This is a genomic window from Pseudomonas sp. 1176_21 (assembly GCF_052850635.1).
Map to the genome: position 1 here is coordinate 1 of NZ_VXCV01000010.1, position 56,625 is coordinate 56,625.

The 56,625-nt window shown below is 64.9% G+C and carries 51 protein-coding genes and 2 tRNA genes (1 of these 53 only partly in view); 22 read left to right on the plus strand and 31 right to left on the minus strand.

Going from position 1 to position 56,625, the window contains the following annotated elements; all coding sequences use genetic code 11:
• The first annotated feature begins 133 nt into the window (after positions 1–133).
• Positions 134–1,021 carry a threonine/homoserine exporter RhtA gene (gene rhtA, locus FW760_RS20515; RefSeq protein WP_043859839.1) on the plus strand — a complete coding sequence of 296 codons (888 nt, stop codon included), beginning with the start codon at positions 134–136 and terminating at the stop codon, positions 1,019–1,021.
• Positions 1,022–1,202: 181 nt separating this feature from the next.
• On the plus strand, positions 1,203–1,484 hold the full coding sequence (locus FW760_RS20520; RefSeq protein ID WP_043859840.1) for a hypothetical protein: 282 nt from the start codon (positions 1,203–1,205) through the stop codon (positions 1,482–1,484).
• A 43-nt stretch (positions 1,485–1,527) separates the two neighbouring features.
• Here the strand turns inward: FW760_RS20520 and FW760_RS20525 are convergent, their stop codons facing one another.
• From FW760_RS20525 to FW760_RS20540, 4 genes are all read right to left on the minus strand, one after another.
• Positions 1,528–3,336, minus strand: a complete 1,809-nt coding sequence (locus tag FW760_RS20525; RefSeq protein WP_054915732.1) for an aminopeptidase P family protein — start codon at positions 3,334–3,336, stop codon at positions 1,528–1,530.
• 54 nt (positions 3,337–3,390) lie between these two features.
• Positions 3,391–4,551, minus strand: coding sequence for a cysteine desulfurase family protein (locus tag FW760_RS20530; protein WP_116053445.1), 1,161 nt, complete (start codon positions 4,549–4,551; stop codon positions 3,391–3,393).
• A gap of 105 nt (positions 4,552–4,656) precedes the next feature.
• Positions 4,657–6,096: an FAD/NAD(P)-binding protein gene (locus FW760_RS20535; RefSeq protein ID WP_278930110.1), complete on the minus strand. Its 1,440-nt coding sequence runs from the start codon at positions 6,094–6,096 to the stop codon at positions 4,657–4,659.
• A gap of 77 nt (positions 6,097–6,173) precedes the next feature.
• Positions 6,174–7,154, minus strand: coding sequence for a GlxA family transcriptional regulator (locus tag FW760_RS20540; protein ID WP_058540605.1), 981 nt, complete (start codon positions 7,152–7,154; stop codon positions 6,174–6,176).
• 104 nt (positions 7,155–7,258) lie between these two features.
• Here FW760_RS20540 and FW760_RS20545 point away from each other — a divergent pair, with 104 nt between their 5' ends.
• Positions 7,259–7,816 carry a cysteine hydrolase family protein gene (locus tag FW760_RS20545; protein ID WP_054915728.1) on the plus strand — a complete coding sequence of 186 codons (558 nt, stop codon included), beginning with the start codon at positions 7,259–7,261 and terminating at the stop codon, positions 7,814–7,816.
• A gap of 7 nt (positions 7,817–7,823) precedes the next feature.
• On the opposite strand, the gene FW760_RS20550 is transcribed toward FW760_RS20545, so the two are convergent.
• Positions 7,824–8,387, minus strand: a complete 564-nt coding sequence (locus FW760_RS20550; protein WP_058540604.1) for a helix-turn-helix domain-containing protein — start codon at positions 8,385–8,387, stop codon at positions 7,824–7,826.
• 84 nt (positions 8,388–8,471) lie between these two features.
• Between FW760_RS20550 and FW760_RS20555 the strand changes: the two genes are divergently transcribed.
• The 7 genes from FW760_RS20555 (at position 8,472) to FW760_RS20585 (ending at position 15,641) form a co-directional block, all read left to right on the plus strand.
• Positions 8,472–9,419, plus strand: coding sequence for a DMT family transporter (locus FW760_RS20555; protein WP_116053442.1), 948 nt, complete (start codon positions 8,472–8,474; stop codon positions 9,417–9,419).
• 149 nt (positions 9,420–9,568) lie between these two features.
• On the plus strand, positions 9,569–12,487 hold the full coding sequence (locus FW760_RS20560) for a monovalent cation/H+ antiporter subunit A (protein ID WP_054915726.1): 2,919 nt from the start codon (positions 9,569–9,571) through the stop codon (positions 12,485–12,487).
• Positions 12,487–12,831, plus strand: a complete 345-nt coding sequence (locus FW760_RS20565) for a Na+/H+ antiporter subunit C (protein ID WP_007986256.1) — start codon at positions 12,487–12,489, stop codon at positions 12,829–12,831. Before FW760_RS20560 ends, FW760_RS20565 begins: the two co-directional genes overlap by 1 nt.
• On the plus strand, positions 12,828–14,513 hold the full coding sequence (locus tag FW760_RS20570) for a monovalent cation/H+ antiporter subunit D (RefSeq protein ID WP_043860101.1): 1,686 nt from the start codon (positions 12,828–12,830) through the stop codon (positions 14,511–14,513). Before FW760_RS20565 ends, FW760_RS20570 begins: the two co-directional genes overlap by 4 nt.
• Positions 14,510–14,998: a Na+/H+ antiporter subunit E gene (locus FW760_RS20575; RefSeq protein WP_043860102.1), complete on the plus strand. Its 489-nt coding sequence runs from the start codon at positions 14,510–14,512 to the stop codon at positions 14,996–14,998. The genes FW760_RS20570 and FW760_RS20575 overlap by 4 nt, the downstream gene beginning before the upstream one ends.
• Positions 14,995–15,273 carry a K+/H+ antiporter subunit F gene (locus FW760_RS20580; protein ID WP_043860103.1) on the plus strand — a complete coding sequence of 93 codons (279 nt, stop codon included), beginning with the start codon at positions 14,995–14,997 and terminating at the stop codon, positions 15,271–15,273. The genes FW760_RS20575 and FW760_RS20580 overlap by 4 nt, the downstream gene beginning before the upstream one ends.
• Positions 15,270–15,641, plus strand: a complete 372-nt coding sequence (locus tag FW760_RS20585) for a Na+/H+ antiporter subunit G (protein ID WP_043860104.1) — start codon at positions 15,270–15,272, stop codon at positions 15,639–15,641. The genes FW760_RS20580 and FW760_RS20585 overlap by 4 nt, the downstream gene beginning before the upstream one ends.
• A gap of 9 nt (positions 15,642–15,650) precedes the next feature.
• Here FW760_RS20585 and FW760_RS20590 read toward each other — a convergent pair whose 3' ends face one another.
• The 18 genes from FW760_RS20590 to FW760_RS20675 form a co-directional block, all read right to left on the minus strand.
• Entirely contained in the window at positions 15,651–15,860 is a 210-nt protein-coding gene (locus tag FW760_RS20590; RefSeq protein WP_235384112.1) for a hypothetical protein, read from the minus strand.
• Entirely contained in the window at positions 15,857–16,324 is a 468-nt protein-coding gene (locus tag FW760_RS20595; RefSeq protein WP_043860106.1) for a hypothetical protein, read from the minus strand. Before FW760_RS20595 ends, FW760_RS20590 begins: the two co-directional genes overlap by 4 nt.
• A 535-nt stretch (positions 16,325–16,859) precedes the next feature.
• Entirely contained in the window at positions 16,860–17,069 is a 210-nt protein-coding gene (locus FW760_RS20600) for a hypothetical protein (protein ID WP_054915725.1), read from the minus strand.
• 117 nt (positions 17,070–17,186) lie between these two features.
• Entirely contained in the window at positions 17,187–18,794 is a 1,608-nt protein-coding gene (locus FW760_RS20605) for a methyl-accepting chemotaxis protein (RefSeq protein WP_043860108.1), read from the minus strand.
• Between the two features lie 162 nt (positions 18,795–18,956).
• Positions 18,957–19,361, minus strand: a complete 405-nt coding sequence (locus FW760_RS20610; protein WP_043860109.1) for a TraR/DksA family transcriptional regulator — start codon at positions 19,359–19,361, stop codon at positions 18,957–18,959.
• 250 nt (positions 19,362–19,611) lie between these two features.
• Positions 19,612–21,294 (minus strand): NahK/ErcS family hybrid sensor histidine kinase/response regulator, encoded by a 1,683-nt coding sequence (locus tag FW760_RS20615; protein ID WP_116053439.1) that lies wholly within the window; start codon positions 21,292–21,294, stop codon positions 19,612–19,614.
• On the minus strand, positions 21,278–22,441 hold the full coding sequence (ercA, locus tag FW760_RS20620) for an alcohol dehydrogenase-like regulatory protein ErcA (RefSeq protein ID WP_043860111.1): 1,164 nt from the start codon (positions 22,439–22,441) through the stop codon (positions 21,278–21,280). Before ercA ends, FW760_RS20615 begins: the two co-directional genes overlap by 17 nt.
• 122 nt (positions 22,442–22,563) lie before the next feature.
• On the minus strand, positions 22,564–22,635 hold the full coding sequence (gene pqqA, locus FW760_RS20625; protein WP_020289857.1) for a pyrroloquinoline quinone precursor peptide PqqA: 72 nt from the start codon (positions 22,633–22,635) through the stop codon (positions 22,564–22,566).
• Positions 22,636–22,744: 109 nt separating this feature from the next.
• On the minus strand, positions 22,745–24,265 hold the full coding sequence (gene exaC, locus FW760_RS20630) for an acetaldehyde dehydrogenase ExaC (RefSeq protein ID WP_043860112.1): 1,521 nt from the start codon (positions 24,263–24,265) through the stop codon (positions 22,745–22,747).
• Positions 24,266–24,395: 130 nt separating this feature from the next.
• Positions 24,396–28,973, minus strand: a complete 4,578-nt coding sequence (locus tag FW760_RS20635) for a hypothetical protein (RefSeq protein ID WP_116053436.1) — start codon at positions 28,971–28,973, stop codon at positions 24,396–24,398.
• 72 nt (positions 28,974–29,045) lie between these two features.
• Positions 29,046–29,819, minus strand: a complete 774-nt coding sequence (locus tag FW760_RS20640; RefSeq protein ID WP_043860114.1) for an enoyl-CoA hydratase — start codon at positions 29,817–29,819, stop codon at positions 29,046–29,048.
• 14 nt (positions 29,820–29,833) lie between these two features.
• Positions 29,834–30,961: an acyl-CoA dehydrogenase gene (locus tag FW760_RS20645; protein ID WP_043860115.1), complete on the minus strand. Its 1,128-nt coding sequence runs from the start codon at positions 30,959–30,961 to the stop codon at positions 29,834–29,836.
• 8 nt (positions 30,962–30,969) lie between these two features.
• Positions 30,970–32,163, minus strand: a complete 1,194-nt coding sequence (locus tag FW760_RS20650; RefSeq protein WP_058541898.1) for an acetyl-CoA C-acyltransferase — start codon at positions 32,161–32,163, stop codon at positions 30,970–30,972.
• A gap of 14 nt (positions 32,164–32,177) precedes the next feature.
• Positions 32,178–32,945 carry an SDR family NAD(P)-dependent oxidoreductase gene (locus FW760_RS20655; RefSeq protein ID WP_058541897.1) on the minus strand — a complete coding sequence of 256 codons (768 nt, stop codon included), beginning with the start codon at positions 32,943–32,945 and terminating at the stop codon, positions 32,178–32,180.
• A 9-nt stretch (positions 32,946–32,954) separates the two neighbouring features.
• On the minus strand, positions 32,955–34,607 hold the full coding sequence (locus FW760_RS20660; RefSeq protein WP_116053434.1) for an AMP-binding protein: 1,653 nt from the start codon (positions 34,605–34,607) through the stop codon (positions 32,955–32,957).
• Between the two features lie 136 nt (positions 34,608–34,743).
• Positions 34,744–39,312, minus strand: coding sequence for an NEL-type E3 ubiquitin ligase domain-containing protein (locus FW760_RS20665; protein ID WP_446443934.1), 4,569 nt, complete (start codon positions 39,310–39,312; stop codon positions 34,744–34,746).
• Between the two features lie 82 nt (positions 39,313–39,394).
• Positions 39,395–40,408 (minus strand): AraC family transcriptional regulator, encoded by a 1,014-nt coding sequence (locus FW760_RS20670; protein WP_043859675.1) that lies wholly within the window; start codon positions 40,406–40,408, stop codon positions 39,395–39,397.
• A gap of 73 nt (positions 40,409–40,481) precedes the next feature.
• The gene (locus FW760_RS20675; RefSeq protein WP_116053428.1) at positions 40,482–41,342 is read right to left on the minus strand and encodes a LysR substrate-binding domain-containing protein; all 861 of its coding nucleotides are present in this window, start codon (positions 41,340–41,342) and stop codon (positions 40,482–40,484) included.
• Positions 41,343–41,454: 112 nt separating this feature from the next.
• Between FW760_RS20675 and FW760_RS20680 the strand changes: the two genes are divergently transcribed.
• Both FW760_RS20680 and phnX read left to right on the plus strand, forming a co-directional pair.
• Positions 41,455–42,561 carry a 2-aminoethylphosphonate--pyruvate transaminase gene (locus FW760_RS20680; RefSeq protein ID WP_116053426.1) on the plus strand — a complete coding sequence of 369 codons (1,107 nt, stop codon included), beginning with the start codon at positions 41,455–41,457 and terminating at the stop codon, positions 42,559–42,561.
• Between the two features lie 49 nt (positions 42,562–42,610).
• Positions 42,611–43,438 (plus strand): phosphonoacetaldehyde hydrolase, encoded by an 828-nt coding sequence (phnX, locus tag FW760_RS20685; RefSeq protein ID WP_100634742.1) that lies wholly within the window; start codon positions 42,611–42,613, stop codon positions 43,436–43,438.
• A 101-nt stretch (positions 43,439–43,539) separates the two neighbouring features.
• Here phnX and FW760_RS20690 read toward each other — a convergent pair whose 3' ends face one another.
• Positions 43,540–44,094 carry an NADPH-dependent FMN reductase gene (locus FW760_RS20690; protein WP_100634741.1) on the minus strand — a complete coding sequence of 185 codons (555 nt, stop codon included), beginning with the start codon at positions 44,092–44,094 and terminating at the stop codon, positions 43,540–43,542.
• 147 nt (positions 44,095–44,241) lie between these two features.
• Between FW760_RS20690 and FW760_RS20695 the strand changes: the two genes are divergently transcribed.
• Positions 44,242–44,460: a hypothetical protein gene (locus FW760_RS20695; protein ID WP_043859680.1), complete on the plus strand. Its 219-nt coding sequence runs from the start codon at positions 44,242–44,244 to the stop codon at positions 44,458–44,460.
• A gap of 111 nt (positions 44,461–44,571) precedes the next feature.
• Here the strand turns inward: FW760_RS20695 and FW760_RS20700 are convergent.
• Both FW760_RS20700 and FW760_RS20705 read right to left on the minus strand, forming a co-directional pair.
• A tRNA-Val gene (locus tag FW760_RS20700) sits at positions 44,572–44,648 on the minus strand.
• 157 nt (positions 44,649–44,805) lie between these two features.
• A tRNA-Val gene (locus FW760_RS20705) sits at positions 44,806–44,882 on the minus strand.
• 204 nt (positions 44,883–45,086) lie between these two features.
• On the opposite strand from FW760_RS20705, the gene FW760_RS20710 reads away from it, so the two are divergent.
• The gene (locus tag FW760_RS20710; protein WP_043863032.1) at positions 45,087–46,370 is read left to right on the plus strand and encodes an NAD(P)/FAD-dependent oxidoreductase; all 1,284 of its coding nucleotides are present in this window, start codon (positions 45,087–45,089) and stop codon (positions 46,368–46,370) included.
• A gap of 18 nt (positions 46,371–46,388) precedes the next feature.
• On the opposite strand, the gene FW760_RS20715 is transcribed toward FW760_RS20710, so the two are convergent.
• Complete coding sequence (locus FW760_RS20715; protein ID WP_116053423.1) at positions 46,389–47,126, minus strand: peptidase C39 family protein; 738 nt, start codon at positions 47,124–47,126, stop codon at positions 46,389–46,391.
• A 156-nt stretch (positions 47,127–47,282) separates the two neighbouring features.
• On the opposite strand from FW760_RS20715, the gene FW760_RS20720 reads away from it, so the two are divergent.
• Positions 47,283–47,456, plus strand: a complete 174-nt coding sequence (locus FW760_RS20720) for a hypothetical protein (protein ID WP_167400240.1) — start codon at positions 47,283–47,285, stop codon at positions 47,454–47,456.
• A gap of 82 nt (positions 47,457–47,538) precedes the next feature.
• Here the strand turns inward: FW760_RS20720 and FW760_RS20725 are convergent, their stop codons facing one another.
• On the minus strand, positions 47,539–48,297 hold the full coding sequence (locus FW760_RS20725; protein WP_043863034.1) for a TerC family protein: 759 nt from the start codon (positions 48,295–48,297) through the stop codon (positions 47,539–47,541).
• 31 nt (positions 48,298–48,328) lie between these two features.
• Positions 48,329–48,583, minus strand: a complete 255-nt coding sequence (locus FW760_RS20730; protein ID WP_043863035.1) for a hypothetical protein — start codon at positions 48,581–48,583, stop codon at positions 48,329–48,331.
• Positions 48,584–48,698: 115 nt separating this feature from the next.
• Between FW760_RS20730 and nhaR the strand changes: the two genes are divergently transcribed.
• Together nhaR and sstT are read left to right on the plus strand one after the other, a co-directional pair.
• The gene (gene nhaR / locus FW760_RS20735) at positions 48,699–49,604 is read left to right on the plus strand and encodes a transcriptional activator NhaR (protein ID WP_043863167.1); all 906 of its coding nucleotides are present in this window, start codon (positions 48,699–48,701) and stop codon (positions 49,602–49,604) included.
• Between the two features lie 242 nt (positions 49,605–49,846).
• Positions 49,847–51,058: a serine/threonine transporter SstT gene (gene sstT, locus FW760_RS20740; protein WP_043863036.1), complete on the plus strand. Its 1,212-nt coding sequence runs from the start codon at positions 49,847–49,849 to the stop codon at positions 51,056–51,058.
• 66 nt (positions 51,059–51,124) lie between these two features.
• On the opposite strand, the gene FW760_RS20745 is transcribed toward sstT, so the two are convergent.
• Entirely contained in the window at positions 51,125–51,634 is a 510-nt protein-coding gene (locus FW760_RS20745; protein ID WP_043863037.1) for a DUF1993 domain-containing protein, read from the minus strand.
• A 124-nt stretch (positions 51,635–51,758) separates the two neighbouring features.
• On the opposite strand from FW760_RS20745, the gene FW760_RS20750 reads away from it, so the two are divergent.
• The gene (locus FW760_RS20750) at positions 51,759–52,403 is read left to right on the plus strand and encodes a YceH family protein (protein ID WP_043863038.1); all 645 of its coding nucleotides are present in this window, start codon (positions 51,759–51,761) and stop codon (positions 52,401–52,403) included.
• 87 nt (positions 52,404–52,490) lie between these two features.
• On the opposite strand, the gene FW760_RS20755 is transcribed toward FW760_RS20750, so the two are convergent.
• The gene (locus FW760_RS20755; RefSeq protein ID WP_043863039.1) at positions 52,491–53,306 is read right to left on the minus strand and encodes a shikimate 5-dehydrogenase; all 816 of its coding nucleotides are present in this window, start codon (positions 53,304–53,306) and stop codon (positions 52,491–52,493) included.
• A 192-nt stretch (positions 53,307–53,498) separates the two neighbouring features.
• Here FW760_RS20755 and FW760_RS20760 point away from each other — a divergent pair, with 192 nt between their 5' ends.
• The 4 genes from FW760_RS20760 to pvdM form a co-directional block, all read left to right on the plus strand.
• Positions 53,499–53,864 (plus strand): hypothetical protein, encoded by a 366-nt coding sequence (locus tag FW760_RS20760; RefSeq protein WP_054915708.1) that lies wholly within the window; start codon positions 53,499–53,501, stop codon positions 53,862–53,864.
• A 121-nt stretch (positions 53,865–53,985) separates the two neighbouring features.
• The gene (locus tag FW760_RS20765) at positions 53,986–54,174 is read left to right on the plus strand and encodes a hypothetical protein (protein WP_043863041.1); all 189 of its coding nucleotides are present in this window, start codon (positions 53,986–53,988) and stop codon (positions 54,172–54,174) included.
• A 191-nt stretch (positions 54,175–54,365) separates the two neighbouring features.
• Positions 54,366–55,289, plus strand: coding sequence for a D-alanyl-D-alanine endopeptidase (pbpG, locus tag FW760_RS20770; protein ID WP_058541931.1), 924 nt, complete (start codon positions 54,366–54,368; stop codon positions 55,287–55,289).
• Between the two features lie 185 nt (positions 55,290–55,474).
• Positions 55,475–56,625, plus strand: partial view of a pyoverdine-tailoring dipeptidase-like protein PvdM gene (gene pvdM / locus FW760_RS20775; RefSeq protein WP_116053421.1) — the 5' portion only. 202 nt of this gene lie beyond the right edge of the window; 1,151 of the gene's 1,353 nt are visible here — the first part of the coding sequence; it begins with the start codon at positions 55,475–55,477; its stop codon lies beyond the right edge, outside the window.

The following is a 56,625-nucleotide window of genomic DNA, read 5'->3' on the forward strand; positions in this document are numbered from 1 at the left end:
CGCGCGTCAAGGGTTAATTGGCGATATTCGATGAACAAAGAAAGTTGCGCACTATATTGCTCATCTTCGCCTCCTTGCGCATCATAGACGCCAGGCCACACGCCTCTCTCTATATAAGGAAGCAACTCCAACAATGAACACCCACCCCCGCAGCCTGGCCTCCAGCCTCTTCCCCATTGGTCTGCTGCTAATTGCAATGGCATCCATCCAGTCCGGCGCCTCGCTGGCAAAAAGCATGTTCCCGCTGGTAGGTGCGCAAGGCACCACAACGCTGCGCCTGATTTTCGCCAGCCTCATCATGCTGGTGCTGCTGCGCCCCTGGCGCGCGCGCTTCACCTCCAGCACCCTCAAGTCGGTCATCATCTATGGCCTGGCATTGGGCGGCATGAACTTTCTCTTTTATATGTCCTTGCGCAGTGTCCCGCTGGGTATCGCCGTTGCCCTGGAGTTCACCGGCCCGCTGGCCGTGGCATTGTACGCATCGCGCAGGGCCATGGATTTCGTATGGATCGGGCTGGCAGTGATCGGCCTGTTGCTGCTGATACCCATCGGGCAGACCGGGGCGGCCATCGACCTGGTAGGCGCCGGCTACGCACTGGGCGCCGGCGTGTGCTGGGCGCTCTACATTCTATATGGGCAGAAAGCCGGGGCCGAGCACGGCATTCAGACCGCCGCACTTGGCGTCATGGTTGCCGCACTGTTCGTTGCGCCGATCGGCATCGTTCATGCCGGCAGCGCCCTGCTCAACCCTGCCCTGCTACCCGTGGCGATTGGCGTGGCCATTCTGTCGACAGCATTGCCGTACAGCCTGGAAATGGTGGCCCTGACACGCCTGCCCGCCCGAACCTTCGGCACACTGATGAGCATCGAACCGGCATTCGGCGCATTGTCCGGACTACTGTTTCTCAACGAAGTGTTGAGCATGGCGCAATGGCTGGCCATCGCCGCGATCATTACTGCCTCGGTGGGAGCCACGCTGTCCATGCGCAGGGAAAGCCCGCCACTGGTCCCAGCCGACTGATTTGAGAAATATTTCCATTTGAACCTGTTTTTGTCATTGTGTCGCCATGGCACCCTGTTTAAGCTGTAATTCAATGCACTGCTTGAAGTGTTAACTTAAGACAAGGACGCGAGAGGCAACAGGAAGAGGCGCAGGCAACCGTTTCGGGCTTGCAGACCCGACACTCTTTGTAAGGACAGGAATGAAACGAATTTTGCTCATCCTAGCCATTCTGGCCATTGCTGGCTGTGCGGCGAACGCCAAAACTGAGGTCAAACACGGCAAGAAGGGCATGCACATCAACTGCTCGGGCCTGTCGTCTTCATGGAACAAGTGCTACGCCAAGGCCGCCAGTTCCTGCGGCACCAAGGGCTACAAAGTCGTCGCCAAATCTGGCGATGGCGAAGACGAGCCAGGGGACTACCCCTTCGGTCTCAACCCCGCCGGCTACACCAGCCGAAGCATGATCGTCATCTGCAAGTAACGAAAAAGGGCAACCCGCAGGTTGCCCTTTTTCATGTGCCCGATCAGACAGCTTCGGTTCTTTGTTCCAGCCAGTGCAGAGCAGCACCTGCCAGCAGTGGCGAAAGCCGTTCACGCACCGTACGGTGGTAATCATTGAGCCATTCGCGTTCTTCGCTGCCCAGTTGCTCAGGCAACAGGCATCGTGTGTCGATAGGGCACAAGGTCAGCGTTTCGAATTCAAGAAAGTCACCAAACCCACTCTTGCCCGAATCCCGGGTGAACACCAGGTTCTCGATGCGCACGCCCCACTGCCCAGGCCGATAGGTGCCCGGCTCGATGGAAGTGATCATGCCGGCCTGCATGGCTGTGTGCGGTGCAGGCGAGGCCTGATAGGCAATCACCTGGGGCCCTTCGTGCACGTTCATGAAGTAGCCGACGCCGTGGCCGGTGCCATGCCCGTAATCCACATGCTCGGCCCATAACGGTGCTCGGGCAATCGCATCGAGCAAAGGCGAGGCAATGCCCCGCGGAAAACGCGCCCTGGATAGTGCAATCATGCCCTTGAGCACCCGCGTGCAATCCAGCTTCTGTTCCAGGCTTGGCGTGCCGATGGGCACCATACGGGTAATGTCGGTGGTCCCTCCCAGGTACTGCCCACCTGAATCGATCAACAACAGCCCATCACCTTCGATGAGCGCATGCGAGGCGTCGGTGGCGCGGTAATGCGGCATGGCCCCATTGCTGTTGAAGGCGGCAATGGTGGCAAAGCTTGGGGACACATGACCGGGACGTCGAGCCCGGGCTGCGCCGAGCAAGGTGTCAACACTGACCTCGGTAAGGGTCGAATGCCCCAGTGCGGCTTCGAAGTCCGCGAAGAACTCGCACAACGCCGCACCATCCTGTTCCATCACCTGCCTGATATGAACGAGGTCCGCCTCGCTCTTTCTCGACTTGGACAGAACGCTTGGATTGATGCCTTCGAGCAGTTGCACCTGGGCACCGAGGTTGGCCAGCAACCCGCTGGTCACCCGTGCCGGATCTACCAGCAGGACACTGCCCGCCTCGATGCCTGCCAGCGCGCTGCCCACTGCTTCATACTCGCGCAGTTGCACCCCGTCAGACTCAAGTGCCTCGCGCACAGCGCTGTCGACCTTGCTCGATGCCACGAACAGAATGGCCTGATGCTGACCGATCAATGCGAAGGAAACGAACACCGGGTTGTATGAAACGTCGCTGCCACGCAGGTTGAACAGCCAAGCGATGTCATCCAGCGTCGCAATGAAATGCCAATCTGCGCCGCGCTCCTTGAGCGTTGTGCGCAGTTGCGCCAGCTTGTCGGCACGGCTGACGCTCGCGTGCGGCGGCAGGTGCTGGTAAACCGGGCTGCCTGGCAACGCAGGCCGCTCCAGCCACACCTGTGCCAGCAGGTCCCTGTCACTGAGCAGGCGCACATTGCGCACCCTGAGGCGATCCTGCAGCTGCCGCGCCGACGCCAGTTGCATCACCGCACCGTCTACTGCCACCGTGCCGCCTGCGGGCGCCTGCTCTGCCAGCCAGTCAAGGGCCCCCGGCTGACCCGGCATCAGCTTCATCAACGCGATGCCGCTACCCGCCAGCTCCTTTTCGGCCTGCTCCCAGTAACGACTGTCGGCCCACAGCCCGGCAAAATCGGCCGTCAGCACCAGCGTACCCACCGAGCCATGAAACCCGGACAGCCATTGGCGCCCCTGCCAGTAGCCTGGAAGGTATTCGGACAGGTGCGGGTCTGCCGAGGGCACCAGCAGTGCATCGACCCCTTCGCGGTTCATCACTGCACGCATGCGCGCCAGGCGCGCGGTTACTGCTTCCTGCATTCCAGGCTGACTGTTCATTATGTTGTGCCACCACCGCGACCAATGTTCTGGTGGACGATAATGAAGCAGCACTCAACCGTGGGCAACCGCCCAGAAAGGCACATTGTGTAACGCTGCGTGGATGGCACCGGCAGCGGCGTCGATATCCTCTTCGCGGGTATAGCGCCCCAGGCTCAGACGCAACGTCTGCCGTGCCGCACGCTCGTCATGCCCAAGCGCCAGCAGCACATGCGAAGGCGCACTGCTGGCCGAATTGCAGGCCGACGTCGAGGAAAACGCCAGCGTACGGGCCAGCGCCTGCAGATCGATACCGTCACCGCCAAAGGTCAGGCTCAACGTATGAGGGATGCGCTGGACAGGGCTGCCGTTGAGCCCCAGGCCGGGAATATCGGCCAGCTGCTCCAGCAGCCGCTCACGCAACCGGTGCATACGTGCAACTTCCTGCTGCTGCACCTGCCCGGCCAGTGCGAAGGCAGCGCCCATGGCGGCAATCTGGTGAGTGGCCAGGGTGCCCGAGCGCAATCCGTTCTCGTGCCCGCCACCGTGAATCTGTGCCTGCAGCAGCGGCGCAGCGCGCTTGCCGACGTAGAGCGCACCGATCCCTTTGGGCCCATACACCTTGTGCGCCGAAAACGACATCAGGTCCACCGGCCAGCGTGACAGGTCGATAGGCACCTTGCCTGCCCCCTGGGCGGCATCCACATGCAGCAATGCGCCGTGGCGGCGCACCCGCTCGCCGATGGCCTGCACATCGTTCAGGGTGCCCAGTTCATTGTTGACCAGCATCAGCGATACCAGAAAGGTGTCGTCACGTAGCGCCGCCGATACCGCCTGTTCAGTGATCAACCCCTGGGCATCGGGGCTCAGCCACGTCACCTCGATGCCTGCCAGCTCGAGCTGTCGGGCAGTATCGAGCACGGCCTTGTGCTCGATGCGGCTGGTGATGACATGCCCACCTGTGCGGCCCTGAGCCAGCCCTTTGAGGGCCAGGTTGTTGGATTCGGTGGCACCCGACGTCCAGATGATCTCGTCGGCCCGCGCCCCTACCAGACCGGCGACCTGGGCCCGTGCCTGCTCGACCGCCAGGCGTGCCTGCTGACCATACCGATGGGAGCTGGAAGCCGGATTGCCAAAATGCCCGGATACCCCCAGACACTCCACCATTACCTGAATGACTCGCTCGTCGACGGGTGTCGTGGCGGCGTAGTCGAAATACAGCGGGAGTGTGGTCATGGCCAGGCGCTTCCTGAATGCGTGGAGTAGTCGTGCATCTATAGTGCACGAACACGCATAGAACCATTAATTATCAATTTTCATATTTATATAACAAAAATATCATTACGGTGATGACTCAGGCTCCCGCGTCAGACGAGCAGCCAATCCCTTGGCCTGCAACGCCACGTCGGTGACGGCAGTACTTTCCCACCACAGGCCACGCAGCGGCGGGCCCATCGCAAACAGGCGCGTACTGACCGCGCCATCGGCATCGATCACTGCGCCCTGCGGGTCGGCATCGATTCCAAGGGCCAGCGGCCCTGGCCGGATCAGCCTGCGCTGCAACAACGCTTGCGGTAGCGGGCGTGCCACGCGCCGCCAGTCATATTCGATACCGGTGGAGTTGACCAGTGCGGCACCCTCAACCCGCGTCGCCCGGGCCTCGCCGCGAAACCGCAGACGCACCCCCACCCCGGCTCCGGTAGCCGGTTCGACCCTCTGCAGGGAGGCCGCATGAATATGCAGGCGCCCCTCCTGGCGCAACCGCTCCAGCAGCGCTGCACCCTGGGGCGGCGAACGGTGATGATGGCTTTCCCACCAGGGCCGCACATGGCGCACGAACTGGCGGCGTTCGCGGTCACTGGCCTGGCTCCACAGCCTGGGGATATGCACCCGCACAGTGTCCAGCGGGGCCTGCCAGTCGATGCCCTGGGCCAACGCCAGCCTGCATTGCCGGCGCAGCGCACGCAGCAACTGGCGCGGGCTGCGCAGCGAAGGGTCCGCCTCGAGAAAATCCTCCCAGGGCGGTGGCTGACGGCGCTCGTGGGGCCACAACCCGTGGCGCGAGAATACCTCGACAGGCCCACGATGCCCGGCCAGTTGCAACGACACCAGGGTGTCGACCATGGTCAGCCCGGAACCGATGATCAACACTGTGCCTTGCGGGTCGATCGTGCGCATGGCGGCCACGTCCCAGGGGTCGATGGCTGCGGCGTTGAGGCTGTTCTCACCCACCTGCGCCGTGCGCGCCGCGGCAAACATGCCGGTAGCCAGCACCGCCTGGCGCGCCTGCACCCGGCGCCCATCCTGCAATTGCGCCTGAACCCTGTCATCGTGCACCTGCAGGTCAACCACCTCGGTACACACATGCTCCAGCGTGGAGCCGGCCTTGGCGCCGACACCCTCGGCCTCTGCCAGACGCTGGCGGGCATAGCGACCGAACAGACCTCGCGGCGGGAACAATTCGGCCACCGGCACGCCCTGCTCGGCGGATTCGGGCCACTGCCCGGCATCGATCTGCTGTTGCAGCCAGTGGGTCAGGTCATCGGGATTGTCCGGATCGACGCTCATGCGCGCCGCATTGCCATTGAGGGTATGACCGTTTTCGGTAGCGCTGTAGGCTTCGCCACGCCCCAGCTCCCCACGCGGCTCGACCACCAGCAGGCGCCGGCGTCCGGGGCGACGCAGCAATTGCGCCGCCAACAAGGCGCCGCTCAGGCCACCCCCGATGATCAGTACATCCACCATGTCGTCGCAGGCAGGTGCCGGTTGTTGTTCGTGCATCGGTATCTCCTTTCCCGGGAGACCGGATAATAAGCAGCAATCCACCGCAAGGGCAGCGGTGCGGTACCAAAGGAGGATCAGCCCGCAGGCCCGACCACGTGCTTGCGGTACTCGCCTGGCGCAAGCCCTGTGACCTTGTGGAAGACCTTGCGAAACGCACCAGGGTCCTGGTAGCCAACACCCCAGGCGATCTGGTCGATGCTGCGGTTGGTGAACTCGAGCATCCGGCAAGCGCGCCCTACCCTCACCTGCTGACAGTACTCGGTGGGTTTGAGGCCGGTGGCGCTGCGAAAACGCCGCAGGAAGGTGCGCTGCTCGAGCCCTGCGCAGTCGGCCATCAAGGCCAGGTTGACCTCCCGCGCCCCCGTGCTCTGCAGCCAGTGCTGCACCTTGAGCACCGCTTCGTCGCCATGGTCCAGGCGCGGGCTGAACACGCTGCCCGGCCCAGGCATGGCATGCACTGGCGCCACCGCGAGAAATCGCGCCGTCTCAGCCGCCAGGGTCTGCCCCTGGAAGCGCTCGACCAGCTTGAGCCCCAACTCGGTCCAGGCCATCAATCCGGCCGAGGTAATGATGTCGCCATCTTCCAGCAACGGCAGGTTGGCCTCGACCTTGACCAGGGGAAAGCGCTCGGCCAGCGATTGGGCAAAATTCCAGTGAGTAGTGGCGGAGCGACCGTCGAGCAGGCCGCTGGCGGCAATGAAGAACACCCCGACACACACCGACACCAGCAGCGCGCCTTCGCGGTGCCACTGACGCAGGTCGTTGCAGAAACGTTCGATCAGTTCGGGGCCCGGCTCCTCGGTCAGGCTGGGCGGGATGATCATCACTCGTGGGCGGTGATGCGCCTGCGGGTGACTGTCGAAGCTCACCGCCAGCGGCTGTCCCGGCACCTCGGCCCAGTGGCACACCCGCAGCAGCGGGCTGCGTCGCGCCCCGAGGTCGGCGGCCATGCGGTTGGCTACCGCGAACAGGTCGGTCAGGCCGTGCACTGCCGCCATCTGGGCACCTGGGTAAACCAGAATACCGATCTCGACCTGATCGCCGATTGCATCCATTGTCAGTTTTTCCCGCCAATTTGTCGGTCGCGCCAATGCGCAAGCCTGTCGCACAAGCCTATAACTATCAGCACGTCACAACCATTCTCCTGAAGGACTGCACCATGAGCAAACAGGCACTGATCATCGTCGACATCCAGAACGACTACTTCCCCGGCGGCAAATGGACGCTGCACGGCGCCGATGCGGCCGCCGACAACGCCGCACGGATCATCCAGGCCGCCCGCGAAAACGGCGACCTGGTGGTCCATGTACGTCATGAGTTCGAGTCCGCCGATGCACCTTTCTTCACTCCGGGCTCCGAAGGCGCGCAGATTCATCCGAAAGCAGCCGCTCGCGAGGGCGAGCCGGTGGTGCTCAAGCACAACGTCAACAGCTTTCTGGGCACCGACCTCAAGGCCCTGCTCGACCAGCACAAGATTACCGGCCTGACCCTGGTCGGCAGCATGAGCCACATGTGCATCGATGCCGCCGCCCGGGCCGCCTCGGACATGGGCTATGGCACCACGGTGGTGCACGATGCCTGCGCCACCCGCGACCTGGAATTCAACGGCGTGGTCGTACCGGCGGCCCAGGCCCACGCGGCGTACATGGCGTCGCTGGCCTTCGCCTACGCGCAGGTGGTCTCCACCCAGGAGTGGCTTGACGCCAATCGGCGCTGACAGGCCTTCAGATCACCACGTTGCGCACGAAGCGCGTCGCCACGTCGCCATCGTTGCGGTAGGCATGCATGCGGTTGCTGGCGAAGCTGTAGAAATCGCCAGCCGCCAGCACATATTCCTGCGTTTCTATCACCAGGGTAAGGCGCCCCTCGAACACGTAGATCTGTTCGCTCCAGCCGTCGAAATCGGCCTCGGCCGGGTACACCTCGCCCGGTTCCAGGCGCCACTCCCACAACTCCACCTCGCGGCTGGCCCTGGAACTTGCCAGCAACACGGCCTTGCTGCCGGGGTGCACACCGGCCCAGGCCAGTTCGTTGATGCGATCAGGGTCACGGCTGTCAGGTGCCTGGATCAGGTCGCTGAACGCCACCGACAAGGCCTCGGCGATCAGGTCGAGGGTGGTCAGGCTGACATTCTTTTCACCCGCTTCTATTGCCACCAGCATGCGTCGGCTGACACCGGATTTTTCTGCAAGGGCGCTCTGGCTCAGCTCTGCCGCATGGCGCAGGCGCCGGATATTCTGGCTCACGTGCTGAAGCACGGAGGCCCGCTGACTGGAATCTTTGTGCACTATATTGCTCACTCACATGGCTTGCGCAGTATACTGCCCACCTTCCGACGCATTGTGCGTCGCTCGCCCCACGTGTGCAAGCCCATGACCTCGCCGACCACTGCCCGATCCCTCTTCCTTTCATTGCGCCTGAGCAAGGCCGAACTGGTGCTGGTGTTCATCACCATGCTCTGGGGCGCCACTTTTCTGCTGGTGCATAACGTGATGACCGTCAGCGGCCCGATGTTCTTCGTCGGCCTGCGCTTTGCAGCGGCGGCGCTGTTTGTCGGAGCGTTCAGTGCGCGTGCGCTGTCCGGCCTGACCTGGTTCGAAGTCAAGGCCGGCGTGCTGATCGGCGCCTCGATCATGCTGGGCTACGGCCTGCAGACCGTGGGCCTGCAAACCATCACCAGCAGCCAGTCGGCATTCATCACCGCCTTGTACGTACCTTTTGTACCGCTGCTGCAGTGGCTGGTGCTGGGCCGGCGCCCGGGGCTGATGCCGAGCCTGGGCATTGGCCTGGCGTTCGCCGGACTGATGCTGGTGGCCGGCCCCAGTGGCAGCTCGCTGCAGTTCAGCCCCGGCGAAGTCGCCACGCTGATCGGCGCCGTGGCGATCGCAGCCGAGATCATTCTGATCAGCAACTATGCCGGCAAGGTCGACGTGCGCCGCGTGACCGTGGTGCAACTGGCTACCGCGTCGGCGCTGTCGTTCATGATGGTGGTGCCCACCCGGGAAGCCCTGCCGGACTTTTCCTGGCTGCTGCTGGGCAGTGCCGTCGGCCTGGGCGCCATGAGTGCGGTGATCCAGGTGGCAATGAACTGGGCCCAGCAATCGGTCTCGCCCACCCGGGCTACGCTGATCTACGCTGCAGAGCCGGTATGGGCCGGTATCGTCGGCCGCCTGGCGGGCGAGCGCCTGCCGGGCATCGCACTGCTCGGCGGGCTACTGATCGTGATCGCGGTGGTGGTCAGCGAACTGAAGATCAAACGTCGTGGCGAGCCCCTCGGCGCCAGTGATGACGATCAACAGGTGCAACAAACGGACCGGTAATCTGCAATAGCGGCACAATTCTTGTAAAAAACTGTTATAAAAAAACGCGTTGATGAGGCGCAAAAGTAGGATTCTGCGACAGCTTGCGTGTTGGTGATCGACGGGGCGCCACGTATGATCCCTTACAAACCTCTGCAGATTAGAAATCTATGTCCTTGATAGTTCTACTGCTTCTGCCGTTTGTTGGCAGCTGTCTGGCGGCTGTACTGCCGCACAACGCGCGTAACAGCGAATCACTTCTGGCCGGCCTTGTCGCGCTGGTCGGTACCGTGCAGGTCGCACTCCTGTACCCGCAAATTGCCGATGGCGGCGTCATCCGTGAAGAATTTCTGTGGCTGCCGAGCCTGGGCTTCAATCTCGTGCTGCGCATGGACGGGTTCGCCTGGCTGTTCTCGCTGCTGGTGCTGGGCATCGGCACCCTGGTGTCGCTGTATGCGCGCTACTACATGTCACCCCAGGACCCGGTTCCGCGTTTCTTCGCGTTTTTCCTGGCGTTCATGGGTGCCATGCTGGGCCTGGTGATCTCTGGCAACCTGATCCAGATGGTGTTCTTCTGGGAACTGACCAGCCTGTTCTCGTTCCTGCTGATCGGTTACTGGCACCACCGTGCCGATGCACGGCGCGGCGCCTATATGGCGCTGATGGTCACCGGGGCCGGTGGCTTGTGCCTGCTGGCGGGGGTACTGCTGCTCGGCCATGTGGTGGGCAGCTATGACCTGGACAAGGTCCTGGCCGCCGGTGACCTGATTCGCAGTCATGCCCTCTACCCCATTCTGCTTCCCCTTATACTGCTCGGCGCCCTGACCAAGAGCGCTCAATTCCCCTTCCACTTCTGGCTTCCCCACGCCATGGCCGCGCCCACGCCGGTCTCGGCCTATCTGCACTCGGCCACCATGGTCAAGGCCGGGGTGTTCCTGCTGGCCCGGCTATGGCCGTCGCTGGCCGGCAGCGAAGAATGGTTCTGGATCGTCAGCGGCGCAGGGGCCTGCACCCTGCTGCTGGGCGCCTATGCGGCCATGTTCCAGAACGACCTCAAGGGCCTGCTGGCCTACTCGACCATCAGCCACCTGGGCCTGATCACCCTGCTGCTGGGCCTGAACAGCCCGCTGGCAGCGGTAGCGGCGGTGTTCCACATTCTCAACCATGCCACCTTCAAGGCCTCGCTGTTCATGGCCGCCGGCATCATCGACCATGAAAGCGGCACCCGTGATATCCGCAAGCTCAGCGGGCTGTTCCGGCTGATCCCGTTCACCGCCACCCTGGCCATGGTCGCCAGTGCCTCGATGGCCGGCGTACCCTTGATGAACGGCTTTCTGTCCAAGGAAATGTTCTTCGCCGAAACCGTGTTCATCAGTTCCACAGCCTGGGTCGAAACCACCTTGCCGATCATCGCGACCCTGGCGGGCACCTTCAGCGTCGCCTATGCGCTGCGCTTCACCGTCGACGTGTTTTTCGGCCCGCCGGCCACCGACCTGCCCCATACCCCCCACGAGCCGCCCCGCTGGATGCGCGCGCCGGTCGAGTTGCTGGTGCTGACCTGCCTGGTGGTGGGTATCTTCCCTGCGCAGTCGGTGGGCCCGCTGCTGGCCGCTGCCGCACTGCCGGTGGTGGGTGGCACGCTGCCCGAGTACAGCCTGGCCATCTGGCACGGCTGGAATGCACCACTGATCATGAGCCTAATCGCCATGTGCGGCGGCGTGGTGCTCTACCTGGTGCTGCGCAATCAGCTCAAGCGCGGGCGCTTCCTCTACCCGCCGCTGATCGAGCTGTTCAATGGCAAGCGCCTCTTCGAACACGGCCAGGTGCTGCTGATGCGTGTGGCGCGCCGCTTCGAGCGCCTGTTCACCACCCGCCGCCTGCAGAAGCAGCTGTTCATGCTGGTGCTCATCGCCCTGCTCGCCGGCGTGCTGCCCATGCTGCAAACCGGGTTGAGCTGGGGCGACCGGCCCAAGATCCCGGGCTCAGGTGTATTCGTGATGCTCTGGCTGATCGCGATCATCTGCGCCATCGGCGCTGCGTGGCAGGCCAAGTACCACCGGCTGGCGGCCCTGACCATGGTCAGCGTCTGCGGCCTGATGACCTGCATCACCTTTGTCTGGTTCTCGGCGCCGGACCTGGCGCTCACCCAACTGGTGGTAGAAGTGGTCACCACGGTGCTGATCCTGCTGGGCCTGCGCTGGCTGCCACGGCGTATCGAAGACATCTCGCCCCTGCCCGGCAGCAAGGAGCGCGCTGTGGCACGCCGCCTGCGCGACCTGCTGCTGGCGGTGCTGGTCGGCGGTGGCATGGCCTTGCTGTCGTACGCAATGCTGACCCGCCCGACACCCAACGTGATTTCTTCCTTCTACCTGAGCCGGGCGCTGCCCGAGGGTGGCGGCACCAACGTGGTCAACGTGATGCTGGTTGACTTCCGCGGCTTCGATACCCTGGGTGAAATCACCGTACTGGTGGCTGTGGCACTGAGCGTGTTTGCCCTGCTGCGCCGCTTCCGCCCGCCCAAGGAGAGCATCCAGCTGCCTGCCCAGCAGCGCCTGCTGGCGCCGGACGTGGTCACCGACCTGGTCAACCCGCGTCAGGCCGCCGATACCGCGCTGGGCTTCATGATGGTGCCCGCCGCCCTGGTGCGATTGCTGCTGCCGATCGCGCTGGTGATCTCGATGTACCTGTTCATGCGCGGCCACAACCAGCCCGGTGGCGGCTTCGTCGCCGGCCTGGTGATGTCGGTGGCTTTCATCCTGCAGTACATGGTGGCCGGCACCCAGTGGGTGGAAGCCCAGATGAGCCTGCGTCCGCTGCGCTGGATGGGCACCGGCCTGCTGCTGGCAACCCTCACCGGGGCCGGGGCGATGCTGCTCGGCTACCCGTTCCTGACCACGCATACCGCGCACCTTGACCTGCCGATACTGGGCGACATCCATGTCGCCAGCGCCCTGTTCTTCGACACGGGCATCTTTACCGTGGTGGTCGGGTCCACGCTGCTGATCCTCACCGCACTGGCCCACCAGTCGGTGCGCAGCCACCGGCCGAGCAGCCAGCCCAAACCCACCGTCAACCCGGGAGCCGCCTGATGGAAGAAGTGATTGCAATTGCCATCGGTGTGCTCGCCGCGTCAGGCGTGTGGCTGATCCTGCGCCCACGGACCTTCCAGGTGGTGATGGGCCTGTGTCTGCTGTCGTACGGCGTCAACCTGTTCATCTTCAGCATGGGCAGCCTGTTCATCGGCAAGGAGCCGATCATCAAGGACGGCGTACCCCAGGACCTGCTCCATTACACCGACCCGTTGCCCCAGGCACTGGTACTGACGGCCATCGTCATCAGCTTCGCCATGACCGCCTTGTTCCTGGTGGTGCTGCTGGCTTCGCGCGGGCTGACCGGCACCGACCACGTGGATGGCCGGGAGCCTAAAGAATGAGTGTGATGAACCAACTGATCGTCGCGCCCATTCTGCTGCCGCTGCTGACCGCCGCACTGATGCTGCTGCTGGGCGAAAAGCGCCGGCCGCTCAAGGCCCGCATCAACCTGATCTCCAGCCTGGCCGGGCTGGGTATTTCGATCTGCCTGCTGCTGTGGGTGCAGGAGCAGGGCCAGGCCAGCTCGATCGGCGTGTACCTGCCGGGCAACTGGCAGGCCCCCTTCGGCATCGTGCTGGTACTCGACCGCCTTTCGGCACTGATGCTGGTACTCACCGGCATCGTCGGGGTCAGCGCGCTGGTGTTCGCCACCGCGCGCTGGGACCGCGCAGGCGCCAGCTTCCACGCCCTGTTCCAGATCCAGCTGATGGGCCTGTACGGCGCCTTCCTGACGGCCGACCTGTTCAACCTGTTCGTGTTCTTCGAAGTGCTGCTGGCCGCCTCCTACGGCCTGATCCTGCATGGCTCGGGTCGTGCGCGGGTCAAGGCCGGCCTGCACTACATTGCCATCAACCTGCTCGCTTCCTCGCTGTTCCTGGTGGGGGCGGCGATGCTCTATGGGGTCACCGGTACCCTGAACATGGCTGACCTGGCCCTGAAGATTCCGCTGGTGCCCGAGGCCGACCGCGGCCTGCTGCATGCCGGCGCGGCGATTCTGGCCACGGCCTTTCTGGCCAAGGCGGGTATCTGGCCGCTCAACTTCTGGCTGGTCCCGGCCTACTCGTCGGCCAGTGCCCCGGTTGCCGCACTGTTCGCGATCATGACCAAGGTGGGCACCTATACCGTGCTGCGCCTGTGGACCTTGCTGTTCTCCGGTCAGGCCGGCGCTTCGGCGTTCTTCGGCGGCGAGTGGCTGGTCATCGGTGGCCTGGCCACCCTGGGCTGCGCGGCGCTGTCGATCCTGGCGGCGCAACGCCTGGAGCGCATGGCCAGCCTGAGCATCCTGGTCTCGGCCGGCACCTTGCTGGCCGCCATCGGCTTCGGCCAGGCGGCGCTGACCGCCGCCGCCCTGTTCTACCTGGTGAGCTCCACCCTGGCCTTGTGCGCGCTGTTCCTGCTGGCCGAGCTGATCGAGCGCTCGCGCTCGGCCAACGAGATCCCGCTGGAAGACGACACCGATGCGCTGCCCTCGCCCCTGGAATCGCTGCAGCCGCCCAAAGGCATCAACCTGGACGATGAACAGAAGGCGGTGATCGGCCAGGTGATTCCCTGGACCATGGCATTCCTGGGCCTGAGCTTCATCGCCTGCGCGCTGCTGATCATCGGCATGCCGCCGCTGTCCGGCTTCATCGGCAAGCTGAGCCTGATCAGCGCCCTGTTCAACCCCAACGGCCTGGGCGTGCCGGTCGACCAGCCGCTGTCCGCAGCCGGCTGGGGCCTGGTGGCCTTGCTGGTGCTCTCGGGCCTGGCATCGCTGATCGCCTTGACCCGTGTCGGCATCCAGCGCTTCTGGACCCCGCAGGAGCGCCCCTCGCCGTTGCTACGGCGCAATGAGTGCATTCCCATCGTGCTGCTGCTGGGGCTGTGCGTGCTGCTGAGCGTGCGCGCCGAACCACTGCTGCGCTACACCCAGGACACGGCGGCCGGGCTCAAGGACCCTGCCAGCTACGTCAATGCGGTACTCGGCACGCGACCGGTGCCCGGCCCCACCAGCGAGGCGATTGCCGGGCAGGTGCAGCCATGAAGCGCCTGTTTCCCGCGCCACTGCTGTCGCTTTCGCTCTGGGGGTTGTGGTTGCTGCTCAACCTCTCGCTGAGTGCCGGCAACCTGCTGCTTGGCGCACTGCTGGCAATCCTGGCACCCATCCTGATGGCGCCGCTGCGTCCGCTACCGGTGCGCATACGCAAGCCGGGCACCATCGTGCGGCTGATTCTGCGAGTGGGGGGCGATGTGGTGATGTCCAACCTGCAGGTTGCCCGTAGCGTATGGCAGGCCGGTGGCCGGCCGCCACGCTCGCGCTTCATCCGTATTCCGCTGGACCTGCGCGATGCCCATGGCCTGGCGGCGCTGTCGATGATCACCACGGTCATTCCCGGCACCATCTGGTCGGAGCTGGCGCTGGACCGCAGCATCCTGCTGCTGCATGTCTTCGATCTGGACGATGAAACGCAGTTCATCGACCACTTCAAGCACACCTACGAACGTCCGCTGATGGAGATTTTCGAATGACTGGCCTGCTCGCCAACGCCATTCTCGCCAGCCTGTTCATCTTTGCCCTGGCCATGGCCCTGACCCTGGTGCGCCTGTTCAAGGGCCCTTCGGCGCAGGACCGGGTACTGGCGCTGGACTACCTGTACATTCTGGCCATGCTGATGATGCTGGTGCTGGGTATCCGCTACGCCAGCGACACCTACTTCGAAGGTGCGCTGCTGATAGCCCTGTTCGGCTTTGTCGGCTCGTTTGCCCTGGCCAAATTCCTGCTGCGTGGCGAGGTGATCGAATGAACTCGACCGTCGAATTGCCGTTCTGGCTTGAAGTGGTCACGGCTGTGCTGCTGGTCGTCAGCAGCCTGTTCGCCCTGAGCGGCGCGGTAGGCCTGCTGCGCCTGAAGACCTTCTTCCAGCGCATGCACCCGCCCGCCCTGGCGTCGACCTTCGGCACCTGGTGCGTGGCCATGGCTTCGATCCTGTACTTTTCGGGCCTCAAGCACTCGCCCGTACTGCACGCCTGGCTGATCCCGATCCTGCTGTCGATCACCGTGCCGGTGACCACCCTGCTGCTGGCGCGGGCCGGGTTGTTTCGCAAGCGCATGGCCGGGGATGACGTACCCGAAGAGGTCAGCAGTGGCCGCGGGCGCGATACCGGGCACTGACACCTGGCCCTATCGAGCTGCCAACACCTGCAGCTCGCGGCGCACCATCGCCGCATATTCCGGCGGGCTCAGCTGATACAGCTGCCCTGCCACCCAGTTCAACCAGGCGCCCTGCAGCACCGCGCGCTGTGCCAGCCACTCCAGGGCCTGGGCCTGGGCGCGGGCCTGATGCTCGGCGTGGAAGCGCGCACGCCCCGACGCCGCAGCGGTACTGCTCACTCGCTGGCCTTGAAGGTCAGTTCGCCCTTGCGCCATTTGGCGGCCTTGGCCGTGGCAGCCTTCAGGGTCTTGGTCAGGCCTTCCTTGATCTGCTCGTGGGCAGCAAACACCATCACCACGGTCTGCCCTTCGCGGAACACGATGCCATGCCCTTCGGGCACGGTCACGAACGCATAATCGCCCAGTTCGTAGACGGTCAGCTTGATATCGCGAAAGCGGATCTCCAACTTGCCACCTTCGCGGCTGGGCAATACCGCCGCCCGAAAGTGATCGCCCACTTTCAGTTCAAGCCGCTGTTTGTCATCGACCACCAGGGCCTCTTCGGTATCGATCTCGGCAAGGTAGATACCTTCGGCACTTTGTTCGGTCACGTAGACGAAGCGCGATTGAAACTGTTTGACCAACTTGGCCCGCAGGTCGCCCAACACGAAGAGGGCGTGCATATCCAGATTACTGACTGCCAATGATTAATTCCTCAAAACCAGCATCACCCCGCCACCTCGCAGGCGGCACTGCGCCGCGAAGGTCCCGGTTTTCAATTTGAAGTCTGAAAGACTAGTGGATCAGTGCCAGGGTTGTTCGTACGCACAGACACCAGGCTGCGAAGGAAAACACGTCGTGCCCTGCCAGTTGATAACCGGCGGCTACAAACAGCCATTTCCCAAAGTGCAACCGATTTCTCTGACAGCGTGCTCGCTGAAAAAATGCGATAGCTGAAAGAAAGATCCCAGAACGAAGGACCTCTGGACGAACATGTTCACTGCACAGGGAAGCGAATATGCACGAAAACACCGAAACACGTCGAGTGGGCAATACACTAGAAGTATCAAAAAATATCGGGAGCGCATCCGGCAAAACCCGGCCGCGCTACATTGTAGTGCCGGCTGGCGTCGGTTTTTTCCATATCACGGAGTCTGCCACGGGCCGGGTGAAAGGCTTTCGCCGACATCACGGGGAGGCCTGCGACCTGGCAAGGACCCTCGAGGCCAGGCCCCGCGCCTACCCGGCCTGACAGGCGTCCAGCCCCTGCCCATCGAACTGTGCCAGCCAGGCGGCGCGACAGGCGTGTGCCTCGTCACGGCTGGCGAACGCAGTGCCTCTGCGCTCACCGTTGACCAGCACCACCCAGCACACGCGCATGCCCACCGAACGCAGCGAAATGGGAACGCCACTGCCGATCATCACCGCCACATCGACCTTGCACTGCATGATTCCCTCCGGAATTTAATTAGCAGCCTAACGATGAGGCGATGATAAACCCCTGCCCCTTGCGGGAAAAAGCTATCCCCGGCATAGCTGTTTTGCATCAAGTGCAACAAATCCGGCTCAGGAAATCACGCTGTGCTGGGGTCGATAGCCCAGGCGCAAGCCACCCCAGTGGCGCCCCTGTACCTGGATCGGCACCGACAGGTCATGCATCAGCTCGCCCGTGTCACGGGTATAGGTCTGCAGCAGCACCGGTTGCTGATGGCTGCCGCAGCGGATACCGGTGCGGTCGTCGAACTTGCGCTTGCTGCGGTTGTGCGCGGTATCGGTCGCCTCGTCACCGGTCAGTGGCTGGCTGAAGGCGTTGTTGTGGGTCGGCACATAGCCCTGCTGGGTACAGGCAATGGCGAACACCAGGCCTTCATGCTGGGCCAGCAGCGGCTCCTGGATCGCGGGCAGTACCTGGTCGGTGTAGTCGTCGAAACGCGTGCGGTAACGGGCCGGGCGGGTACCGGGCAGCAGCTGATACTGGCGATCGAACAGAGCATCGACGCTGATGCGCCCCTGGGCAATGTCGGCCTCGAAGCGTTCGGCGATTTTCTGGGCCCCCTGGCGGGCAAGGTCGTATACGCGCTGGTGGTAGTCATCCAGCCCCACCTCGGCCAGACGCTCGCTGATACGCTCGGCCTGACCTTCCATCTGCACGGCTGCCTGGGCCAGGCGCTGGGTCTGCTGGTCGCTCACCACCAGGTCGCTGCGCATCTGCGCCACGGCCTGGAACAGGCTGTCGAGCTGAGTACGGTTGGTCTCGGTACCGGCAGCGATCGCATCGATCTGCTGCTCGACGCCAGCGGCGAGCCCGGCGATGGCGTCCAGTTGCTCGCCGGTGTGCTCGACCTGGTCCACCCCCTGGTGCAGGTCATCGGACAACTCACGGATCTGCTCCACCACCTGGGCGGTACGCTGCTGGATATCGGCCACCATCAGGCCGACCTCCTCGGTGGCACTGGCGGTACGTCCGGCCAGGCCACGCACCTCATCGGCCACCACGGCAAAGCCACGACCATGTTCGCCGGCGCGCGCGGCCTCGATGGCCGCGTTCAATGCAAGCAGGTTGGTCTGGCTGGCGATGGTCTGGATCACCAGGGTAACCCGGGCAATGTCTTCGCTGCGCTGGTGCAGCGCCTCGATCAGTTCGCGGCTGTCGTTGGCACGGGCGCTGAGCTGGTGCATGCGCTGGATCGACTCGGCCAGCACCGTTCTGCCAGCAGCACTGCTGTGGTGGGCCTCGCGGGCCGCGCCCAGGGCCTGCTGGCTGAGCTGCGAAGTGGCTTTCTCGGTACCGATCATGACTTCGGCGCTGCTGACGATCTGCGCCGCCGAGACCAGTTGCGATTGCAGCTTGTCGGCCAGTTGCTGCACCGCATGGGCAACGCCAGCGGCAGAAAGCGCGTTGTGGCTGGTGGCCTGGGCCAGGTCACGGGTCAGGTCGCCCAGCGGGTCCTGCTCGCTCACCACCTCGGCCGGCCGCTTGCGCATCAACGGCAGCCACAGGGCCAGCAAGGCCAGTGGCAGACACAGGTAGAAGGACACATCGGCAAACGCCATGGCACTGAGCAACACCACCAGCACCAGGCTTTGCAGCGCCGTGCCCGACCAGCGCCGGGCGCCAGTGGACGTACCTTGCAGCGGCACCAGCGTGCCAGGCAGAGATCCTTCTCGCATCATAACAATGGTTCCCGCAGTGTCGTTATTGTGCCCCCATTAAACGCCACTACAAGGCCATTATCCATGCTTCGTTGGATGTAAGACCCTCCTGCTTGATGCAAGGCAAAGAAACGCAAAAGCCCCGGGCTGTGAACCCGGGGCTTGCTGGTACGACAGCGCGCGTCAGGCCTGACGCTGGTGCTTGTCGAGCTGCTCGTGGCGCTCTTGCGCCTCGATGCAGTACTTGGTGGTGGGGCTGATCAGCAGGCGCTTGAGGCCGATCGGCTCGCCGCTGTCTTCACACCAGCCGAAGCTGTCGTCCTTGATGCGGCCCAGGGCAATTTCCAGCTGGGGCAGCAGACGCTGGTCGCGGTCGATGGTGTTGACCAGCCAGTGACGCTCTTCTTCGACCGAGGCGGCGTCGGCAGGATCAGCAGGGGTGTCCAGGCTTTCGATGGCTACACGACTTTTCTCGATGCGCTCATGGATCTCCACTTTCATCGACTGCAACAGCTCGGTGAAAAAGGCATGCTGCTCAGCGTTCATGTAGTCATCGGCCGGCATGGCCAGCAACTTTTCCTTTGTCATTGATTTCTCTATAAAAAATACGTGCATTTAGGCGATCGGGTGCTACCGGCGAACAGCTCGCCGGCGGCGCAATTCTTCAAGCACCATCCGGCACTCAATTTACAGGGGGCGGCAGTCTAAGGCCGAGTTTCGCAAGGGGCAATACAAATGAAGGTGGTTTTGTCCGAAATGCCCCTCGAACGAGCGTCAACGCTCCCCTGAGGGCGGCCTTTATAGCAAAAAAACTCGTCCGCGGGGGTAGTCTCGCTGTTTATCGCACGCTCGCCTCGCCCAGCAGCTGGCTCAGCACCGCACGCAGCTTGCCCGGCTTGACCGGCTTGTTGAGCAATGGCGCGCCCAGGCGCTGCATCGCACGGCGGCTCTGGTCGCTGCGATCGGCGGTGATCATCACGGCGGGTATGGTCACCGCGAAATGCTCACGCAGGTCGCGCACCACTTCGCAGCCGGTCACCCCGTGGTCCAGGTGAAAGTCCGCCAGCACCAGTTCCGGCGCGCGCCCCTGCAACACCTGAAATGCCGTCTCGCGGTCGGTCGCGGTCAACACCTCGCACCCCCACTGGGCCAGCAGGGCGGCCATGCTCTGCAAGATGCTCAGTTCGTTGTCCAGCACCAGCAGGCGGCGCCCCGGCAGCGGGTCGCCGACGCTCGGCAGCGGTGCTGGCGCCAGCACCGGCGGGCAACGACGTTCGGTGGAGAGCGGCACATCGATGCTGAACACCGAACCGCGCCCCGGCCAGGAGCGTACCCGTACCGGGTAATCGAGGATCCGCGCAATGCGCTCGACGATCGCCAGGCCCAGGCCCACCCCCTTGCGATCGGCGGCGCGGCCCACATCGAGCTGGTTGAATTCGAGAAAGATCGATTGCAGGCGCTGCGCAGCAATGCCGCGCCCGGTATCCCAGACCTCCAGGCGCAGGCAGTCGCCACGCCGCCGCGCCCCCAGCAGGATGCGCCCCTGTTCGGTATAGCGGCAGGCGTTGCTGAGGAAGTTGCGCAGGATCCGCGTCAGCAGCCGCACATCGGTGCGGATCACCTGGCGCCCGCTGCGCAAACGCAGGCCCAGGCCCTCGGCAGCCGCCACCGGCTGGAACTCCGAGGCCAGCGGCGCCAGCACATCGTCCAACAGGTACAGGTCAAGGTCAGGCTTGATTGCCGCCTGGTCGAGCCGGGAAATATCCAGCAGATCGCTCAACAGGTCTTCGGCACCTTCCAGCGCCTGGTGCGCGCGCTCCACCAGCAATTGCTCGGCCTGCGGCAACTGGCGCTCGCGCAGGGTCGAAATCAACAGGCGTGCAGCGTTGAGCGGTTGCAGCAGGTCGTGGCTGGCGGCGGCCAGGTACTTGTCCTTGCTGCGGTTGGCGGCCTGGGCCGCATCGCGTGCCTCCATCAGCTGGCGGGTACGCTCGGCCACGCGCTGCTCCAGCTCGTCGTTGAGTTGCTGCAGACGCTCCTGCGCCAGCTTGCGCTCGGTGATGTCGGCGACGAACCCCTCGACCACGCCCTCCTCGTCCGGGCGCAGCAACAGGTTCATCAGCACATCGATGCTGCTGCCGTCCTTGCGTCGCAGCTGGGTTTCGTAACCCAGCAGGGCCTGCTCGCGCTGCAGCACCTGGGCAATGTCCTGCAACTCGGCCTGGCCGCCCACGAACAGGTGGCTGGCCAGGTCACGCCGGGAAAACAGCACCGCCTGGGGGTCGGCATACCCCAGCATGCGCGCCAGCGCCGGGTTGGCGGCGCGCAGGCCATCGTCGAGGCTGGCCTGGAAGATGCCGTGCACCGCATGCTCGAACAGCCACGAATAGCGCTTGCGCTCGGTTTCCAGCTCGTCCAGGCGCGCCGCCAGTTCCGGGTAGTGGCTTTTGCGAACAGTGTGGTTGCTCAGCCCCAGCAGCCCGGCCAGCGCATTCGCGCCAGGCTCAGAGGGCCTCGCCATACACCACCTCGACATCACGCTGGCTCGAGGTCCGCGGGTTGGTGAGGATGCACGGGTCGTCCATCGCATGCTGCGACAGGAACGGAATGTCGCTGCTGCCCACCCCATGCAAGGCCAGGGTTTCGTGAAAGCCCACGGCGTGCTTGAGCGCGATCAGGTGCTCGACCAGGCGCTGGCGGACCTGATTGTGGTTCAGCCCGCGGCAATCGATACCCAGGGTCTGCGCGATCAACTTGAAGCGATCGGGGGCGGCGCTGTAGTTGAAGGCCACCACATGCTCGACCAGCACCGCATTGCACAGACCGTGGGGCAGGTCGAGAAACCCGCCCAGGCTGTGGGACATGGCGTGCACCGCCCCGAGGATGGCATTGGAGAAGGCCAGCCCGGCCTGCATGCTGCCGAGCATGATCTTCTCGCGCAGGGCGATGTCCTGCGGGTTGGCGATCATCTGCACCAGGTTGCCGTTGATCAGGCGCATTGCCTCCAGGGCATGGGGGTCGGTCAGCGGCCCATGGCCGGTGGACACGAACGCCTCGATGGCATGCACCAGCGCGTCGATGCCGGTACAGGCCGACAGGAACGGGTCCATGCTCAGGGTGGTTTCAGGGTCGATCAGCGACACATCGGGTACCACCGCCTTGCTGACGATGGAGAACTTCATGCGTTCCTGCTGGTTGGAGATGATCACGAACTGCGACACGTCGGCCGAGGTGCCGGCGGTGGTCGGGATCAGGATCAGCGGCGGGCTCGGCACTCGGATGGTGTCGACCCCTTCGAACTCCAGGATGTGCCGGCCGTGGGCCGCCACGATGCCGATGCCCTTGGCGCAGTCCATCGGGCTGCCGCCGCCAACGGCCACGATCACGTCGCACTGTTCGCTGCGATAGCGCTCGGCGCCGGCCATGACCTCTTCGACCCGCGGGTTGGGCGACACGTCGCTGTACAGGCAGTAATCGATGCCCTGCGCCTGCAGGCTGGCCTCGATGTCGCCGACCCAGCCGGCGGCGATCACGCCAGGGTCACTGACCAGCAGTACCTTGCGCGCGCCGAAGGTCCTGGCGTAATTGGCCACATGGTGCCGACAGCCGGCACCGAAGATGATTTCCGGAGAGACGAATTTACGCAACTGGCTCAGGTTCGGGCTCATGCGACGCCTTCTTGTTCTTTTAAGGTAGCGCCAGCCTAAAGCATCAGGAGGGTTTTGCAATCAGACGATAGGGGGGATGCACAAGGCAGCGCCGGTGCCTTGGGGCACCGGCGCAAGAGGGATCAACGGCTGGCGAAGTACATGGTCACTTCAAAGCCGATACGCAGATCAGTGAACGCGGGTTTTTTCCACATAGGTCCATCCTCTTCTGGCACCACAGGATTGCGGTGCGTCTATTAATACACCGTTGCCGGCGCAGGTCGAATGCTACTTTGGAACAGATTTTCCCACAGCCATCGGGCGTCAGAAGAAGCCCAGCGGATTGATGTCGTAGCTCACCAGCAGGTTCTTGGTCTGCTGGTAGTGGTCGAGCATCATCTTGTGGGTTTCACGACCCACGCCGGACTTCTTGTACCCGCCGAACGCGGCGTGCGCCGGGTACAGGTGGTAGCAGTTGGTCCACACGCGCCCGGCCTTGATGCCACGGCCCATGCGGTAGGCACGGTTGATGTCGCGGGTCCACAGCCCGGCGCCCAGGCCGAACTCGGTGTCGTTGGCGATTGCCAGGGCCTCGGCCTCGTCCTTGAAGGTGGTCACGCCCACCACCGGGCCGAAGATCTCTTCCTGGAACACGCGCATCTTGTTGTGGCCCTTGAGCAGGGTCGGCTGGATGTAGTAGCCGGTCGACAGGTCGCCGGCCAGGCGCTCGCTGGCGCCACCGGTCAGTACCTGCGCGCCCTCTTCGCGGGCGATGTCCAGGTACGAGAGGATCTTGTCGTACTGCTGCTCGGACGCCTGGGCACCAACCATGGTTTCGGTGTCCAGCGGGTTGCCACGCTTGATCTGGGCGATCTTCTTCATCACCACGGCCATGAACGGCTCGTAGATCGATTCCTGTATCACTGCACGCGATGGGCAGGTGCACACTTCGCCCTGGTTGAAGAACGCCAGCACCAGACCTTCGGCGGCCTTCTCGATGAAACTCGGCTCGGCCTGCATGATGTCTTCGAAGAAGATGTTCGGCGACTTGCCGCCCAGTTCCACGGTGCTGGGGATGATGTTCTCGGCAGCGCACTTCATGATGTGCGAGCCCACCGGGGTGGAACCGGTGAAGGCGATCTTGGCGATGCGCTTGCTGGTGGCCAGCGCTTCACCGGCCTCGCGCCCGAAGCCCTGCACGATGTTGAGCACGCCCGGCGGCAGCAGGTCGCCCACCAGCTCGGCGAACACGGTGATCGACAGTGGGGTCTGTTCAGCCGGCTTGAGCACCACGCAGTTGCCGGCGGCCAGGGCCGGGGCGAGCTTCCAGGCGGCCATCAGCAGCGGGAAGTTCCATGGAATGATCTGCCCGACCACGCCCAGCGGTTCATGGAAGTGGTAGGCGGCGGTGTTTTCGTTGATCTCGGCGGCGCTGCCTTCCTGGGCACGAATGCAACCGGCGAAGTAACGGAAATGGTCGGCGGCCAGCGGCACGTCGGCATTCAGGGTTTCGCGAATGGCCTTGCCGTTGTCCCAGGTTTCGGCAATGGCCAGCACTTCGAGGTTCTGCTCGATACGGTCGGCAATCTTGAGCAGGATGCGCGAGCGGTCCTGCACGCTGGTACGGCCCCAGGCATCGGCAGCGGCGTGGGCGGCGTCCAGGGCGCGCTCGACGTCTTCGGCGCTGGAACGTGGAAATTCGGCGATGACCTGGGCGTTCACCGGCGAGCTGTTGGTGAAGTACTGGCCGTTCAGCGGGGCAACGAACTCGCCGCCGATGTAGTTGCCGTAACGCGGTTTGAAGTTGACAAGGGCGCCTTCGGTGCCGGGAGCTGCATAGATCATGTTCGGGCCTCTGTTGATCCGGGCCTGTCATGACGACAGGCGGTGTACGGATCTTAGGCAGCCCGGGGCGGCTGACGAATCGCCCTTTGGCAGAGGACAACTCGTCATTTGGTAGTAGGTGCGGGCGCCGCTACAGGTCCAGGAACAGCGCCCGGGCCGAGCGGCTGTCGATCTGGCTGCGGTAGATCTGGATCACGCGCTCATTGTCGGCGTCTGCCGGCAACTGGTACTGCCCCCCCTCGAACCGCTGTGCGGCGGTTTTCAGATGCGCCGCGGTGTACAGCCCAGGCTCTGCGTCCAGGGTCGCGTAATGAAAGTGCGCCACCCACAGCAACTGCCCCGCCTTGTCGTGGATTTCGTACTCCTGAAGGAAATCCTGGGCATGACCCTTGCGTTTTCGCGTGGGCTTGCGCGGCTGGAGCCTGTGCAGGCTGACCTCGCCCTGGGCCTTGAGGTAGGCCACCCGACTGACCGTCGGCAACTGTGCCAGGGTCATCTGCACACGCAGACGCCGCCCTTCATCACGCAGGTGCTTGGCCTGCTCGAGCAGGGCCTTGGCTTGCAGCGCCGCATCCTGGCCGGCAGCAGACCGGTCGGTGTCGTTGCCGGCAGTCAATGCCTGTTCGATCTGCCGGGCCAGCTCGTCAAGCGGGCGCGCCTGGTGCGTCAGGATTTCTTCCATCTCCACCGGAAGCATGGCGGTCCTGGCCTGGGCAACGGCGCGCCTGAGCTGCTGCGCCGAGTCGTTCAGCAACCGCGTGGAGCGCTCCAGCAAGCCCGGCAACTGCGCCTGGGTGGCGCGCGCAGGTGCTGGGCGGGGGCGCTCCACCGGCTGCCAGATACCGGCCTCGGCGGTTTCCTCGTAGCGGGCCAGCTCGCGCTGTTCCACCGGGTCGATCACCACCACCACGTCGCTGTCGGCCCCGGCCAGCCGACGCTGCTGGCCCACCACCACGCCGCGGTTGCGGGTGCGTATCAACGTGCGCGAGCGGCTGCCTGAGGCCGGTGGCGCCGAAGGTTGGCGTGGCAGGTCGCGAATCAGCCCGGCCAGTCGCTTCTGGGCAGCATCATGCAGAGCCTGCAGCACCTGCTGGTACTCCTCCACCTGTGCCGCCCCCTGCAAAACCGCGCTGGAGGCCTTGTACAGCTGGGTGCCCTGCAGTGCACTGGCATAGTGGCGCACACTGCTGTCGAGCATCTGCACCCGTTCCTGATCGGTGAACGCCCCGCCCATCTCGAGCTCCAGTTGCAAGCCCAATCGGGCAGACAACACCGTCTCGTAGATACCCTCGCCTCCGGCGTGCCCGCGGTCTGCCTGCAGCACCAACACCCCCAGCATGTTGATCTGGGACGAACGCCAGGCCTGGACTGACAGCTCTTCACCGCGCATCGCCTCGATCCTGCTTGCCTGGGCCGGGCCGCCGGGCAGGATCTGGCGCAGCTGCCCGGTCAGGCGATCGAGGGCCTGATAGCAGTCGATGATCTGCTCGGTCAGGGTCTTGGCCCCTTCGAGCAGCACCACCAGTTGCCGATAGGTGGGCGAAGTGCCTTCCAGCACCAGTTCGCGCAGACGGTCCTGACCCTGGCCGCCGCGAAGGTTGTTTATGCCGTCCTTGTTATGCATGAACAGGCTTCGCAAGGCGTACAGCAACTGCACGGTAATGCTGGACTCCTCGAACAGGTAGTTGCCCTGCTGGGCGCGAAAGTTTGCCAGGGTTTTAAGCTGGTTCAGTTGCGCATGGCTTTCCCGCGCCTTGGCCAGCCCCTGCCCGTGCTGTCGCAGGTCATCCACATAGCGGCGCAATCGCTCGGCCGAGGGCTGCGGCTCCTGTTTCACCACCTCGTCCAGATCGCGCTTGAGCTGCAAGGTGCTGGCCTGGCGCACCGGCTGGTAGTCGTCCAGTTCCTTCTGCAGAACCTCCACGCGAGCCTGGTTGGCCAGGCGCAACTGCTGGATGCGCCGATTCAGCGGCATGCCGCCACGCAAGCGCAAGCCCAGGTCGAATTGCCAGCTGCCATCGGCGGCGTGCCGCAGCCAGGGCCCGGGAGGCTGTTGCGCGTCGCGGATTCGCAGGCCGGCATCCTCCTCCACCACGGGGTAGACCTGCCCGCTGACACCCACCCACAGACGGTCCTCATGCAGGTACAACCCCTGCCAGGGCCCGTGGCTGATCGGTGCCCCCAGCCCCTCGCGGCCCTGCACGCGCTGCAGGGGCACCAGCCGCGCGCGCTGTTCGCCGCTCAGTCGGTCCGCCGCCGCTGCCCAGCTGAAATCCAGGCTGTCCAGCGCCTGGCCCGAGGGCGAAGCGAGGGCATGGCCGAACTCGGGCTCCAGCACCTGGGCCAGCGGCGACTCGCCCCTCTGCGCAGGGGTTGAGAGCTTGAGCCGGGTGGTGTCGGTCCTGCTCGCCAGCAACGTCAGCGCCAGGTTGAACAACCATCCCGCCAGCTGCCCGTCACCCTCGCTCTGGTGTTGCTGCAAGGTATCGCGCAGGCCTGCCGTCAGTTGCACCAGCCAGCCGGCCACCGCAACCGGGCCATTGCACAGTGGCAACAGCGTGTTGAACATCAGCCAGCCCAGTTCGGCATAGGCCGCCCAGCGCTGTTCGCTGGATGACTGCGAGCCGGCCCGGGCGCGGGCCACCAGTTCCTGGGCGCAGCTACGGTACAGATGCACCAGCGGGTCGCCATCGATCAGCGCGTCGCTGAACGACGCCGGGGCCGGCACCTGAAGGGGAGCGAAGTCCGAGCCGGGCAGAAAGCGCACCGTATGCGGCTGCTCCAGCCCGCCACGCGCGTACACCGGCTGTGCCTTGGCAGGCAGCCGCGCCAGCAGATCGTCGTGCAGCGCGCCGGGCTCGCACAACCGCTCGAACAGGGCCTGGCGCGAGCTGAACTCCTGCAGCGGCTCGCGGTGCAGTGGGCGATACAGCAGGCACGGCCCCTGGCGCGGGTCGCGGCCCTCGACCAGGTAAGCATTGAGCGCGACATCGGGGTGTGCACCCGCCTCGCGCAACAGGCCCAACGGACGCAGCACCGCGTCGGTTTCCTCGCCACGGCACAGTGCCGTGACCCGCCGGGCACTCAGTGCACTGACCCCTTCGCGTTGACGCAGGTAATACTCCAGCACCAGCATCGGCAGTTGTTCGCGCAACTGATCGACGAACAGCTGCTGGCGACTGGCCGACTGCACAGGGTCATCCAGCAGGCTGTGCTGCAACAGGTCCGGGTAGGTCTGGCCCACGTCCAGGCGGGTGACCTGGGCCTTGATGAATGCAAGATCCAGCCATGTCGGCAGCACTGCGCCGCTGCGGCTGCGCAAGGTGACGCTGCCTGCCCTGAGCAGCCCCAGGTTGCCCACCGCCAGTTGGGCCAGGTTCAGCGTCACCTCGCGAATGCTGCCCGCCGGGGCAAAATCCCCCCCACTGCCGCCGGCGCCGGCAATCACCTGGCGGTTGACCAGCTCGACATCCTCCAGCTCGGCACGGGTAAATCCCGGGTGCCCGGCATGCACCGCCGCCTGCCACTGGGCCCAGGCGTACTCCGGCATGCCCGGCAGGTCATGCAGGAACGACTGCCCGCCACTGCGCTGCTGCGCCCGCGCCAGGCGCACCAGCATCTCGGTGTACTGCAGGCGCGGCGCCTCGTCAGCGTCGCGCAACCACGTCGGCAACAGCCCGCGCAGGCTGGCCAGGGTCTGGCGCTCGCTCACATCGCACACCTGCACCAGCGAGGTGGCTTCGTCCAGGCGCGCGACCAGCGTCTGCACCGGGTCGACCTGCGAATCGAGAGGTGCTGCGGCGATGGCATCGATCAGGCGCAATTGCTGTTCGAACAACAACCGCGCCTGGGCCTGGAAAATCGACAGTTCGGTCTGGTACAGGTTGAGCTTGAAGGTGCCCGAAGCCTGCGCGCCCCAGCCCCTGGCCAATGCCTCCAGCAGTGCCTGGCGCGAATCGAAGCGATACAGCCCACCCGCCAGGGTGTAGAGCACCACGACAGTGCGCAACTGGCCGAGCACCTGGCGCTCGATCAGCACCGCGCTGGCCAGTTCAGGGTCCAGCCCGCCACCGGGTTCGGCATCCAGGCACAGCAGCGACACGCGTACATCCGCGCCGTTGCCGAACTGCGCGCGCTGCGTCGCCCGTGGATAGATGCCGACCATCGTCGCCGTGGCCAGCTCCAGCCCGTCCAGCACGCCAGCCCCTCGGGCCAGTTCGCAGGCGCTGGAAAAACGGCTTTTGAGGTAATCGGCCAGCCAGTCCCAGCGCGCGGTCTGGCCCGGCTCGGCCTGGCCCCAGTAACAGCTGAGCACACGCTTGTATTCATCGAGCAGCAACGGCCCGCATTCATTGAGCAGGGTTTCGACCGCGTGCAGGTCGACATCGGCGGCCTGCGGATACTCGGCGCCGCGCTGCAGGGTGAGGTAGTCCAGCCCGCTGGCCAGGTTGAGGCAGGTGCGTTCGCAATAGCGCCGTATCAGGGCATCGGCCAGCGTATCGAGCCGCGCGCCCTGCCCCGGCCGCCCCCTGACCAGGGTCAAGGCCGATGGCGCCGGGCCCTTGATCCCGCGCACCTGCCATTGCTGCGCGCACACCTGCGCAGCCACGGCGTGCAACGAGGGCCGGGTGACCATCTGGCGGCCGATGGGGCCGCACAGCGAAGCGTGTGTGGCCAACTGCCCGAAAAGCGTATCTGCTGCATCCATGATGCGACTTCCTTGTGAGTAAAGAAGCCGCAGTACAGCGTCACGCCCTGCCGGGCAGGTGGTAGATGTTGCTCAGCGGTCCTTGAACTGGGCCTCGCGCTTGGCGATGAACGCCGCCATGCCTTCCTTCTGGTCTTCGGTGGCAAACGCGGCATGGAACACCCGGCGCTCGAAGCGCACACCTTCGGACAGGCTCACCTCGAAAGCACGGTTGATGCTCTCCTTGACCATCATCGCCACCGGCACCGACTTGCTGGCGATCTGTGCCGCCACCTTGAGGGCCTCCTCGAGCAGCTGCTCCTTGGGCACGATACGCGCCACCACGCCGGCACGCTCGGCCTCCTCGGCCCCCATCATGCGCCCGCTCAGGCACAGCTCCATGGCCTTGGCCTTGCCCACCGCGCGGGTCAGGCGCTGGGTGCCGCCCATGCCCGGCAACACGCCCAGGTTGATTTCAGGCTGACCGAACTTGGCATTGTCGGCGGCCAGGATGAAGTCGCACATCAGTGCCAGCTCGCAGCCACCGCCCAGGGCGAAGCCGGACACCGCGGCGATGATCGGCTTGCGGCGGTTGGCGATGCGGTCGCTGTCGCTGAACAGGTCGTCGATGTAGATCTGCGGGTAGCTCAGCTCGGCCATTTCCTTGATATCGGCACCGGCGGCGAAGGCTTTCTCCGAACCGGTCAGCACCACGCAGCCGATGTTCGGGTCGGCTTCGAGCTGGTCCAGCGCCTGGTTCAGCTCGCGCACGATCTGCGCGTTGAGGGCGTTGAGCGCCTGGGGCCGGTTGAGGGTGATCAGGCCGACCTTGCCACGGATGTCCAACAGAATGGTTTCGAAACTCATGCAAGCTGCTCCCTTCAAAGATTGCGCGCAATGACCATGCGCTGAATGTCGCTGGTGCCTTCGTAGATCTGGCAAACCCGCACGTCACGGTAGATCCGCTCCAGCGGGAAGTCGCTCAGATAGCCATAACCGCCCAGGGTCTGCAAGGCATCGGAACAGACCTTTTCGGCCATTTCCGAAGCAAACAGCTTGGCCATCGAGGCCTCCACCAGCGCCGGGCGCCCGGCATCACGCAAGGCGGCGGCATGATGCACCATCTGCCGGGCCACGGCGATGCGCGTGGCCATGTCGGCCAGGCGAAACGCCACCGCCTGGTGTTCGATCAGGGGCTTGCCGAAGCTCTCGCGTTCGCGCGCATAGTCACGTGCCACCTCGAACGCGGCCCGCGCCATGCCCACCGATTGCGCGGCAATACCGATGCGCCCGCCTTCCAGGTTGGCCAGGGCGATCCGGTACCCCTCGCCCTCCTCGCCCAGGCGATTGGCCAGCGGCACACGCACGTTCTCGAAGACGATCTGGCAGGTATCGGAGGCATGCTGGCCGAGCTTGTCCTCCACCCGCGCCACCTGGTAGCCAGGCGAGTCGGTGGGCACGATAAAGGCACTGATGCCGCGCTTGCCGGCTGCCGGGTCGGTCACCGCGAACACGATCACCACGCCGGCATTCTGCCCCGAGGTGATGAACTGCTTGCAGCCGTTGAGCACATAGTGATCACCCTCGAGGCGCGCACGGGTTTTCAGGCTGCTGGCATCGGAGCCCGCCTGGGGCTCGGTCAGGGCAAAGGCACCGAGCATCGCGCCCGTGGCCAGCGGCGTCAGAAACTGCTGCTTCTGCTGCTCGCTGCCGAACTTGAGGATCGGCACGCAGCCCACCGAGTTGTGCACGCTCATGATGGTCGAGCAGGCACCATCGCCGGCGGCGATTTCCTCCAGGGCCATGGCGTAGGCGACATAGCCGGTGTCGCTGCCGCCCCACTGCTCCGGCACCAGCATGCCGAACAGGCCCAGCTCGGCCATCTGCTCGATAGCCTCCCGTGGGAAACGGTGCTCGCGGTCCCACTGCTCGGCAAACGGCCGCAGGCGCTCCTGGGCAAACTGGCGAACGGCGTCGCTGATCTGCTGTTGTTCATCGTTGACTAGCATGGCGCACCTCAGTCCAGACACTCGACAGCCATGGCCGTGGCTTCGCCACCGCCGATGCAGATGGCCGCGATGCCGCGGCGCAGGCCCTTCTGGCGCAGCGCGGCAAGCAGGGTCACCAGAATACGTGCGCCCGATGCACCGATGGGGTGGCCCAGGGCGCAGGCGCCGCCGTGGATGTTGACCTTGTCGTGAGGCAGGTCCAGCTGCTTCATCGCCGCCAGGGTGACCACCGCGAACGCCTCGTTGATTTCGAACAGGTCGACCTCGGCCAGGCTCCAGCCGGTGCGCTTGAGCAGCGCATCGATGGCGCCGATCGGCGCGGTGGGGAACAGTGCAGGCTCGTCGGCGAACGCCGCATGCCCGTGGATCACCGCCAGTGGCTTGAGGCCGCGCTGCTCGGCCTGGGACCTGCGCATCAGCACCAGCGCCGCCGCACCGTCGGAAATCGAGCTGGAGTTGGCTGCCGTGACCGTACCGCCTTCGCGAAACGCCGGCCTGAGCTGCGCGATCTTGTCCAGGCGGGCCTTGGGCGGCTGTTCGTCGTGGCTGACCAGGCGGGTCTGCCTGCCCTCGGTCACCTCCACCGGCACGATCTCGGCGGCAAAACTGCCGTTCTCGATCGCCTGTTGCGCACGGGTCAGCGAGGCAATCGCAAAGTCGTCCTGAGCCTGGCGGCTGAAGCCCTGGGCCTGGGCGCAGTCCTCGGCAAAGGTGCCCATCAGGCGACCCTTGTCGTAGGCATCTTCCAGACCGTCGAAAAACATGTGGTCGATGACCTTGCCGTGCCCCATGCGGTAGCCGCTGCGCGCCTTGTCCAGCAGGTACGGGGCGTTGGACATGCTCTCCATGCCGCCGGCCACCACCACCTCGGCGGTACCGGCCAGCAGCAGGTCATGGGCCATGATCGCGGCTTGCATGCCCGAGCCGCACATCTTGTTCAGGGTGGTGCAGGTGGTGCCCTTGTCCAGGCCGGCCCCCAGGGCCGCCTGGCGTGCCGGGGCCTGGCCGAGACCGGCTGGCAGCACGCAGCCGAACAGCACCTGGTCGACGCTGTCGGCAGCCACGCCCGCACGCTCGACGGCTGCGCGAATGGCGGCAGCGCCCAGTTGCGGTGCAGTCAGGCTTTTGAGATCGCCCTGCAGGCCGCCCATGGGCGTGCGCACGGCGCTGACGATTACGATGGGATCATGGGACATGCTCATGCGGTTCTCCTGAATTACTTGGCAGCCATGCGCAAGGCACCGTCGAGGCGGATCACCTCGCCGTTGAGCATGCTGTTTTCAATGATGTGACGCGCCAGCGCCGCGTACTCCTGCGGGCGCCCCAGACGCGGCGGGAACGGCACACCGGCCGCCAGCGAGTCGCGTACTTCCTGGGTCATGCCGGCCATCATCGGGGTTTCGAAGATGCCCGGCGCGATGGTCATCACGCGGATACCGAAGCGCGCCAGTTCGCGGGCGGCCGGCAGGGTCAGGCTGGCAATCGCGCCCTTGGAGGCAGCGTAGGCCGCCTGGCCGATCTGCCCGTCATAGGCGGCGATGGAGGCGGTATTGATGATCACCCCGCGCTCGCCGTCGGCGTCGGCACCGCCTTCGGCCATGGCCGCTGCCACCAGGCGCAGCAGGTTGAAGCTGCCGATCAGGTTGACGTTGATCACCCGGCTGAAGCTGTCCAGGCCGTGCGGCCCCTGCCTGCCCAGGACCTTCTCGGCGCCGACGATGCCGGCACAGTTCACCAGCCCGTGGAGGCTGCCAAAGGCGCTGACGGCCGCGTCCACGGCGGCCTTGGCCGGGGCCTCCTGACTGATGTCGGCCACGGCGAAACGGGCCTTGTCACCCAGGGCTTGCGCCTTGGCTGCAACGGCCTCGGCGTTAAGGTCCACCAGCATCACCTGGGCACCGGCGCCGATCAGCATCTCGGCGGTGGCGGCGCCCAGCCCGGAGGCGGCGCCGCTGACGATGAAGTTCTTGTTGGCAATTTGCATAAGGGGTCCTCAGGCGCTGGCGACGGGCGCCGGCGCGGTGTGTTGTTTGGCTATTTCCTGATTGCGCAGGATGAAACGCTGCAGCTTGCCGCTCGGGGTCTTGGGCAGCTCGCCGACAAATTCGATTTCGCGCGGGTAGGCATGTGCATAAAGGCGCTGGCGCACATGCTGGCGCAGGTTTTCGGCCAGCTCCGGCGTGCCCTCCACGCCGCTGGCCAGCACCACGAACGCCTTGATCAGTTCGGTGCGCTCCGGGTCCGGCTTGCCGACCACGGCGGCCTCGATCACCGCCGGGTGCTCGATCAGCGCGCTTTCCACATCGAACGGCCCGACCCGGTACCCGGAGGTGGTGATCACGTCGTCGCTGCGCCCGACAAAGCTGATGCTGCCGTCCTGGTTCAGCTCCACCGTGTCGCCGCTGAGGTAGTACTTGCCGACGAAGGCCTTGGTCTGCACCCCGTGGTAGCCACCGAACCAGCACAGCGGTGACTGCTCGCGGTCCACCGCGAGGATGCCGGGCTGGCCGGGCGGCAGTTCGTGCTGCTGTTCATCAAGCACAACGATGCGATGACCCGGGATGGCAAAGCCGGCCGAGCCCAGGTGCACCGGGTGACGCAGGCCGTGGTGGTTGCACAGCACCATGCCCAGTTCGGTCTGGCCATAGTGATCGTGGATGGTCACCTGCAGGTGTTCGGCGAACCAGCGGATCACTTCCGGGTTGAGCGGTTCGCCGGCGCTGCTGACCACCCGCAGGCGGCCCTTGATCGGCTCGGCGAAGGCCTGGCCGGCAGCGATCAGCATGCGATAGGCCGTGGGCGACCCGGCCAGGTTGGTGATGGCGTACTTGTCGATCACCCGGCAGGTACTTTCGACACTGAACGGGCCGTCGAAGAAGGTGGTGGCCTGGCCCAGCGCCAGCGGGCCGGTGACGGCGTAGTACAGGCCGTAGGCCCAGCCGGGGTCGGCCAGGTTCCAGAAGTTGTCTTCGGGGCGCAGGTCGATGGCGTCGCGCATGTAGCCCTGAAACGCCACGATGGCCCGCAACGGCACCTCCAGCGGCTTGGCCGGGCCAGTGGTACCGGAGGTGAACATCAGCAGGAAGGGGGCCTCCCCGGACAACAGCACAGGCGCGCAGTCGGCGCTGGCAGCGTCCAGGGCAGTGTGAAAATCCAGGTCGCCGCTGCCGGCCTGGGCATCGACGGTAATGATCCGCGCACAGCCCTCGATCTCGTCGAGCTTCGGGCGGTTGGTGCGGTCGGTGACCACCACGCGGGCGCCGGAACTGTGCAGGCGGTGCTCGATGGCCTTGGGCCCGAAGGCAGTGAACAGCGGCTGGTAGACCGCCCCCAGGCGCCAGGTGGCGAGCACCGTGACCAGCAGCTCGACGGTGCGCGGCAGCAGCCCCGCCACCCGGTCGCCCGGCCCCACGCCCTGCGCCTTGAGCACATTGGCCAGGCGTGCGGCGCGCTGCTGCAGGTCGGCAAAGGTGTACTGCGCGCAGGCCCCGTCGTGGCGCTCCCAGTACAAGGCCACGCCGCCCTCGGCGGCGTGCCGGTCGCAACACTCGACGCAGGCGTTGAGCGCACCCAGGTTGCCCGCCAGCACGGCATCGGCAGTGTGCAGGTAATCGAAAGCACGCTGCGCGTCGTGGTAATCACGCATTGCCAGACTCCTCGTTTCTTATTGTTGGAATAGAACGAATGATCTGACGATAGTCGCGCCACCAGCGCGCAGCGACAATGGCCAAAGCTGTCAATCTGGATGACTGGTTTGGCCACTGCCTGCACAGCCCCCGGCGCTAGCCCGCAGGCGGCGTGGCAGCCTCCAGCGCCGCCTGGGTCAGGCGCAATGCCAGCGCCTGCACTGCCGACTCGCGTTCGCTGCGCAATGCGTTCATTCGCGTCAGGTACACCCCTTCCTGCAGCGTGCCCTGTTGCGCGGCCAGCACCTCGAGTCGATCCCAGAACGGTTGTTCGACCTGCTCGAACTCGCCTTCGTGAGCCTGGCGCAGGTAGGCCAGCCAGAAATCCCGGCCGCTGATGAACGTTGCCAGCTGGTCGGTCTGCTCGGCAGCCAGCACCACCCGCTGGGCCTCGTGTATCTGTGCCGGGGCCACGGCGGCCACTTCGGCGAACTGCATGTTGCGCGGTTGCCCGGGCAGGTCCAGTGCAGCGGCCAGACGGGTGCGATAGGCCAGGCTCACCTCGACCTCGTCCACCCCACGCGCCTCCTGCGTCCTGGCCTGGATGTCGGCACGCGCGAACTGTTCGACCTGTTCAAGACGAAACAGACGCCGCGCGAAGGCGAGCAACGCTTCGCCCTGCTGCTCGTTCGGGCTGTCTGCGCGCACGGTCTGAAACAGCAAAAACCGCACTTCGAGCGCACTGTAGGTGGACGACACACTGTCCACGCACGTGGTCGGGCTGGCCGCCAGCTCGAACAGTTCCTCGCGCAGCGCCGTGTGCTGCGCCATCGCCTCGAGCATGCGCCACACGCGCTGGTCCAGTTCGGCCCGGGTATGCTGGAAATCCGCCGACCCGGTCAGTTCGGTCAGCAACTGGAAGAAGTCTGCGGCGCCAGGCTCTGCAATCAGGCTGTCCCAGTAACGGCTGCGCACATCCAGCTGCGCCTCGTTCGCCAGCTCCAGCCACAGTGCGCGGGCTTGCGCAGTCGTTTCAGCACGTACCATGACACCGGCCGCAGCCTCCACCACGGGCAGCAACTGCTGCAGATCGTTGATGCGGTCCCAGGTGGCCTGCGGCAGGGGGTTACGCTGGAGCAGGTAGATGTTCAGCGACTCGGGCACGAAGAACGTCTCCGGCAACTGGGTGATGAGGTTGTCGCGCAAGTCGACCACATCCAGAAACGGACATTCGAGCAACCCGGTCGGGAACAGCTGCAGGCGCGTGCTGCGCAACCACACGTGGCGCAAGTTGTACATGCCGGCCATGTTCGGCAGGATCTCGATGGGATTGTTGTCCAGGTTCAGCACTTCAAGCCGATGCAGGGACGCAAGGGTATTGACCCCGGTGTTGCGCAGGTTGATCTGGTTGAGGTTCAGGTTCACCTCACGCAACCAGTTCATGCCGTTCAAGGCAGGCGGTATGCGCCCGAAGCGGTTGTTGGCCAGGTTGAGCCAGCGCACGCCGACAAAGCGTTGCAGGAAGCTGTTCGACAGCTCGGTCAGCCCCATGCCCACCAGGCTCAGGTCTATCACGTGGGAAAAATCGATACCGGCCCCCAGCGGCGGCAGATGCCCCACCGGCATCGCCACCAGGTTCAGGCGATAGCCGATCAGCGTGCCACCCCCATTGGTCACGCGATCGGTCTGTCGTCGCCAGCACCGGCGCAGCTCATCGGCCACCAGGCGTCGCCACTCGCGGGACTGGCCAAAGACCTCCCGACACCACAGCTGCAGGCTCGCATCGAGGCGCTGGTACTGGTCCAGCAGGCGCATCAGTGCCGTCATCGGTTCAACCGAGCCCCCCTGCAGTTCGGTCAGAAGCACATCGATCTGGAGTTGGTCATAGCCCGGGAACAGCACACGCACCACACTGACCAGGGACCGTCGTGTCGCACTGCCCCGGCCACTGAGCGGATACCCGATGCGACCGTCGGGCAAGCGCTGGGGCGGGCTGAAGCGCCCGGCCGAGCGCGCCTGCCCGATCAGTTGCGCGGCCTCGGAGGGATTGGCCAGGGCCCGCGCAGCCAGGGCCTGGCGCATTTGTGCCGCGCTGTCATGACGCGTCCAGCCCAGGGCGCGACGCTGCTCGCGCGTCAGGCAGCAGGCAATCGCCTCGAACAGCCCCTGGGGCGCCGGGATCTCGTCGTCGAGCTCGTAGCCTTCAGTGTCGTACACCGAAAACTGCCCGTCGCGACGCACCAGCACGCGGGTCTGGCGGGTATCGCTGAGTGACAACTGGCGCTCGATCACCCGCCCGCTGGACGAACCTTCGCGCAGCTCCAGGTTCAGCCCGTCGGGCCAGGCCGGCATGCGTCGCAGCAAGCCGAAGGCCAGGCCCACGCTGTCGTCACTGTGCACGTTCTGCAGGCACAACCCCTCCAGCGCCCTGCTCAATCGCGCCTCACGCAAGGTGTGGCGTGCCTGCTCGGCGACCGCCAGGGGAATGCGGCGAGTCTGATCCATCATCTGGCGCTGCGTGGCATCGGCCTGCTCTGCCAGCGCCTGGGCATAGCGTCGCGCCAGCCCGGGAAAGTCACGTTGCAACAGGCTCACACGGCTATCGGCAGCGGTCAGCGTGGCCGCCTCAAGGTGCTCGAACAGTTCGAAGCGCAAGCGCGGCATCTGCTCCCAGATGTGATCGAGCTCCGAGTCCTGCCCCGCGTCTTCGACACCCTGCAGATGCTCCCTGCAGAAGGCATGGAGCACAGGGTCCAGGCCCTGGGCATCGGTTTGCCGGTGCAGGCGCTCGAAGAATGTCGAGATGCGCGTATCGATACCGAAGCGGACCAGGGTATCGCGCAGGCGAACCGGCATGCCCCGGTTCTCTACGTGCAGGCCGCGCAAACGCGCCTCGTCCATACCGGCAATCACCATGACCTGGTCGATCTGCGCATCGCTCAGCCCTTCGGCCAGCGGGCCCAGGCGCCGCACCAGCAGGGCATTGCCCGCCCACTGCAGCGCATGCTCGCCAGGCAGGCGCCAGGCGCCTTCGCCATTGGTTTCCAGGCCGGGCGAGTAGGCTTCGGCACGCTGCGGGTGCACCAAAACCCAGCGCCCATCGCGCTGCTGAACCTGATAGGTCTGCCCTTCATGCCTGAGCCACAGCGCGCCTGCATCCTCATACAAGCCATCGCTGCGCGGCACCAGGGTTTCAGGCAAAGGGTGGGCATGACGGTAGCTTGCCAGGTCTTCGTTCCACAGCCTGTATTGGCCCGTGCTGCGCACTATCGGCATGAGGCCGTCGACGAAGGCCGAACGTTTGGCCACCGCCACCAGGCCCGCCACTCCCGCCCCTGTTGCAACGCTGGCCAGCACGTTTTCGGCCACGCCGGTCAGATGCGCCAGGGCCTCCTTGCGCTGGCCCTTGCTCCAGTCGACGGCGCCCTCATAGACCTCGCCCAGCAACTGCCCGACGCTACTGAGCAGCATGATCTGGCCAACCCCGGGGACGAACGAGGCCGCTATGCCGAGCAGGGTTTCACCTGCGGCCAGGTAGGCCTCGCGACGTGCTTCGGCCAGCGCATCGTCGACCCTGGCCGTAGGCACGGCAAGCACCGCTGCGTCGGCCTTGAGCCGGGCGATACGCCATTGCGCAAGGCTGGCGAACAACTCTCCGGCCAGCGGGTAATCGAGCAGCTCCAGGTCCGGGCGCACCGCGTCTCGCTGCGCCTGCCACGCCGCGCCAAAAGCTGCACGCTCCTGCAGGCTGATCAGGCCCTGGAAATAGCTCAGGTAATCAGCCGATTTCAAGGCCAGGCCCAGATCGGTTGCACAGGCATACCAGGTCGGATACTGACGCAGCGGGCGCTGCGGATCGCCAGGCAGAAACACCACCACCTGGCGCACCAGGCCGGCCTCGGTCCAGCGTATCGCCCCCTCCAGGGGTTCGCCACGGGCCAGAAAGGCGACCGCGCCCTGTACCTGCTGCCCCAGCACCTCGATGCTGCGCACCCTTACCGGGTGCTCGGCGTAAGTCACCTGGCTCGCCCCGTCGACCACCTGGCGCAGCATGCGGTAGGCCACCTCGTCGATGTCCTTTTTCAGGTAGCCGACCTGGGCGGCCACATCCAGCTGATCGCGCTGTTCGCGGGCCAGCAGCGCATGGCGCTGGCGCTTGAGTGCGTCATCCGGCGGGTCGAGCACACTGTCCAGATGAGCCTGATACTTCTGGCCCAGGTCCAGCGTGCGGCACAGGCCGGCAAACCGCTCGGGCGCGACGCCCAGTGCCTGACCCGCAGACACGATCGCCGTGCCGCGAAAGAATCCCCAGTAGCCGCCGGCAGTCTCGCTGAAGTTCTGCAGGGCACGCTGCAACAGCGGGCTCTGGATCTCGATCGCCTCCAGATAAGGCATGGGCGTGACCGAAAGCCCCGGGCGGTACTGACGCAGGCGCACTTCCTTCCAGTGCGCCGCACGCGTGTCCAGTTGCAGCCCCAGGGTGTCGCGCAAGGCCTTGTCCAGCAGGGGCGCAGCGAACACGTCGGGCGACTGCAGGAGCTGGAACAACTCGGTCAACGCTTCAAGCGACGCCTGATGCCGGATCAATGCAGCGCTCACTGCGCGCGCCTGTTCCCTGGATGCCGTGCGCAGCCAACCCGGCAGGCGTTCGGCGATGAATTGATCGAGAATGGTGGGATCGTCTGTGGTGCCGGTGGTTTTGCGGGTGCTCGAGGTCGGGCTCATGGCGCCTGCTCCATCAAGGGGTGGGCACCCAGACTAGGAACAGCCCCGCCGGCAAGGGAGCGGGAAGGCTTGCCTCGCGGCCTCAGCCCGAACCCAGCACGAGGCTGCGGTAATGCCCGGGGTTGCACCCCGACCACTTGCGAAAGGCCTTGTAGAACGAACTGGTGTCGGCAAACCCCAGGCGTTCGGCGATCTCCACGTAGCTGACCTGCGCATCGGCCAGCCAGCCGATGGCCAGCTCGCGGCGCACGCTGTCCTTGAGGGCCTGGTAGGTCTGGCCCTGCTCGGCCAGGCGTCGACGCAGGGTGGAGGCCGACAGGCACAGCTGCTGGGCCAGTGCCTCGGCATCCGGCCACTGGCTGGCGGGCAACTGGCGCAGGTCGTCGCGGATCCGCCGCGCCAGGCTGGTGGGGTCGCGGTACTTCACCAGAATGTTGGCCGGCGCCTCGGCCAGAAAACGCTGCAGCTCTTCGGGTGTGCGCCTGAGCGGCAGGTCCAGGCAATCGGCAGCGAAAATCAGCCGCGTGCGTGGGCGCTCGAACTGCAGGTTCTGTGAAAACATCACGCGGTAGTCATCGCAGTAGTCCGGCTCGGCGCAGCGCAATTCGATGGCCAGAATCGGAATGCGCCGACCCGCCAGCCAGCAGGCCACACCATGCACGATCATCCAGAAGGTGAAATAGGTGAAGGGTCGGCGCGGCGCCTCGGCGGGTTCGCCGATCACGATTTCAGCCAGGCTCTGCTGGCGCACCAGCACCGGGTGCAAGTGCTCGAGCATCAGCGACAGAAACCCCAGCGCGCACTCCAGGCCCGCGCCCAGGGTCGGCTGGGCCATGGACGAGCGGCAGATGAACGCCAGGCTGCCGCTGCGCAGCCCGCGCGGGTCCATGCAGAAGAACTCGTCGTTGCAGCGACGCGCCAGCAGCCGCCACAGCCGGGCATAGGCACTGGCCGGCACGCGGGCCTGGGGCTGCTCCAGTTGCTGCGGGTCGATCCCCACCCGCTGCAGCAACGCCGCAGCCGCCGCGCCGGGTGCGCTGCTTTGCAACAGGGCCTCGCGCACCAGTTGCATGGAGATGGTGTCTTTCTCCTTCATCGACCCTCACTCGTGTTGCAGGTGGTGTGTGCCGGCCATCTTAGGGGGCCGACGGCAAAACGCCAACGCCGTGTCATGCCGATGACGCCAGCCCGAGAAAGGCCTGGATCAGGCGCAGCTCGCGGCGCCGCTCCAGGCAACCGAGCATGTGCTGGTTGACCAGACCTGGCCCCTCTATGGGCCGGGCCACCACCCGCGGATCGTGGCTGGTCTCCATCGACGAGACGATACCCAGCCCCAGCTGCGCGGCCACCGCCTCGGTCACCGCTTCGCGGCTGTCGAGCTCCAGCAGCACCCGTGGCTGCACCCCGGCCCGGGCACAGGCCTGGTCGAAGGTGCGCCGGGTGATCGAGCCGGGTTCGCGCAGCACCATGATCTGCTGGTCCAGTTCGGCAAGGGGCAACTCGGGGCGGCTGGCCCAGCGATGGCCGGCCGGCAGCAAGGCACAGATACGCGACGGGCCCAGGGCCTGCAGATGCAGGCCCTTGCGCGGTTCGACCTCGGTCAGCACGGCCACGTCGGCATGCTCGGACAGCAGCGCCGCAAGGGTTTCCTGGGCATTGCCCAGACGCAGGTTGACCGTGATGCCGGGGTAGCGCACGCGCAGTTGGGCCAGCATCGGCATGACCTGGTGTGGCCCGTCGGCGGCAACTTCCAGGCGCCCGGTAAGCAACTGGCGGTTGGCTTCGAGCATCACCTGCGCCTCCTCGGCCAGGCCGAACATCGCGCGGGTGATGGCGGCCAGGCGGGTGCCCTCCTCGGTCAGCTCCACACGCCGCGCAGTGCGCCGCAGCAGGGTGATCTGGTAATGCTCCTCGAGTGCCTTGATGTGCCCGGTGACCGCTGGCTGGCTGATGAACAGGCGCGCGGCAGCGCGAGTAAAGCTGCCCTCGCGGGCCACCGCATCGAAAGCGCGAAGCTGAAACAGGTTCATATCTATCGGCCTGACTTATGGTTGGCATAACGACAAACAATTTGATTGATGAAGCGCGCAATTGCAACGTAGGCACCGTAGTTTCAGCCCACCGCTTGCGAGGAGCATCGCCATGACCCACACCCCCGTCCTGCTGACGCCGGGCCCCCTGACCACCTCGGCACGCACGCGGCAGGCGATGATGCTCGACTGGGGCTCATGGGACCGCGAATTCAACACCTTGACCGCCAACCTGTGCCAGCAGTTGCTGAGCATCGTCAATGGCCACGCCAGCCACCACTGCGTGCCCCTGCAAGGCAGCGGCACCTTCGCCGTGGAGGCGGCCATCGGCACGCTGGTGCCCCGTGACGGCAAGGTGCTGGTACTGGTCAACGGCGCCTATGGCCAGCGCCTGGCCAGGATCTGCCAGGTGCTGGGCCGCGCATTCACCACCTTCGAGACCGCCGAAGACCAGCCCACCACCGCCGCCGATGTCCAACGCCTGATCCGCGCCGATGCCAGCATTACCCACGTGGCGCTGATTCACTGCGAAACCAGTACCGGCATCCTCAACCCGCTGGCGCAGATCGCCCAGGTCGTCGCCGAGCACGGCAAGCGCCTGATCATCGACGCCATGAGCTCGTTCGGCGCCCTGCCGATCGACGCGGCCCAGGTGCCTTTCGACGCCCTGATCGCGGCGTCCGGCAAGTGCCTCGAAGGCGTACCGGGCATGGGCTTCGTGTTCACCGACAAGACCGCACTGGCTGGCGCCGAGGGCAACTCGCCGTCGCTGGCCTTGGACCTGCATGACCAGCATGCCTACATGGCCCGCACCGGCCAGTGGCGCTTCACCCCGCCCACCCACGTGGTGGCGGCGCTGCACGAGGCGCTGCTGCAGTACCACGAGCAAGGCGGCCTGGCGGCGCGCCACCAGCGCTATGCAAGCAACTGCAAGACCCTGCTCGACGGCATGGCGGCCATCGGCTTGCGCAGCTTTCTGCCCGCCGCCATCCAGGCCCCGATCATCGTCACCTTCCACGCCCCGCGTGACCCGCGCTACCAGTTCGCGGACTTCTACGAACGGGTCAAGGCCAAGGGGTTCATCCTCTATCCCGGCAAGCTGACCCAGGTCGAGACATTCCGCGTGGGCTGCATCGGCTGCGTCGGCCCCCACGAGATGCGCGCCGCGGTCCGGGCCGTGGCCGATGCGCTGCGGGAAATGGAAGTGCTGCACATCTGATTCCGTTTTATCCCCCTTTTCTGCGGTATACCGAACAAGGAACGCAATGATGAACTACAGCAACCCCACAAAGCTGCAAGCGGCCATTCTCGACTGGGCCGGAACCGTGGTCGACTTTGGCTCGTTCGCCCCCACGCAGATCTTCGTCGAGGCCTTTGCCGAATTCGATGTACAGGTGTCCATCGAGGAGGCCCGCGGCCCCATGGGCATGGGCAAGTGGGACCATATCCGCACGCTGTGCGACCAGCCGCAGATTGCCGAGCGCTATCGCGCGGTGTTCGGCCGCGTGCCGAGCGATGATGACGTGACGGCGCTCTACAACCGCTTCATGCCGCTGCAGATCGAAAAGATCGCCACCCATTCGGCGCTGATCCCCGGCGCACTGCAGACCATCAGCGCCCTGCGCCGGCAGGGCCTGAAGATCGGTTCGTGCTCCGGCTATCCGAAGGTGGTGATGGACAAGGTAGTGGAACTGGCTGGGCACAATGGCTATGTGGCCGACCATGTGGTGGCCACCGACCAGACCCCCAACGGCCGCCCGTGGCCGGCCCAGGCGCTGGCCAACGTGATTGCGCTGGGTATCGACGATGTGGCGGCGTGCGTGAAGGTGGACGACACCGTACCGGGCATTCTGGAAGGGCGTCGTGCCGGCATGTGGACCGTGGCGCTGGTGTGCTCGGGCAACGCGCTGGGGCTGACCCATGAAGGCTACCTGGCACTGGATGCCGAGCAACTGGCCAGCGAGCGTGCGCGCATTCATGCGCTGTTCGAAGGGTCACGCCCGCACTACCTGATCGACACCATCAATGACCTGCCGCAGGTGGTGGAGGATATCAATCGGCGTTTGGCGCAGGGTGAGATGCCGCAGGGGGTGTAGACCGCGTTGGGGCTTTCGCCGGCAATGCCGGCTCCTACAGCCGGCAAGGCGGCTCCTGCAGGCCAGGAGCCGCCCTCGCCAGCCAAGGGCGCGCCTGGGCCCTATGCCAGGTGCCGCGCCACCCACGCCGCATAACTGTCGATGAAGCTCTGCAGAAACGGCCGGGTCTTCTCCGAAAGCTTGCCATGTTCGTCGAACAGCGTCGCCGCCCCACCCACATAGGCCTCTGGCTGCTGCATGCAGGGCACATCGAGAAACACCAGGGACTGGCGCAGGTGGTGGTTGGCACCAAAGCCCCCCACCGCCCCCGGCGACACACTGATCACCGCCCCCGGCTTCTTGCTGAACACACTCTGCCCATACGGGCGCGAGCCGACGTCGATGGCGTTCTTGAGCACCCCGGGCACCGAGCGGTTGTACTCGGGGGTCACGAACAGCACCGCGTCGCTGGCACGCACCTTGTCGCGAAAGGCCTTGTAGGCTGCCGGTGGGTCGGTGTCGATATCCTCGTTGTACAACGCCAGCTCGCCAATTTCGACGATACCCAGCTTGAGGCTGGCCGGTGCCAGCTCTGCAAGCGCCCTGGCGACCTTGCGGTTGATCGACTCCTTGCGCAAGCTGCCTACCAACACCGAAACCGAATAGACCTGGCTCATGACCACGCTCCAACCTGATCGACATAGAGAAGTGGTAGTTATAGACGCTACGGCGCGGCCCACAGGTTTTTTTCCAGGGGGACTAAACTTCCCAGGCAAAACAGTGGTCTATGGCCCATAGAGAACATTTCAGAGGGCACACGCCAAATGACAGCAGTACTGGTCGGACAATTTCATGCTCGGGATGCTGAAGGACGCATCTACCCCGTTCATGAATTTCAGGAAGCCACCCTGCAGGCCGATGGAAGTGCCGACTCCTTGCCGATCACCAGCTATCGCCTGGCCATCGGCGATCGGGTCAACCACCTGGGCGAGGATCGCTTCGAGCTGGTACAGAGCGGCGTGGAGATCACCCGTATCCCCTGATGCACCGCGCGGCCCGAGCAATCCGGCCGCGCCCTTTGCTTCAGGCAAACAAAAAGGGCGACCCTTGCGGGTCGCCCTTTTTGTGTTACCGCCAGCAGGGGCGGTGATGTTTGGTAGGCACAATTGGATTCGAACCAACGACCCCCACCATGTCAAGGTGGTGCTCTAACCAACTGAGCTATGTGCCTGCTGCGGGGCGCATTCTACTCAGGTTCAAGCCCCCTCGTAAAGCGAAATGTACAAAAAAATCAGCAGCTTTGCCGCGCCCATGAAAACGGCCCAAACGAAAAAGGCGACCCTCTCGGATCGCCTTTTTCGTGTACCGCCAGCAGGGGCGGTGATGTTTGGTAGGCACAATTGGATTCGAACCAACGACCCCCACCATGTCAAGGTGGTGCTCTAACCAACTGAGCTATGTGCCTGCTGTGAGGCGGCATTCTACGCAATCGACGCAGCGTGTCAATACTTTTTTTCACGCTAAGCCACTGAATACTAATATTTTTTACCCCAGCCCGGGTTTGCGCGATTTTTACCGTCTGGCTGGCGGGTGTTTATTATTGTTGATACGATCTGCACAATCGTAAAAAATATAGAACATACAACTACAAACCCTGAGGTGCCCGCACATGGCCAACACCCCCTACCCCCAGTCGTATTACGCCGCATCGGCCAACCCCGTCCCGCAGCGCCCGAGCCTGCAGGAAGAAGTACAGACCGACGTCTGCGTGATCGGTGCGGGTTACACCGGCCTGTCCAGTGCCCTGTTCCTGCTCGAGAACGGTTTCAGCGTCACCGTGCTTGAAGCCGCCAAGGTCGGCTTCGGTGCCTCTGGCCGCAACGGCGGTCAGATCGTCAACAGCTACAGCCGCGACATCGACGTGATCGAACGTACCGTCGGCCCCAAGCAGGCACAGCTGCTCGGCCAGATGGCCTTCGAGGGCGGGCGCATCATCCGCGAGCGCGTGGCCAAGTACAACATCCAGTGCGACCTGAAGGACGGTGGCGTGTTCGCCGCCCTGACCAAAAAGCAGATGGGCCACCTGGAATCCCAGCAACGCCTGTGGGAACGCTACGGCCACACCCAGCTGGAACTGATGGACCAGCGCCGCATCCGTGAAGTGGTCGCCTGCGACAGCTACATCGGCGGCATGCTGGACATGAGCGGCGGCCATATCCACCCGCTCAACCTGGCCCTGGGCGAAGCCGCCGCAGTGGAATCGCTGGGTGGCAAGATTTACGAACAGTCCCCGGCCATCCGCATCGAGCGCGGTGCCAACCCGGTCGTGCATACCCCGCAGGGCAAGGTGCGCGCCAAGTTCATCATCGTGGCGGGCAACGCCTACCTGGGCAACCTGGTACCGGAGCTGGCCGCCAAGTCGATGCCATGCGGCACTCAGGTGATCACCACCGAGCCGCTGAGCGAAGAGCTGGCACGTACCCTGCTGCCGCAGGACTACTGCGTGGAAGACTGCAACTACCTGCTCGACTACTACCGCCTGACCGGCGACAACCGCCTGATCTTCGGCGGTGGCGTGGTATACGGCGCGCGTGACCCGGCCAACATCGAGGCGATCATCCGCCCGAAAATGCTCAAGGCCTTCCCGCAGCTCAAGGACGTGAAGATCGACTACGCCTGGACCGGCAACTTCCTGCTGACCCTGTCGCGCCTGCCGCAGGTAGGTCGTCTGGGCGACAACATCTACTACTCCCAGGGCTGCAGCGGCCACGGCGTCACCTACACCCACCTGGCCGGCAAGGTGCTGGCCGAGGCCCTGCGCGGCCAGGCCGAGCGTTTCGACGCCTTCGCCGAACTGCCGCACTACCCGTTCCCGGGTGGCCAGATGCTGCGCGTACCGTTCAGTGCCCTGGGCGCGTGGTACTACAGCCTGCGCGACCGCCTGGGCGTGTAAGCCGGCAACCCAGGGCCGTCACTGCCCCACGGCATTGACGGCCTGGCGGGCCGCCTGCTCCTGGCCTGCCTGGGCCAGTTCATTGGCGGCCTTGAGCCAGCGCTGGCGGTCCACCTGGGCCGGCAGTTGGCCGGGCGACTGCACCAGCACCGCCCAGCTCCCCTCCTTCTTCCAGGCTGCGGCGAAATCGTCGAAGTCCATCAGCAAGCGCCGATTGTTGCCCGCACGCAGCAGCACCCGCGACTTGTAGCGGTCATAGCCCACCAGCAGGGCATAGCGCGGCTCGCTCCAGAACGCCGAACCTTCCTGATAGCGCAACAGCACCGGATTGCCCGCGGCCACCTGGGTCAGCAACGCCGGCAGGGTGCCATCGAGCGGGTACACCACCATGCCGTACTGGCGTGCCACGGTCGCTACCGAGGCCTGCAGCCTGTCGACACCTTGTGGCAGTTGCAAGGGCCCTTCGAGCAGGCCGGGGGTGATGCGCACCCCCTGCTGCGAGAGGATCGCGGCCAGCGCCATCGGCGCGCTCTGGTTGGCGTTACCACGGTAGAACGGCACCGCGCCCAGTTCCACGCGCTGGGGCAGGCTGTTGAGCTGGGATGAAGGCTGGCTGGCGCAACCGGCCAGGCTGGCGGCCAGCAGGCAAGCCAGCAGCAGACGGTGGGACACGCGACGTTTGGGGGCGGTGGGCAACATGGACACTCGCTTGTGCTGATGCCGGGCAGACGACGCCCGGCCCTGGCTTGCGATCATAGGCTGGCGCAGGCCTGCGGTATAGCCCGCGGCACGCTTAGAGCGAACTGAACCAAGGCGCTGGACCACTGGTCAACCGTCTGTCACAGACGATGGGCTAGACTGAGCTTGTGTCCGAATGGCGAGTGCAGCTTGCCCAGTCGAAGGAGGCACGCAATGAGTCTGACGATGGGAATCTTTCTGTTGATAGGCACGTGGCTGGTGGTAGCCGCAGCCATGCTCTGGGGGGTGTTGCGCATCGCGCGCCGCCACCATCTGCACCATCCGCAGCCGACCAGGGCTGCATCCGAGGCACAGCGGCACGCTCGCCGCCACGCCAACGCGCACTGACGCGACACTGCATAACCACCTTCGCCGACAACGCCGGCGTCTGCAGGTGCGTCCTGCAGAGCCGACGTCGCTGGCGAAGCGGTCAGTCAGGTTTCGCTTGCAGCGCCTCGCGCCGCTCGCGAGCCCGGCGCGACATGATGTTGAGCACCTCGATCGCGGTGGAGAACGCCATCGCCGCATACACATAACCCTTGGGCACATGGGCACCGAAGCCTTCGGCGATCAGGGTCATGCCGATCATGATCAGGAAGCCCAGGGCCAGCATCACCACGGTAGGGTTGTCGTTGATGAACCGGGCCAGCGGGTCGGCGGCCACCAGCATCACGATCACCGCACTGATCACCGCGATGATCATGATCGGCAAGTGCTCGGTCATGCCCACGGCCGTGATGATGCTGTCGATCGAGAACACGATGTCCAGTACCAGGATCTGCCCGATCGCCGCGGCAAAGCCCAGGGTCACGGTAGACGACGCCTTGGTCTCTTCCTTGGCACGCGGGTCGACGCTGTGGTGAATCTCGGACGTCGCCTTCCACAGCAGGAACAGGCCACCGGCGATCAGGATCATGTCCTTCCACGAGAAGGCATGGCCGAACACGTCCACCACCGGCTCGGTAAGCTGCACGATCCACGCCACGGTGCTGAGCAGGCCCAGGCGCATCACCAGCGCCATGCTGATACCGATGCGCCGTGCCTTGGAGCGGAACTGCTCAGGCAGCTTGTTGGTGAGAATCGAGATGAAGATCAGGTTGTCGATGCCCAGCACGATCTCCATGGCCACCAGGGTAGCCAGGGCCACCCAGGCGGTCGGGCTTGCAGCAAGTTCCAACAGGTATTCCATGAATCAATCCTGAATCAGTGTGGGTAAAAAATCAGATTTCCCGGGCGCTGTCGTCGCGCTCGGGTTTGTCCTGGGCCTCATCGGGCTTTTTCGCCAGGGGCGAACCGGTCGCGTCGCTGAGCGCCTGCTGGGCGGCATCGTTGGTCTTGTCGATCGCTTCCTTGGCCGACTGGGCAGCCTGGTTGAGCATCTGCTGGGCAGATTTTTCCGCCTGCTCGCAACCGCTCATGGCCAGCAGCGCCAGCGCCATCACCAGGGGTGTGCCAATCGATTTGAAATACAGCATGGGTTCCTCTCTGAAGGTCTTGCCTTGATAGCGACGCATTCTAAAGAGACTGAAACATCCGGAAAATTCGTATTTTCAGCAGTTATACTTCGGTTTTTACGAATCGGAGATGCACATGCTCAACTACCGACAACTGCATTACTTCTGGGTCGTGGCCAAGACCGGCAGCATCGTGCGTGCCGGCGAGCAGCTCAATCTCACCCCGCAGACCATCAGCGGGCAGATCAGCCTGCTTGAGCATAGCTACGGTATCGAATTGTTTCGCCGTGTGGGACGCCAGCTCGAACTGACCGAGACCGGGCGCCAGGCCCTGTCCTACGCCGAGCAGATGTTCCAGATTGGCGGCGAACTGGAAGCAGTGCTGCGCGCCCAGCCCGATGAGCAGCAGATTCTGTTTCGCGTGGGGGTGGCCGACGTGGTGCCCAAGTCGATCGTGTACCGGCTGCTGGCGCCGACCATGGAGCTGCCCGACCCGCTGCGCCTGACCTGCCGCGAGGACAAGCTCGAACGCCTGCTGGCAGATTTGGCAGTACAGCGCCTGGACATGGTGATCTCCGACAGCCCGATGCCCAGCCATCTGGACATCAAGGGCTACAGCCAGAAGCTCGGGGAGTGCGGCATCAGTTTCTTCGCCACCCCGGCACTGGCTGCCCTGCATCCGGCGCCCTTTCCTGTCGGCCTGCAGCATGCACCGATGCTCATTCCCGGCCAGGAGACGGTGGTGCGCAGCCGGCTGCTGCGCTGGTTCGCCGAGCAACAGTTGCAGCCGCGCATCGTCGGCGAGTTCGATGACAGTGCGCTGATGCAGGCATTCGGGCAGTCGGGCAGCGGCATCTTCATCGCCCCCAGCGTGATCGCCGACGAGGTCTGCCGCCAGTACGGGGTGGAGTTGATCGGCCAGACCGATGCCGTCACCGAGTCGTTCTATGCCATTTCGGTAGAGCGCAAGGTCAAGCACCCGGGCATCGTCGCGATCACCGAAGGTGCCCGCCGCGAGCTGTTCAACTGGCCTGCGCCCTGAGAGACACACGGCACCGACATCACATCCCGGGCCTAAACATTCCACGGCCCGAACCGTCGATAGAAGGACGCGCCGACGCATCGCGACAACACGCCCCACCTACCGCCAGGCAGTGTGCTGCGGTCAGGGCCCGCGTGCTGTGCTAAAGTCCCGCCCCTTTCGCCGCAGGGCTTGCCCGCGGCATGCCTTTGCTACGCTATCCGGGCCTCCCGGACCTTGCACAAGAACGAGAAACACCTGTCATGACCCCACTTCTGAACCTGTTGAACCGTACCAGTCTGGTACTGCAGATCGTGATCGGCCTGGTGGCCGGCATTGCCGTGGCGCTGCTCTGGCCAGCCGCCGCGCTGAACCTGGCATTTATCGGCAAGGTATTTGTCAGTGCACTCAAGGCGGTGGCACCCATTCTGGTGTTCATCCTGGTGATGGCTTCCATCGCCAACCACAGGCACGGCCAGGAAACCCATATCCGTCCTATTCTGGTGCTCTATCTTTTCGGCACCTTTTCCGCAGCGGTAGTGGCGGTGGTCGCCAGCATGCTGTTCCCCTCCCAACTGGTGCTGGCCACTCATGATGTGGCGATGAGCCCGCCTGGTGGCATCAGCGAAGTGCTGCAAGGCCTGCTGCTGAGCGTGGTGGCCAACCCGGTGACCGCGCTGATGGAGGCCAACTTCATCGGTATCCTGGCCTGGGCGATCGCCCTGGGCGTGGCTATCCGACATGCCGGTGAAACCACCCGCACCGTGGTCGACGACCTGTCCAAGGGCGTAACGCTGATCGTGCGCATGGTCATCCGTTTCGCGCCTCTGGGGATCTTCGGCCTGGTGGCGGCGACCCTGGCCGAATCCGGCCTGGGGGCCCTGCTGGGCTACCTGCACCTGCTGGCGGTGCTGATCGGCTGCATGCTGTTCGTGGCGCTGGTGATGAACCCGCTGATCGTGTACTGGAAAATCCGTCGCAACCCATTCCCGCTGACGCTGCTGTGCCTGCGCGAAAGCGGCATCACCGCGTTCTTCACCCGCAGCTCGGCCGCCAACATTCCGGTCAACCTGGCCCTGAGCGAAAAGCTCGGGCTGCATGAAGACACCTACTCGGTGTCGATCCCGCTGGGTGCGACCATCAACATGGCCGGCGCGGCCATCACCATCACCGTGCTGACCCTGGCGGCGGTGCATACCCTGGGCATCAGCGTCGACCTGCCCACGGCCATCCTGCTCAGCGTGGTCGCCGCCGTGTGCGCATGCGGCGCCTCGGGGGTGGCGGGCGGCTCGCTGCTGCTGATTCCGCTGGCGTGCGGCCTGTTCGGCATTCCCAGCGAGGTGGCCATGCAGGTGGTGGCGGTAGGCTTCATCATCGGCATCCTGCAGGACTCGGCCGAAACGGCGCTCAATTCGTCCACCGACGTGCTGTTCACGGCCGCCGCGTGCGAGGCCGAGGAACGCCAGGCGAGCTGATCCTGGCAGGCATGAAAAAGCCCGGCAAGGCGTTGACCTTGCCGGGCTTTTTTCATGCCTGGGTAATCAGAACGCGCCCATGTAGTCGCGCTTGCCGATTTCCACGCCATTGTGGCGCAGGATGGCGTAGGCCGTGGTCACGTGGAAGAAGAACTGCGGCAGGCCGTAGGTCAGCAGGTAGCTCTGGCCGGTAAAGCGTTTTTCTTTCGGCGTACCCGGACGGGTGATGATCTCGATGCCTTCCTTGCCGTCGATCTGCTTCGCTTCGATCTGCTCGACGAAGGCCAACACCTTGGCGATCAGCGCCTGCAGCTCGGCAAAGGTGGTTTCAGTGTCGTCGTACTTGGGCAGTTCGACCTCGGCCAGGCGGGCCGAAACCCCCTTGGCGAAGTCCACGGCAATCTGCACCTGGCGAACCAGCGGGAACATGTCGGGGTACAGGCGCGCCTGCAGGAAGACATTGGCGTCGATATTCTTCGCCTCGGCGTGCGCCTGGGCCTTGCCCAGCACATCGCTCAGGGCATTGAGCATCTGCTTGAAAACGGGAACAGAGGCGGCGTACAGGGAAATGGTCATGACAGTCTCGCTGGGTGATGGATTGAGCGTGGCCGATTATAGACACGCTTGGCGGCGCCCGGCGGCTTGTCTTTTATTCTGCAAGGATTAGGCTAGTTGCCTTCCACAGCATAGGGAACGCGCGATGAGCACTGAGTTGGACACCCCCGTTGACGAGCAGCGCCTCGACAGCACGCAAATCCGTATCCTCGGCGCCTTGATCGAAAAGCAGGCCACCAGCCCCGAAACCTACCCCCTCACCCTCAATGCCGTGGTGCTGGCCTGCAACCAGAAGACCAGCCGCGAGCCGGTGATGAACCTGACCCAGGGCCAGGTCGGCCAGAGCCTGCGTGCCCTCGAAAGCCAGGGCCTGGCGCGCCTGCAGATGGGCAGCCGGGCCGACCGCTGGGAGCACCGCGTCGACAAGGCGCTGGAGCTGGTACCGGCGCAACAGGTGCTGCTGGGGCTGATGTTCCTGCGCGGGCCGCAGACGGTCAGCGAGCTGCTGACGCGCAGCAACCGCATGCATGAATTCGAGGATGCCGAACAGGTGCTGCATCAGCTGGAGCGCCTGGTAGCCCGGGGCTTTGCCCTGCACCTGCCGCGCCAGCCCGGCCAGCGCGAAGACCGCTACACCCATGCCTTCGGCGACCCGGCCGACATCGAAGCGATTCTGGCGGCACGCCAGCAAGGCGCGGAACGCCCTGTCGGCGGCGTGTCGGCCGAGCGCATCGAGGCACTGGAGGCGCGTATCGCGGCGCTGGAAGAACGCCTGGCGCAGCTGGAGTAGCCAGCTCGGCACAGGGTCGAGCAACACGTTGCGGGAGCGCGTTCAGTCGCTCCCGCTCACTGCCTGGCGCGAACCTGCCTGCAGGGCTCAATCGCCCCGCGCAAACGCCACCGCTTCGGCGATCTGCCGTGAATCGGGGCGCACCCCGGTATACAGCACGAACTGCTCCAGCGCCTGCAGCGCAATCACCTCCAGCCCGGTAACCACTGGTTTGCCAGCAGCCTGGGCGGCCACGATCAAGGGCGTCTGCGCCGGCATCGCCACCACGTCGAACACCGCCTGCGCCGCCTCGATCTGCTCGTGCTCGAAGGCCAGTTGCTGCGCCTCGGCCCCGCCCGCCATGCCGATCGGCGTCACGTTCACCAGCAACCGGGCCCGCACACCGTGTGGCTCGGCCTGCCAGCGATAGCCACAGGTGCGGGCCAGCCGCTCGCCGGCCTCGCGATTGCGCGCAACGATCGTGCCGTCGCTGAAACCGGCATCGCGCAGCGCGCACGCCACCGCCTTGGCCATGCCGCCGCTGCCGCGCAGCGCCACGCTCCATGCAGGGTCCAGGCGATGCTGGTGGATCAGTTGACGCACCGCCAGGTAGTCGGTGTTGAAGCCCTTGAGATGCCCCTGGGTGTTGACCAGCGTGTTCACCGAATCGATGGCCGCCGCCGAGGGGTCCAGTTCATCGAGCAACGCGATGCAGGCCTCCTTGAACGGCATCGACACACCGCACCCACGCACACCCAGCGCGCGAATGCCGGCCACGGCGGCCGGCAGGTCGGTGGTGGTCATGGCCTTGTAGTAGTAATCCAGCCCCAGCTGCTGGTACAGATGGTTATGAAAGCGCACGCCGAATGTACCCGGGCGCCCGGCCAGGGACATGCACAAAACGGTGTCTTTGCTGGGGGTCATCGATTGGCTCCTGAAAACGGCTGGGGCACCAGTATGCACTCACTGCCCACCGAGCCGTTGATCGGGGCTTACACAACCTTTACTCAACGCCCGTGCCATTTTTCCGGGGGCTGCGGTCTTATGGGTATCCCCGCGCCACGTCTTGGGTGTCTCGACAGCACCAGCGCCGGGGCTGCAAACCGAGGAGTCTTCATGAACCGTCACATCCCGAGAATCGCCCTGCTGGTTGGCGCCCTGGCCGTCTGCGGGCAAGCGGCCGCCCACGGTGGTGGCGGCGGCTGGCACGGCGGTGCCGGCCCGGTGCTTGGCGCGGCCGTCGTCGGTGCCGTGGTGGGTGCGGTGGTGTCCGGCAATCACGACCGTACCGTCTACGTCGAGCGCCAGCCGGCCTACTACGGTCCCCCGCCGGTGTATGTCCAGGCCCCGCCGCCGCCGGTGTACTACCAGCCGTACCCGCCGTATCCGGTAGTGGAGCGCTACGTACCGGTGCCGCCGCCGTATTATCGCGAGCGCTACTACGGCCCGCCACCGGTGTACTACGGACCGCCCCGCTGGTAGCACCGGCCCAGCGCCCTGCCTGCGGGCAGGGCGCAGGCTGTCGGGGAAACCGCCCGCATTGGCTTGATCGCCGTTCAGGCCTAGGCTGGCATACCCTCACAGCCTGAACCCAGGAGTTCGCATGACCGCTGAAAAAGGATTTCCAGCCCCGCTCGACCCAGCCCAACACCCCCTTGCCGCCGCGCAGCAGATGACCCTGGCGATCATCCTCAGCGGCCAGTACAAGCTGCCGCAGACGCCCGCCAAGGCGGCCGAGGCAGGTCACGAGCTGCTCAAGGCCGTCACCGCCGGCTACCTCAAGTCCCGCTAAGGTCCCGCTCGGCTGGTTCGGCACGCCGATCCAGCCGCTGCAAACGAAGCCCAGGGTTAAATAAATTTCATAGTTCGCCCAATGTTTACGGGGCAATCGACACAGACTCGACCATACTCCTAGAATGTAACGGCTTGTAATAAAAAACCCGTGCACAGCCAACGACATACCTACATTTAGTGAGCACCAACGTGAAAACCTCCCTGTCTATTCTCAGCCTGCTGCTGATGCTCACTGGCACTGCCAGCGTCACGTCGAACGCTGTTGCCCAACCGGCCCCCCAGGTCCAGCGCGACCCTGCCAAGCTGCACCTGGCCTCGGGCAGTGCACTGCTGATCGACCTGCAGACCAACAAGGTGCTCTATGCGAGCAACCCGGACCGTGTGGTGCCGATCGCCTCGGTCACCAAACTGATGACCGCGATGGTGGTGCTCGATGCCAAGCAGGCCATGGACGAACCCCTGACCATCACCATCGCCCAGACCAAGGAAATGAAGGGCGTGTACTCGCGGGTTCGTCTGGGTAGCGAGCTGAACCGTCGCGACACCCTGCTGATTACCCTGATGTCCTCGGAAAACCGGGCCGCCGCGACCCTTGCGCACCACTACCCCGGTGGCTACACCGCCTTCATCAAGGCCATGAACGCCAAGGCCAAGGCCCTGGGCATGAGCCATACCCGCTATGTGGAACCCACCGGCCTGTCGACCAGCAACGTGTCCACCGCTCGCGACCTGAGCAAGCTGCTGCTGGCCGCGCGCAGCTACCCGCTGCTGAGCGAGCTTAGCACCACCCGCGAAAAGACCGTGGCCTTCAAGAAACCCAACTACACCCTGGGCTTTCGCAACACCGACCACCTGGTCAACAAGAGCAACTGGGACATCAAGCTGACCAAGACCGGCTTCACCAACGAGGCCGGCCATTGCCTGGTGCTGCTGACGCGGATGGACAATCGCCCGGTGGCCATGGTGATACTCGACGCCTTCGGCAAGTACACCCATTTCGCCGATGCCAGCCGCATGCGCCAATGGCTGGAAACCGGCGACGCCAAACCCGCCCCGGCCGTCGCGATCCGCTACAAGGCCGAACGCAGCCAGAACCGCCCTGCGGTCGACTGATCGCACACACTGCCGTGCCTAGCGCACGGCAGACACCTCACTCGCCAAGGTCGTGAAGCCACAACTCCGAGCGCGCGCCGGAGGTTGTAAATTTAGCCCTCCATCAATCGTCCTTCCCCTGACACCCGACCTTCGCCTGACACAGCCAGGCCGTCGGACCGATCAGTACTGCGACCGAGATGGCAATGACCAGAACCCGTTCCCGAAAAGCCCTGTACATCGGCCTGCCGCTTGCCCTGGCAGCAGTCGTGGGCGCAGCCGCCGCTGGCTACCTGTACTGGAAGCAAGGGCCTGCCTACCCCCGCGAGATCGTCGAGCAGGCCAATGCCCTGCACGAGCACATGCTGTCCTTCGATAGCCACGTCACCGTACCGCTGGACATGGGCACCGCTGGCCACGAGGTGGACAAGAACAGCGGCGGCCAGCTCGATCTGGTCAAGGCCGGCCAGGGGCGACTATCCGGCGCGGCGCTGACGATCTTCGGCTGGCCCGAACTGTGGAACGGCCCGAATGCGCCCCACCGCCCCACTCCGGGATTTGTCGACGAGGCCCGCCACCAACAGGAGGTGCGCTACAAGATCATCAGCGCCATGGTGCGCGACTTCCCCAACCAGATCGGCATCGCCTACACCCCCGACGACATGCGCCGCCTGCATGGCGAGGGCAGGTTCGCCATCTTCATCAGCATGCTCAACGCCTACCCACTGGGAAACGACCTGTCCCAGCTCGACCTGTGGGCGGCCCGTGGCATGCGCATGTTCGGCTTCAGCTACACCGGCAACAATGACTGGGCGGACTCCTCGCGGCCGCTGCCGTTCTTCAACGACACCGCTGACGCCCTGGGCGGGCTGTCGCCAATCGGCAAGCAGGCGGTCAAGCGCCTGAACGATCTGGGGGTGATCATCGATGTCTCGCAGATGTCGACCCTGGCCCTGGAGGACGTGGCTCGCCTGAGCCGCACCCCGATCGTGGCCTCGCACTCGGCGCCACGGGCGTTGGTAGATATCCCGCGTAACCTCAGCGACAAGGAACTGAAACTGATCAGGGACAGCGACGGCGTGGTCCAGGTCGTCGGCTTCGGCACCTATCTCAAGCCCCTTAGCAAACCGACCCTGGACAAACTCGAGGCTCTGCGCGCCCGCTTCGACCTGCAGCCCCTGCAGGGGCTGGCCAATGCGCTGATGCCGGGCGATGCGGTGATTGCGATCTGGCCCGAGGCGCGCTTTGGCGAGTATGCCGGCAACCTCTACGGCATCATCGATGAGGAGCCCAAGGCCACCCTCAAGGATTTCGGCGATGCAATCGACTACGTCGTGAAGAAGATCGGCATCGACCA

What these genes read in the sequence shown, in the direction of transcription:
- FW760_RS20530 (WP_116053445.1), bottom strand. Translation starts at nt 4,551, where the DNA reads ATGACCACACTCCCGCTGTATTTCGACTACGCCGCCACGACACCCGTC.
- FW760_RS20535 (WP_278930110.1), bottom strand. Translation starts at nt 6,096, where the DNA reads ATGCACGAACAACAACCGGCACCTGCCTGCGACGACATGGTGGATGTA.
- sstT (WP_043863036.1), top strand. Translation starts at nt 49,847, where the DNA reads ATGACCCCACTTCTGAACCTGTTGAACCGTACCAGTCTGGTACTGCAG.
- exaC (WP_043860112.1), bottom strand. Translation starts at nt 24,265, where the DNA reads ATGATCTATGCAGCTCCCGGCACCGAAGGCGCCCTTGTCAACTTCAAA.
- FW760_RS20565 (WP_007986256.1), top strand. Translation starts at nt 12,487, where the DNA reads ATGGAAGAAGTGATTGCAATTGCCATCGGTGTGCTCGCCGCGTCAGGC.
- rhtA (WP_043859839.1), top strand. Translation starts at nt 134, where the DNA reads ATGAACACCCACCCCCGCAGCCTGGCCTCCAGCCTCTTCCCCATTGGT.
- FW760_RS20560 (WP_054915726.1), top strand. Translation starts at nt 9,569, where the DNA reads ATGTCCTTGATAGTTCTACTGCTTCTGCCGTTTGTTGGCAGCTGTCTG.
- FW760_RS20655 (WP_058541897.1), bottom strand. Translation starts at nt 32,945, where the DNA reads ATGCAAATTGCCAACAAGAACTTCATCGTCAGCGGCGCCGCCTCCGGG.
- FW760_RS20540 (WP_058540605.1), bottom strand. Translation starts at nt 7,154, where the DNA reads ATGGATGCAATCGGCGATCAGGTCGAGATCGGTATTCTGGTTTACCCA.
- FW760_RS20715 (WP_116053423.1), bottom strand. Translation starts at nt 47,126, where the DNA reads ATGATCGCAAGCCAGGGCCGGGCGTCGTCTGCCCGGCATCAGCACAAG.
- FW760_RS20605 (WP_043860108.1), bottom strand. Translation starts at nt 18,794, where the DNA reads ATGATGCGAGAAGGATCTCTGCCTGGCACGCTGGTGCCGCTGCAAGGT.
- FW760_RS20690 (WP_100634741.1), bottom strand. Translation starts at nt 44,094, where the DNA reads ATGAGCCAGGTCTATTCGGTTTCGGTGTTGGTAGGCAGCTTGCGCAAG.
- FW760_RS20570 (WP_043860101.1), top strand. Translation starts at nt 12,828, where the DNA reads ATGAGTGTGATGAACCAACTGATCGTCGCGCCCATTCTGCTGCCGCTG.
- FW760_RS20680 (WP_116053426.1), top strand. Translation starts at nt 41,455, where the DNA reads ATGACCCACACCCCCGTCCTGCTGACGCCGGGCCCCCTGACCACCTCG.
- nhaR (WP_043863167.1), top strand. Translation starts at nt 48,699, where the DNA reads ATGCTCAACTACCGACAACTGCATTACTTCTGGGTCGTGGCCAAGACC.
- FW760_RS20635 (WP_116053436.1), bottom strand. Translation starts at nt 28,973, where the DNA reads ATGGATGCAGCAGATACGCTTTTCGGGCAGTTGGCCACACACGCTTCG.
- FW760_RS20720 (WP_167400240.1), top strand. Translation starts at nt 47,283, where the DNA reads ATGAGTCTGACGATGGGAATCTTTCTGTTGATAGGCACGTGGCTGGTG.
- FW760_RS20765 (WP_043863041.1), top strand. Translation starts at nt 53,986, where the DNA reads ATGACCGCTGAAAAAGGATTTCCAGCCCCGCTCGACCCAGCCCAACAC.
- FW760_RS20600 (WP_054915725.1), bottom strand. Translation starts at nt 17,069, where the DNA reads ATGCAGTGCAAGGTCGATGTGGCGGTGATGATCGGCAGTGGCGTTCCC.
- FW760_RS20650 (WP_058541898.1), bottom strand. Translation starts at nt 32,163, where the DNA reads ATGAGCATGTCCCATGATCCCATCGTAATCGTCAGCGCCGTGCGCACG.
- FW760_RS20710 (WP_043863032.1), top strand. Translation starts at nt 45,087, where the DNA reads ATGGCCAACACCCCCTACCCCCAGTCGTATTACGCCGCATCGGCCAAC.
- FW760_RS20755 (WP_043863039.1), bottom strand. Translation starts at nt 53,306, where the DNA reads ATGACCCCCAGCAAAGACACCGTTTTGTGCATGTCCCTGGCCGGGCGC.
- phnX (WP_100634742.1), top strand. Translation starts at nt 42,611, where the DNA reads ATGAACTACAGCAACCCCACAAAGCTGCAAGCGGCCATTCTCGACTGG.
- ercA (WP_043860111.1), bottom strand. Translation starts at nt 22,441, where the DNA reads ATGAGCCCGAACCTGAGCCAGTTGCGTAAATTCGTCTCTCCGGAAATC.
- FW760_RS20730 (WP_043863035.1), bottom strand. Translation starts at nt 48,583, where the DNA reads ATGCTGTATTTCAAATCGATTGGCACACCCCTGGTGATGGCGCTGGCG.
- FW760_RS20610 (WP_043860109.1), bottom strand. Translation starts at nt 19,361, where the DNA reads ATGACAAAGGAAAAGTTGCTGGCCATGCCGGCCGATGACTACATGAAC.
- FW760_RS20525 (WP_054915732.1), bottom strand. Translation starts at nt 3,336, where the DNA reads ATGAACAGTCAGCCTGGAATGCAGGAAGCAGTAACCGCGCGCCTGGCG.
- FW760_RS20750 (WP_043863038.1), top strand. Translation starts at nt 51,759, where the DNA reads ATGAGCACTGAGTTGGACACCCCCGTTGACGAGCAGCGCCTCGACAGC.
- FW760_RS20640 (WP_043860114.1), bottom strand. Translation starts at nt 29,819, where the DNA reads ATGAGTTTCGAAACCATTCTGTTGGACATCCGTGGCAAGGTCGGCCTG.
- FW760_RS20555 (WP_116053442.1), top strand. Translation starts at nt 8,472, where the DNA reads ATGACCTCGCCGACCACTGCCCGATCCCTCTTCCTTTCATTGCGCCTG.
- FW760_RS20520 (WP_043859840.1), top strand. Translation starts at nt 1,203, where the DNA reads ATGAAACGAATTTTGCTCATCCTAGCCATTCTGGCCATTGCTGGCTGT.
- FW760_RS20745 (WP_043863037.1), bottom strand. Translation starts at nt 51,634, where the DNA reads ATGACCATTTCCCTGTACGCCGCCTCTGTTCCCGTTTTCAAGCAGATG.
- FW760_RS20545 (WP_054915728.1), top strand. Translation starts at nt 7,259, where the DNA reads ATGAGCAAACAGGCACTGATCATCGTCGACATCCAGAACGACTACTTC.
- FW760_RS20585 (WP_043860104.1), top strand. Translation starts at nt 15,270, where the DNA reads ATGAACTCGACCGTCGAATTGCCGTTCTGGCTTGAAGTGGTCACGGCT.
- FW760_RS20580 (WP_043860103.1), top strand. Translation starts at nt 14,995, where the DNA reads ATGACTGGCCTGCTCGCCAACGCCATTCTCGCCAGCCTGTTCATCTTT.
- FW760_RS20575 (WP_043860102.1), top strand. Translation starts at nt 14,510, where the DNA reads ATGAAGCGCCTGTTTCCCGCGCCACTGCTGTCGCTTTCGCTCTGGGGG.
- FW760_RS20615 (WP_116053439.1), bottom strand. Translation starts at nt 21,294, where the DNA reads ATGGCGAGGCCCTCTGAGCCTGGCGCGAATGCGCTGGCCGGGCTGCTG.
- FW760_RS20645 (WP_043860115.1), bottom strand. Translation starts at nt 30,961, where the DNA reads ATGCTAGTCAACGATGAACAACAGCAGATCAGCGACGCCGTTCGCCAG.
- FW760_RS20670 (WP_043859675.1), bottom strand. Translation starts at nt 40,408, where the DNA reads ATGAAGGAGAAAGACACCATCTCCATGCAACTGGTGCGCGAGGCCCTG.
- FW760_RS20675 (WP_116053428.1), bottom strand. Translation starts at nt 41,342, where the DNA reads ATGAACCTGTTTCAGCTTCGCGCTTTCGATGCGGTGGCCCGCGAGGGC.
- FW760_RS20695 (WP_043859680.1), top strand. Translation starts at nt 44,242, where the DNA reads ATGACAGCAGTACTGGTCGGACAATTTCATGCTCGGGATGCTGAAGGA.
- FW760_RS20660 (WP_116053434.1), bottom strand. Translation starts at nt 34,607, where the DNA reads ATGCGTGATTACCACGACGCGCAGCGTGCTTTCGATTACCTGCACACT.
- FW760_RS20725 (WP_043863034.1), bottom strand. Translation starts at nt 48,297, where the DNA reads ATGGAATACCTGTTGGAACTTGCTGCAAGCCCGACCGCCTGGGTGGCC.
- FW760_RS20665 (WP_446443934.1), bottom strand. Translation starts at nt 39,312, where the DNA reads ATGAGCCCGACCTCGAGCACCCGCAAAACCACCGGCACCACAGACGAT.
- FW760_RS20760 (WP_054915708.1), top strand. Translation starts at nt 53,499, where the DNA reads ATGAACCGTCACATCCCGAGAATCGCCCTGCTGGTTGGCGCCCTGGCC.